Raw genomic sequence first — 57,671 nt, 5'->3', positions numbered from 1 at the left:
GGCACAACCGGATGTTTTACTGTTATTAAACTTTGGTTCTCAGTCATCCAATGCGTTACGTCAGGCAATCAACTTTGGCCTTAAAAATCAGATGACAATCTTGATGGCTTGGTCTTCAGGTTTGGATCAGTTACAGGAGCTTGGCCCTGATATTGCGGAAGGTGTTTACTTTGGGGCTCAGTATTGGCATACCGTGGACACGCCGATGAATAACGCCTTGGTTAAACGGGTTAATGAGGTCTATGGCATGAACCCTAACTATCCGTTGGCCGCAGATTATATCAGTACAACGGTGATTTTGGACGCGATTGCTAAGGCGGGCACCACCGATAGCGCAGCAGTCGCTAAGGTCATGGAAGGGACGACTTATGCTGGCCCTACCGGTAGTGAAACCATTCGCAGCGCCGATCATCAAGTATTGAAAGATTATTACCTGTTGAAAGGCAAGTCGGCCGCTGATATGGCCGATGCAGATGATTTCGTCGATATCATTAGTTCTGGAAAATCCTTTCCTGATGAGTCAACTCTGATGTGCAAACGTAGTTAATGTGTAATCCGTCCCCTTGGCAGTTAAGGGGGCGGTATCTATGACTTTTGCTGGAGTGAACCGATGAGTCTCTATCTGTTTCAGATACTGAATGGTATCGGCTTGGGGATGATCTACTTTCTAATTTCGGTTGGATTAACGATTATCTTCGGTCTTTTGAATTTTGTTAACTTTGCCCACGGTGCGTTTTACCTTATAGGTTCTTACCTTTGTTTTACGATTGTCTCGTTGACGGGTAATTTTTGGCTCGCCCTCGCCTTAGCCCCCATTACGGTGGCCATTTTGGCATTCTTTACGGAAAGAACGCTGATTAAACGTGCTTACCATCTACCGCACACATACCACATTTTAATAACCCTAGGCATTGCGCTGATTATTCAGGAGCTCACTATCTCTGTGTGGGGCCCTATCGGTAAATCGGTTTCAGTACCGGATGCGCTGCAAGGGGTCTTTCAAATGGGGCATTTTTATTATCCGAAATATCGCTTATTCGTCATTCTTTTCTCTGCGGTGATCGCTTTTGCCTTGTGGTTGCTTCTTGAGCGCACGCGCTTTGGTGCATTGGTACGTGCCGGTAGTGAAGATGCAGAAACGGTATCGCTGTTGGGTACTCATATACATAAGCTTTTTTCGCTTACCTTTGCTTTGGGGGTTGGTTTGGCTGGCTTAGCGGGCGTCTTAGCGGCCCCGATTCGAGGCGTGCATCCATTCGTGGGTGTTGAAGTGCTAGGCATCGCCTTTGTGGTAGTAGTGATCGGCGGCATGGGGTCGTTCAGCGGTGCTTTGATAGGCGGATTGATTGTCGGCTTGGTACAAAGCCTGATGACAACCATCTGGCCGCAGGGATCGAGTTTAATGATTTATGGTGCGATGGCTTTTGTCATTTTGTTACGCCCTTACGGTTTGTTCGGGAGAGCCTGATTATGATGAAACAAAAAAAATCGTCGCTGTTTGGTGGGGTGACGCTAGCGGCGTTAGCCACGGTTATCGTGATGCCGATGTTACTGCCATCAGCGACATTGGCGACTGAAATTCTCATTTTTGCCATGGCCGCGTTGGCGTGTAACTTGTTGTTAGGCTATACCGGATTGCTCTCTTTTGGGCAGGGTATTTTCTTCGGTGGTGGCGCTTATGTTGCTTCTATATGCATGATTAACTGGAACTTTGGTCTACTGAGCGCGTTATTGACGGCGATGTTAACCGGCGCACTACTGGCAGGGTTGGTCGGCGCCTTATCGATACGTCGTACCGGCATCTATTTTGTCATGCTGACGTTATCGTTTTCACAGATGGCATATTTTATTGCCTACAGTCTCAGTGATTGGACGGGTGGTGATAATGGTTTGTTGGATATTCCACGCCCAGCGTTGACATTGTTAGGCTTTGAAATCAGCGATCTGGTGTCGAGTCAGGCATTTTATGCCTTCGTTGGTACGCTCTTTATGGTGATCTTTGTGTTCGCTCGACGGGTTATACATTCGCCTTTCGGTACCACGTTGGTCGCGATCAGAGAGAACGAAAACCGTGCGTCAGCGGTTGGTTTTTCAACCAATCACTTCAAGCTTCTAGCCTTTGTGATTTCGGGTGGCATCACCGGTATTGCGGGCGCGCTTTATGCCATGTTATTGAATTTTGCGCCGCTCTCTAATATTGAGTTACAGATGTCAGAGAGCATTTTGATCATGACGATCATTGGCGGTACGGGGTCTCTATTTGGTTCGATATTAGGCGCCGGTTCGATTGTGTTGTTAGGCGATGTGCTGTCAGCTGTTTGGCCTCGCTGGATGATTTTATTAGGTGTCGCTTTGATTGCGGTGGTGCTGTTTATGCCATCGGGTCTTTGGGGTGGTGTCGGGTCTGTTGCGGATCGTTGGCGTGAATATCGTCGTCGTAAAGCATCTGCAATCAAGTCTCAGGAGGTTAACTGATGAACGATTATATACTCGAAACAGATAACCTCGGTTTACGCTATGGTGCATTTGCGGCGCTGGGCAGTGTTGACTTGAAAATTAAACGCGGTTCGATACATACAGTCATTGGTCCGAATGGTGCAGGTAAGACAACATTATTTCATTGCCTGACGGGTGAGCGAAAGCCGTCCAGCGGTCACATTCAGTTTGCCGGTCAAGATGTGACTCATCAGGCACCGCATAAACGTGTTGCGGTGGGGATGTCGCGTTCATTTCAAATCACTAGCCTGTTTCAAAACTTGAGTGTGCGTGAAAACCTGCGTTTGGCGGCGCAAGGACGGGATGGATTGGCTGCCTTGGCATTTTGGTATTCAGATAGTCATCGACGGGAGCATCTACAAAAAGCCGATGAGGTCATTGAACGGATTAAGCTGGATAAAATGGCGAATACCTATGCTGGCGAACTCTCTCATGGGCAGCAGCGGGTGTTAGAAGTCGGCATGGCGCTGTGCAGTAATCCGCAAATGTTGCTGCTCGATGAGCCTACCTCGGGAATGGGGGTGGATGATATTCCGGTGATGACACAATTAATCTCTGAGTTAGGGCAAGATCATACCGTGATGTTAATTGAGCATAATATGCGTTTGGTGATGTCGATTTCAGATCGCATTACGGTGATGCATCAAGGCAATATTCTGATTGAAGGCGAGCCTGAGATGGTCAGTGGCGATGAACGTGTTAAGAAGGCTTATCTGGGGGAGAGTGGATCATGAAACTTGAGCTTAATAATGTTCACTCCTATTACGGTAAAAGTCATGTATTAGAAGGACTTTCACTTGAGGTAAATCCGGGAGAGTTGATTACGTTGTTGGGTCGTAACGGTGCGGGCAAAACAACAACATTACGCAGCATCGTCGGTATCGTTAAGCCAAAACAGGGCTCGATTCGTTTTAATGATGTCGAGTTGGTAGGTAAAGAGACCTTTGAAATCGCCCGTTACGGTATTGCATTGGTGCCAGAGCATCGCGGTATTTTTAGTCTTCTGAGCGTTGAAGAAAATTTAGCGATCGCGGTCAGGTCAGGCAGTCGTTGGGATTTGGGCGATGTGTATGACATGTTTCCGCGGCTTTATGAACGACGTAAAAATGGTGGTAACGAGTTATCCGGTGGCGAGCAGCAGATGTTAGCGATGGCGCGTGCGTTGGTAAACAATCCGCAGCTTTTGTTATTGGATGAGCCAACAGAGGGCCTTGCGCCCGTGATTGTCGATGAGATTGTACGTATTCTCGAGCGTATCAGAAAGGCTGGCGTAGCGGTGTTGTTGGTTGAACAGAATCTTGCGGTTTGTGAACGATTGGCAGATCGGCACTATGTTCTGGAGCAAGGCAATATTGTTTATACCGGCACGGGTGATGATTTCCGTCAGCAGAATACGATTAAAGATCGCTATCTGGCTGTTTAGGTTGCGGCTAAAAGGATAATGGATAATGAATCAAATGAATAATGAAACGTCGGCCGTGAGTGCATTAACAGTCGATCAAGATCGGCTTTGGCAGAGTCTGATGGAACAGGGGAAAATTGGTGAAACGGCGAAAGGGGGGCTGAACCGTTTAGCGCTGACAGACCTCGACCGTCAGGTGCGCACATTGTTTATTCAATGGTGCAAAGATGCGGGTTGTGAGGTCAGTATTGATCAGATCGGTAATATCTTTGCTCGTCGGTCAGGCCGTGATAATACCTTGCCTCCCGTCATGACCGGTAGTCATATCGATACGCAGCCTACGGGTGGGAAATTCGATGGCTGTTTTGGCGTGATGTCGGGGCTTGAAGCGATTCGCCGCCTCAACGATTTGAAGATTGAAACGGAAGCACCCATTGAAGTGGTGGTTTGGACCAACGAAGAGGGCTCGCGCTTTCCTCCCTGTATGATGGGGTCTGGCGTCTTTACGGGTCAGTTTACACTGGAAGAGACCTTGGCAACCCGTGATAGCGATGGTGTTTCCGTCGATGAGGCCTTGCAAAGTATCGGTTTTGCCGGAGAACGCTCAGTCACAGGTCATCAGGCTACGGCCTACTATGAAGCGCATATCGAGCAAGGGCCGGTATTAGAAGATGAGCAAAAAACGGTAGGTGTGGTGATTGGTGCGCTGGGGCAAAAATGGTTCGATCTGCGTATTACCGGTGTTGAAGCGCATGCAGGCCCAACCCCGATGGATCTGCGGCACGATGCCGGATTGGCGACCGCGCATGTGATGATTTTTGTGAATCAATTGGCATTGAAATATGCACCGCATGGTCGTGGTACTGTGGGCTGTCTTGAACTGTTTCCCGGATCGCGAAATGTGATTCCAGGGCAGGTCGATCTGAGCATCGATCTACGTCACCTTGAAGGGGATATTCTCGAAGCGATGGTGGCTGAGTTGAAGGCTGAAATAGCACGGATAGAACAACAGTTCGGGGTGACCGCTGAGCTGAAACCGACGGCTGATTTTCCACCGCTAGCGTTTGCACCTGCGTGTGTGAATGCGGTGCGTAATGCGACACAAGCGTTAGGCTATAGCCATCTGGATATTGTCAGTGGAGCGGGACATGATGCTATCTTTATGGCTGAAATTGCCCCTGCGGGTATGATCTTTGTCCCCTGTGAAGGCGGCATTAGCCATAATGAGATGGAGCGTGCCGATGCTAAAGATTTAGCGGCGGGAGCTTCGGTGCTGCTTAATGCCTTATTGGCCAGTGCTGGACGGGTAAATTGATATGATAGTTGAAAATACAGACACGGATATCGCCGATTTAGACGCAACCACACTGAGCCGCTTATATGCCAACGGCGAACTCTCTCCGGTCGAGGCAACAGCGGCGGCGCTGGCGCGAATTGATGCCTGCAATCAGCAAGTCAATGCGTATTGTTATGTTGATGCCGAGGGCGCGATGGTCGCGGCTAAAGCCGCAGAGCAACGCTGGATGGCGGGTAAACCATTGAGTCCCATTGATGGGGTGCCTTCATCGATCAAAGATTTGACTCGAGTGGCGGGTATGCCCAATCGCAGCGGATCATTAATCAGTTCGGCGGAGCCGGTCACGGATAATGCGCCATTCACTGCGCGGATGCTGGAAGCGGGCGGTGTGATTCTAGGAAAAACCTGCACCCCTGAATTTGGCTGGAAAGGGGTGACCGATAATCGTCTAACGGGTATTACACGTAACCCTTGGAATACCGCGCTGACAGCGGGTGGTTCCTCTGGTGGTGCTGCCGCCGCTGCCGCCTTGAATATGGGCGTGTTGCATCAGGGTAGCGATGCGGGCGGCTCGATCCGTATTCCTGGTGGGTTTTGTGGCGTGTTTGGTATCAAGCCCACTTTTGGTTTTATTCCTCAGTGGCCTGCTAGCGCGATGACCACGTTGTCTCATCTCGGCCCGATGACACGCAGTGTCGATGATAGTTTGTTGATGATGGATGCCGTTGCTCAACCGGATGATCGCGATTGGTATTCAGATCGTATTTTTAGCGGCCGTTGGTGTGATTCGCCTGCGGTTGATCTGAAGGGGATTAATATCGCTTATAGTCCAACCCTTGGCTATGTCGATGTTGATCCAGAGGTGCGCGCGAAGATCGATCAGGCGGTAAAACTACTGGCTGATCTCGGTGCTAATATTGAGGAAGTTGATCCTGGTTTTACAGATCCGGCAGAAATATTCTCAACGTTATGGTTTGCCGGTGCGGGGAAAGTGGTCGATGGCTTAACTGAAGAACAGCGAGCATTGCTGGACCCTGGATTTCTTAAAATTGGTGAACAGGGGCGTAAAATTGATATCGTTCACTATATGAAAGCGGTGGATGCTCGGGCTGATTTGGGCAGCATGATGAATCAGTTTCATCGACGTTATGATCTACTCATCACGCCAACATTACCCATAACCGCTTTTACGGCTGGACAAAATACCGTGGAAGATAGTCAGAGCGAGTGGATGGAGTGGACCCCGTTTTCCTATCCGTTTAACTTGACGCAGCAGCCTGCTGCTACCGTCCCTTGTGGTCGTGTTAACGGTTTACCGGTGGGGTTACAGTTGGTCGCGGCGCGCGGTGATGATGCGCGATTATTAGCCGTGGCTAAACGCTTTATGGACGAGTGCCCAGCGGAAATACTGAGTGCACCGATTGTTGTGTGATCGATATGGTGAATGATTAAAGCGGGTAACTAAGAGCGTTTAACTAAAAGCGTTTAACTAAAGGCGCTTCGATCACAGCACGACACTCGTTATCCAGTAAAAAGAGGAGCGTATCGGTTAGATGCGCTCCTCTTTTTGTTCCGCTATAGGTCATATTGGGGGCGACGATTTAGTGAGCCAATGTCGTGTTTCGCGCCGCGTACTTGCCGAAAATAATGCTGCCCACCGCAATAACACCTAATAACCAGGTATATTGAATATTACCGATGATTAGCAGAGGCGATAAGCCCGCAATAGAGCCAGCGAGTAACACTTGTGCGCCGTAGGGTAATAGTCCTTGCACAACACAGGAGAAGATATCCAGTAGGCAGGCACTTCGACGGGGATCTACTTGCTGACGATCGGTTATCTCTTTGGCTAAACCGCCACAGATAATAATGGACACGGTATTATTAGCGGTGCACACATTGGTGAGGGCAACGGCGGCACTGATAGCGGCTTCACCGGCTTTGGGGCTGGCAGTCGTTGTATCACCTTTAGTGGTCAAACGTTCAATCTGACGGGCTAAAAATTCCAACCCTCCCTGAGCTTTCATCAGCGCACCTAAACCACCGATAAGCATCGATAAGATCATGATCTCCTGCATGCCGGTATAACCCGCATAGATGTCTTTCGATAACTGCGCGATAGAGTAGCTGTCTAATTGGCTTAGACCTACAGCACCGGCGAGCAGGATGCCGCTAAACAGTACGAGAAACACATTGAAGCCGGTCAATGCCATGGCGAGTACGGCTAAATAGGGCAGTACTTTTAAGAGTTGATAATCGTTATCCTGAGTAATGTTGGCTTGGGTACCTTGTAGATACAGCCATACTAAAGTGATCAGGGCTGCAGGCAGTGCGATTTTGAAGTTCATGCGGAACTTGTCACGCATATTACACCCTTGTGAACGGGTGGAGGCGATGGTGGTATCCGAGATGATCGATAAGTTGTCACCAAACATCGCGCCGCCAACCACCGCGCCAATGCAAAGTGGTAAAGATAGATCGCTGACTTCCGTGAGGCCAACGGCGATCGGAGCCATCGCGGCAATGGTGCCCATTGATGTGCCCATCGCGGTCGCGATAAAGGCGGTAATGACAAATAAGCCGGGTAAGACAAGCGCTGCAGGGATAAAGCTCAGCCCGAAATTAACCGTAGCATCGACGCCACCAACGGCTTTGGCAACGCTGGCAAAGGCACCCGCGAGTAAGTAAATCAGACACATGGTAATGATACTGCTATCACCAACGCCGTGAATAAAGGTTTCTAGTCGCTTGTTGAGCTCTCCGCTGCCTAATAGTAATGCTAGGACGATGGCAGGCAAAATGGCAACAGGTGCCGAGATTTGATAGAAAGCGTAATCAACATTAATCGATTGATAGTAAAAGCCGCTGCCAATAAAGAGGGCGAGAAACAATAATAGCGGTAATAGTGCGAGTGGGTTAGCTCTCATTTGAGACTCCGGGATAAAGAGGCACGAAAAGTCGGTCATTCTTTTGGAATGCAGACTATCAATGGGCGAGACTGACTGAGAACAGAGTCTCACTAATTAAGGCCGAGATTATACCGATTAGGCGTAGCCGTTCTAATATTGATTTACTATAAAAATGTTGTTTTAGTTATAAAGAAAAGATATTTAATAGCTTTGAAGAATATATAAATGCGCTCAAGCGGGACGAGTCTATGTACTCAAGCAGGGCTAACGATCGTGCTACGGCGTTTTACTAAAGGTGAAAAGCCCCCCAAAACAGGGAGGCTTAAATTTTAACTCAGCTGATGAACTGAAGGGACGTTAGCTATGCGCTAGCCTAACTCCCCAGTCACTATGACATCTGCTGACGGTTAAGCGCCGATGACGCCGCCATCGTTGCGTTGTACCACCATGATGGTCGAACGTGGTTTACTGTTACCGCCGGCGGGGAAGTGGGATTCAACTTTTTCACCAGGGTGTTGCACGCCGATGAAAACAGTACGCTTATCCGCACTAAAGGTGAGCCCTGTCAGTTCACAAGAGATCGGCCCCGTGGCGAAGCGACGGATCTCGCCGGTATCAGGATCAGCCACTAACACTTGATTATTGCCCATACCGGCAAAATCACCTTTATTCGAATACGCACCGTCGGTCATGATCCATAGGCGACCATCATGATCGAAGCCCAGTCCATCAGGGCTGTTAAACATGTTTTCATCGTTAATGTTGGCCGAACCGGCGTAGAAATCTTTATGGACGGTTGGGTTGCCTGCCACGACAAACAGATCCCATTTGAAGTGCATGGCGCTATTATCACCGTTCGCTTCTTTCCAGCGTACGATCTGACCATAATGATTTTCAGCACGTGGGTTAGGGCCCCCAACAGGTTGTCCCGCTTTCTTGCCTCGATGCTTATTGTTGGTGAGGGTGCAGAAAACTGTTTTGGTTTTAGGATGAACGGCCACCCATTCCGGGCGATCCATGGTGGTCGCACCGACAACCGTAGCGGCTTCACGCGCAAAGATCATGACTTCCGCCTGATTGTTGAAGCCATTTTCCGGCGTCAGTCCGTTTTTGCCGAAAGTCAGCTCGAGCCATTCACCGGTTCCTCTAACGTCGCCTGCAACAGCATTGAAACGGGAGGCGTAGAGAGTGCCTTCTTCTAACAGGTTACGGTTTGCCGCCTTATCAGATGGGTTGTATTTGTGTTTAGAAATAAACTTATACAGATGCTCACCGCGTTCATCATCACCCAGATACACCACTACATGACCATTGTCTGCCACCGTAACGGCCGCGTTTTCATGTTTAAAGCGTCCCAGCGCAGTACGTTTAAGCGGCGTTGAAGTTGGATCCATTGGATCAATTTCAACGACCCAGCCGAAACGGTTAGGCTCGTTGGGCTCTTGATTGACATCAAAACGGGTATCCGATGTGTACCATTGATACTTGCTGTCATCGCCGATACCGTAGCGTTTCAGGTGTTTGTCTTGTCCGCCGCCCGGTTTGGCAAAGTATCCGTTGAAGTTTTCTTCACACGTCAGGTAAGTGCCCCAAGGGGTTTCGCCATTGGCGCAGTTATTGAACGTACCTAATACGTTTGTGCCGCTGCTATCGGCGCTGGTTTTTAACAGCTCATCTCCGGCAGCAGGACCGGTTAATCTCATTTCGGTATTAGCGGTAATACGACGGTTGTATTTTGAATCGGCGAGATATTCCCAGCCATCGGCTGTCCGTTTAATTTCGAATATAGAGACACCGTGAGCTGCTTGAGCTTTTTTCACATCATCGTGGCTTAGCGCCTTACCTTGATGCTTAAATAGCAGTTTGTAGTTAGTGTATTCATTATTGACGGCCAGAAGCGCGCGATCGTCAGAGAGCGGGAAGATCGACATACCATCGGTGTTATCACCAAATTGACCTGCTTGAGCTAGGGCTGGCTGCATGCCGCTTTCATCAAACGCCGGCGCACCTTGTAGAATAGGATCTCCCCAAGAGATGAGCGGTTTGGCACTATAGCCCTCAGGGACGACAAAGGTATCGGCGGTGCTGGTGGGTATTTTACTAAAACCTAGTAGTTTGCTGTCAGCATGAGTCGCGGCAATGGCCTTGCCCAGCGGGTTAGCGGCAAGAAACAATCCCATCGCTGTCGCACCACCCTGCATGAAACGGCGGCGGCTGATACCGGCATCGATAATTTTACTGAAATCGGAGTCTTGTTCATTGCGCGGTGCTGTGTCGGCCTGTAGCAGATCTTTGTTCATGCTTAATGTTCCTAAAGCTATCTGTTAATACGAAAGTAAGTCACGTCATTGATGGCAGCAAGCCTAGTCTTGATATATGAATATTAGATGACGAAACGGTAATAGATATATGACAGCGGAGGGAACGTTTATCGGCGAGCAGGTTAGCGATGTATTTTAACTATTTATTTGAACTATTTATTTAAACCCTTTTTAAATGATGTGTGGCTAACCAGACCAGACCAGACCAGACCAGACCAGAGTTAGAGCCGCGTTTTTATAACGGGAGTTTGCTTAGCGATACCGAGAGGCTGCAATTGTCGCAAGGCTTGATGGTGAGTATTGCGCTGATTCTCACAGCGCATCCCATCCTGGAGTCTTATCCAGTGCTCGGCTAGGACTGAGTAGATGTTGCTTGATCAGACTGCGGGCTGCACCAGCATCCCCTGCTAACAAGGCATCAATCAGTTGTTGATGTTCCTTCTGATTGGCATCAAACACGAGGCTATTGGCCATATTCTTTTTCAGCCATAGGTTGCGATAGCGCGAGGCTTTCTCGTACAGCGCACGGCGCACCTGTAATAACGTCGGTGAGTTGCAGCCCTGAGCGATCGCGGTATGAAACGCCTGATGTCGGCGTTCCCATTCCTGCGGGTTTTTTTCGACCATATCGCCAAATTTATGCATAGTATGCGCGGCAGCCAAAATACTGGCTTCCCACTCATCATCACCTCTCTCTACGGCTAGGCCGATACAGAGTGCCTCAATTTCGGCGCGTGTTGCATAGATATCCAGCATCTCCTCACGGGAAACAGGGTGTACTTTAAAGCCTCGCTGATTTTCCACCACCACCAGTTGTTCGATTAACAGCTGTGACAGTGCTTCTCGCAAGGGGCTAACGCCGACTTGATAGCGTTCCTTTAAACGCGTCATTTTGAGCTTTTCGCCGGGTTGGAAATAGCCGGTAAGAATATCTTGCTTGAGATCGCCTACCACTTTTAGGGCAGAACTATCGCTACTGTCCGCTATCGTTGTTCTGCTTTTTTTCATCATGGATAGGTTCTTATTTATCTGTTTTCAAAAGGGTTTATGAGTAAACGAGTCGATCGTAGCAAAGCTATTTTAATTTAGCGCTAGGCAATAGTTAAGACAAACATTTTAAATTATTGTTGACGATATGTAAAAATATCGACATTATTGCGTTGTGTCGATGTTGGCAGCGGTGCAGATCAAGAGACAATTGAATATCTGCCATGAAAACAAAAAACCTTTAAACAACGAATATTCAAGCGATTGACCCTTGCCTGAGCAAGGTGATGCGACTGATACCGCGTTAGGTAAAGGGCGTTCACATAAGAACGAATACAGTTTGGAGAGAAAAAAATGACAGCTCAGTTACGTGAAGTTGAAGCGACTCAACCGTTGGGATTTTCTGTTGCACCTTATGCGGCTAATAAGCGCTTACAGGTTGTGACGCTGACAGCCGAAACCATTTCGGCGTTTGATGCAGCGATAAGTGAATGGCCATTACAGGCGCTGGAATATAAGCCTTTCCTGCGCTTCGCCGTGGCTGACAAGCTGGACGCACTGACGGATTATTCTTTGGGTAAGTTTCTCAACGCCACCATGCAGAACCGAGATACGGCGGCGTTCTTGCTGCAGTATGAAGGACAGCCTGCTGTAACTGAAGGTGAGCTGCGCACAGAGTTTGAGATCAAACTGTCAACGGCGATCTCTCATCTGATCGGTATGCCCAACCATGATGCGATGTATGGTAAATATTATGCTCGTTTCACCGTTTTGAATGATGACAACTCTGATAGCTATCTGCGTCAGGCTCATCGTCGTATGGAACTGCATAATGATGGTACCTATGTTAACGAGCGCACGGATTTTGTTTTGATGCAGAAGCTAGGTGAAGCTCATATGGAAGGTGGTGATTCGCTATTGCTACACGTTGATGACTGGGCTGATCTGAATAAATTTTATCATCATCCGTTGGCGAAACAGGATATCGTGTGGGGCGCGCCTAAATCTAAAAATGTGGAAAGCAAAATCGAGCATCCGATTTTCTTCGAAGAAGATAAAAATGGTAAACCGCACATGTTGTTTATCGATCAGTTTGCCGAGCCACAAAATATGGCCGAAGGTATCTACCTTTATGAGATGGGTGCTTCATTGGAAGCCGATGAAAATTTCTTTCGCGTGCGTTTGCCAGTAGGCAGCATGTTAGTCGCGCAAAACCATTGTTGGTTGCACGGCCGTGATAAATTTGTGGCGCATCCGCAACTGAGTCGTGAACTCCTGCGTCAGCGTGGCCACTTCACCAAGTAAAGTGCTATCGATATACTATGGCGGAGGCGTTTAGGCGTCTCCGCCGTTTGTTTTTGTCGCGTGTTGAAGCACGTTCAGTGAAGCGTTTAATTGATTTTAGGGTTACGGGTGAGAAACATGACATACGATTACATCATCATTGGCGGAGGCATCGTCGGTATGTCTACTGGCTGGCAACTGCAACAGCGTTTTCCTGACGCTAAGATTTTGTTGCTGGAAAAAGAATCGGTCTATTCAAAACATCAGACGGGGCATAACAGCGGCGTGATTCATGCGGGGGTTTATTATGCACCCGGCAGCTTAAAAGCTCAGTTTTGTAAGGCGGGTGTGGCAGCCACGATGCAGTTCTGTGATGAGAATGATGTGCCCTATAATCAGTGCGGGAAGTTGCTGGTGGCGACCAATGCGTTGGAAGCCGAACGGATGCAAGCGCTTTATCAGCGTTGTCATGATAATGGTATTGATGTTGAGTTATTGAATGCCGAGCAGTTGAAGGCTAGAGAGCCCAATATTGTCGGCGTTGGTGGCATGTTGGTGAAAGATACCGCCATTGTAAACTATCAGCAGGTGACCACTAAAATGGCGGAGCGCTTTGTCGAGCAGGGGGGCGATGCCCGCTTAAATCACACCGTGATCAATTTACACGAGAGCGCCGATGAGGTAATGGTAGAGGCGCTGCATCAAGGTAAAAAGGTGAGCTTCAGCGGCAAATTTTTAATCACCTGTTCTGGTTTAATGGCCGATCGCACGACCAAGATGTTAGGCATTAAAACCGATTTTCAGATTATTCCATTTCGCGGTGAATATTATAAACTGCCGGACAAATATAACAGTATCGTTAATCACTTGATTTATCCGATTCCCGATCCTGAATTGCCGTTTCTCGGTGTACATCTGACACGAATGATTGATGGCTCAGTGACGGTGGGGCCCAATGCCGTACAGGGCTGGAAGCGCGAAGGCTATGGTAAAATCAATGTCAGTGTGCGAGATATTTGGGATATGGTGACCTTTCCTGGCTTTTGGCGAGTGCTTAAAGCGAATATCGGTACCGGCATTGTAGAAACCAAAAACTCCTTGTGGAAGCCTGGCTACCTGAAGCTGGTGCAGAAATATTGTCCGCAACTTAAGTTAGAAGATTTACAACCTTATCCTGCCGGTATTCGCGCTCAAGCCGTGATGAAAGATGGCTCATTGGTGCATGATTTCTTGTTTGCAGAAAGCCCACGTTCATTGCATGTCTGTAATGCGCCATCGCCAGCGGCGACCTCTGCTATCCCCATTGGAAACTATATTTGCGATAAAGTTGTCGCACAAAGAGGCTAGGCGAAGCGATAAATGGCCTATTCGACGTTTTTTGGGGTTGCGTCGGGTAGGCCTATAATGTTAGCTATCTTTTCTAGGCTGTTGTAAAATAAGCTTTCAAAGCATATTCCTTGTGAAATGATTGTTGTATCCAAGCCATCTGCTATTCAGTTAATTTAGCAGGAACAACTATGGCAGTGCGCGTTCGTTACGATACTCATGAATTTGATAATATCGATATACATATCCGCAGTCTTCGAAGTAATCAAGAGTATGATGATGCGACGGGAGAAGCGGAAGCATTAGGTATATCATCCGCCACTTGGCCTCTGTTTGGGATTGTCTGGCCATCTGGGGAAGTACTGGCTCATCATCTGTTTCATTCTGATTTAAAAGATAAACGTATTCTTGAAGTCGGTTGTGGTATCGGCCTTACCAGTGTCCTTTTGAATCATCTGCATGCCAATATTACCGCGACCGATTATCACCCCCAGGCTGAATCATTTATGCATTGCAATACGGATCTCAATGATGATCCACGGGTGCCTTTCGTACGCACCGGTTGGGCCGACCCTGAAACCAATCTGGGTAAATTTGATCTGATTATCGGCAGTGATCTTCTCTATGAAGATGAGCATGTGAAACAACTCGCGAGTTTTATCTGTCAACATAGTAAGCCTCAGGGTAAAGTCATTTTGGTTGATCCGGGTAGAGGACGACACGCCCGTTTTAGTAAAGCGATGGCGGCGGCCGGTTTCGTTTTATCAATCGATCGTCCAGCTCAGCCTGATTTTATGGCGAGGCCCTTTAAAGGGGTGATTCTTAGTTATTCCCGCTGAGTTAGTCATACCACGCAATTTCTCGCTAGTGTTCCTTAATCAACACAAGTGGCTACAGGTTAGGGAAGGTTATTCCTAATCTTGGTTATACTGATGGTATTGATCAAATCACCCTCGCGACAGGCAAAGCCTGCAAGGTCTCAATAACGTCCTTAGTCGGCTGCAGTACGAGAGTCTGCAGTGTCTTGCTATCGTTCGGCCGGTACGATGTCGTTAAACGCTGAGTGATAGCATTAGTGACAACCTCAGGAGCATACTTATGATGACGCTTTCGCAACTGACAGAATGGCTTGGATGGGCATCCATTTTGAATCTGGGCATGTTAATTTTTGCTAGCGTAATGCTGGCCTTGATCAGGCCGTTTATCACCACTCTACACAGTAAAATGTTTGGCATTTCAGACGCGGATCTGACCATTATCTACTTTAATTATTTAGCCAATTATAAAGTCTTATCGTTGATATTTTTTATGGCGCCGTACATAGCCCTCAAAATAATGGGGCACTAAGGAAGGTGCGAATAAGTCCGTTATGTTCTCTGCGGACATTAGAATGGCCAGATACGCGAAAGCCAGAGGCGTAATTGACTTATTCGCACCTTCCCTAAGCAGCAAAGTTCGACCCGGTGTTTTTAGCGGATACCTGTTTGAGCGTTTGTTGCGTCACGCTAAGCGGTTATTCACGTACTTCATTCAGCGACCAATCATATTGATCATCATAAATCTGCTGTATGCTTGATAATGGCTGCAGCAGTGGGGCGTTGGCGTACTGTGTTAAGTGTTCGATAATTTTATCATCACTGTCGCCAAAATCGTCTTTAAACCAGCTATAGATACTCGATACGATCAACTTACCGTTCTGCACGTTGACGCCTCTTGGGTGGTTGATAAAAGCGCTAGCAGCTTGTTCTAGCTGTTGTTCCATTTTGTCTGCAGTGTAAGCTGTGGTGTTTAAGTTTGGACATCCGAGGGAAGCACAGTTGACCGCGTAATGAGTACGAGGGTCGTGCCAAATCGGGCGTAGAATACGGTGCTCTATATCATTAAGACTCAGTGGCAGCTGTTCAACGGTGATCAGTTTTTTCTCCCAGGGGCCTCGGGTAAAGAAACCGGAGAGTTTGATATCCATAATGGATTTAACGGGGTAATGATCGAGCACCACGTCAATGGTTAACGCATTGTAGAGGTTTATCCAGTAAGCTCGTTGTTGATGGCGGTTGTACTCACTAATGGGCAGGGCGGTGAGTTTAGCGAGGTAAGATTTCAAGCGCTGTTTATCGCTAACAGTCACATTGGCATAGTCAAACGTATTAATCCCCTGCATCGCTGTATTGCTGTCGTTATGGGTTGCTATGTACGTTGCTAGAAAGTGGCTCCATTCTCGATGGTCAATGACAGTTTTGCTCTGCGGGTTGTGCTGCAGCCAATGCTCCCAGAGTTCCGGTTTTGGTGCGGCATAGCTGTTGAGGGCGAGTGTCGCAGATAAACAGAGTAGGCAGCGTGCAAGGTATTGGATTAATTTCATATAGGTGAACACTCGTTTAAACGCTGGCGAGAAAAGGTTGATGATTAGGGAAGGTGCGAATAAGTCAATTACGCCTCTGGCTGACAGAGAAGCTGGAGATCAAGGCAACCGTTACAGGCATACTGGTTGTACGTCGAAAAATGTTAACGCTGAGATCCTGCTTCTCTGAAAGCCCCGAAGGGCGGACATTAGAATGGTCATCTACTTTGTCAGCCAGCTTGAAAAGGTCCAGACATTTCGCTGCACTGGCTTTCGCGTATCTGGCCATTCTAATGTCCGCAGAGAATATAACGGACTTATTCGCACCTTCCTTAGATGACCCTATTGAGTTGATGAAGTTCAATTTGATATAGGGAAGGTGCGTTACTCGAGCTGATTGGCCTCTCGTTGATATAATTATGGCCGTTATTAAGCCATATTTTATGGTTACTGACCTCAGCCTTGGGATTCATCTCACAAGACGGTTGGTTAGCGGCGAGTATTGGTTGATGGCACAGTACTGCATCTCAGAACTCAGTGCTTACAGGTCAGCGCATATTTCAGGTCTATACTGTGTGAAATTCTTATTGTCTGCATAATGTTGCGGCATGATGTGCAAACTTGACGACTAAACGCCACAGACAAGGATATAAGCGATGAATTGGCTCCACTATCAGGCATCAATCGGCATCATTGCCTTTAGCGCGCTTGCGTTAGGATGCACCCATTATTCCGGTACCGCTGAGCAACATGCGATGGCGCATCAGCAAGCTCATGCTAAACACATGGATCTTTCGATGTTTGCTAAGGATGCATTTACTGAAGCGCCAACAATCGTCGATTGTGAAACAGCAGCAGGGACAAAAACAACCTGTTATCAGCTGATTACAGACGGGGCTCCCGCAGGACGCGCGCCGGGGCCTTTCTGCCCGAGAACCATTAGTGATGGTGCTGATGTCAGTGGTGCTTGGTTTAGTAAAGAGGGTCATGGTGATTTGGTCGATCTCACCGGTGAGTTCATTCTCAAACTGGGTGAATATTACGGTGATGAAAAATGGATGGTGTATGACACCAAAACAAATCAAGTTCGTTATACAGCAACCAAAGAGGCCTGCTTGGGTGCGGCGAAGCCGGATGTTGAAGCGCAGTACATGCAAAACTGTATCGAGTGCGAACTATCATACTTAGAGGATAACTTTACGCGTACTTTTCTCATCCCGACAACGCCCATCCCTGCCGCCAAGACGAGCCGAGTACGCACGGCGGGTATTGCGTTAGATGGTACCGAGTTGTCGGGATCAGCCCCCGTTGATGCCATTCTAGGTGCTTATACGATTGCGGCTTTTGATGATTGTGGTGGCCATATTAACGTCCATCAAGGTTATCATTATCACGCGGCGGCGGGATGTACTGAACACTTAAATAGTGATGATGGACATGCGGCTCTAATCGGCTATGCAGCGGATGGTTATGGTATTTATGCGCTCAAAAATGCTCAAGGCGAAGAGGCTGAGGGGTTGGATGAGTGTCGTGGTCAAACGGATGATGTCAGAGGCTATCACTACCATGCTGCCAGCCCCAGTGAAAACTTGTTTATTAGCTGCTTTCATGGTGAAACCGTGCGTCCTAGCGGCCCCGATGGGCATCCTCAAGGCGGACCACCTCCTGGTGCTGACGAGCAACATCCGCAGTAATCTGATCGTGTGATGTGTGATTTTGGCTAACCAGCCATTAGCGTTCGCTGATGGCTTTTTTATTTGGCTGGGTAGCGCACAGGTACTGATACGTAATAGCGTCATTTGATCAGCGCTAAGCACGTTTAGTTTAGGGGTGTTCAGCGGTTATTATTGAGATTATCGTGAAGCGCTCAGGTGTACGTATCGGCGACATTAACGGGGCTTATATAAGGGAGCTTATAAGAGAACTTATAAGAGAACTTATAAGAGAACTTATAAGAGAGGCGATAAAGCGCTTAGGTAAATGGAGCTGAGGCTTGAGTGGTGTACCGAGCAGCCGTACCTTGGATTGAGTTTGATGAACCGTTGGCCGGCACGTCTTTTGTTAACATCTTTTGTTAACACCTATCTTAAACATCTATCGTTAATATCTATCTCGGTGCAAGGGTAGGCTGAAAACAGCCTCACTGACGGCAAAGCGACGTGAAGCGTGGCTGACGATGATTACTCAAATACGACGCGTAACGGTTCACCAAAATCATCATAGATCACTTTTTTCCGCTGCCGAGTGCTTTTAGTGGCCGTGTGGGTGGTTTGTGTCCGTTCGGCTTTGCGGGCATCAATTTTGGCGAGGACGCCATTGAGCGGGGTACGTTCTTGCCGCTGAGGGTTGAGGATGAATCCAGCATTACGATAGGAGCCATTGATCAGACCTGTCGCGCCGGTTTCGACTTCCGCTACTTCACCGCCCTGCTTGAGAAAGGCCTGTGTTTGCAGCTGCAGTTGTTTGCGCAGTTCGGATTTGGTTTGACGCTTGATCATGTTCAATTCCTCCTGATGTGTATAATAAACGATCAATTATGCCCTATTCGATGCGGTAATAGCAAAAGAGATACCCTCCCTTTTTGGTCTAATTTGCTTATATGTCTTTCTCCGGATGATGTAATAGCTTTTTTTCCAGCTCAATCACCAGAAACAGTATCAACCCCACGAGCAATATTTTGCCCCAGTCGACTAGACCAATCGCGGTAGTGCTGAAGAACAGTTGCATAATCGGTAGGTAGGTAAATAGCAGCTGAAACAGCATGACGCTGACGATGGCGTAGAGAGCATAACGATTGCCGAGCAGCCCCTCTCTATTGAGCACCGACCGAGTAAGATAACGTGAGTTAAGCAGATAGAATACCTCCATCACCACCAAAGTGTTGACGGCAATGGTACGAGCGGTCTCAATATCCGTGCCGTTACTGCGTTCCCAGAGAAAGAGGCCAAAGGTGCCGGTGAGCATGAGCAAGGATACAAATATAATCCGCCAAATCATAAAGGGTGAGAGAATTGGGCTGCGGGTATCACGGGGCCGTCGCAGCATCACGTCAGGCTCGGTTGACTCAAAGGTTAATGATAGTGCCAGCGTCACCGCAGTGATCATATTTACCCAGAGAATTTGCGCCGGTGTGACGGGCAGCAGCGTACCGAAGATAATCGCGGCAATCAGGGTGAGCGCTTCGCCACCATTGGTCGGTAGAATAAACAGAATAGATTTTTTAATATTGTCGAAGACGGTGCGGCCTTCTTCAATCGCATGAGTGATTGAGGCGAAGTTATCATCCGCTAACACCATTTCAGACGCTTCTTTCGCCGCTTCGGTGCCTTTGATGCCCATGGCGGTACCGACATTAGCTCGTTTCAGCGAAGGGGCATCGTTAACGCCATCACCGGTCATGGCGACTACATGTTGACAGGCTTGTAAGGCTTCAACAATGCGCAGCTTATGCTCTGGGCTGGAGCGAGCAAAGACATCAACCTCTTCGACAGCGGCTTGCAGTTGCTCATCCGTCATCTGTTCGACGTCATTGCCGGTGATCGCGCGAGGTGAATTGGTGAGCCCCATCTGTATGGCAATCGCGCTGGCTGTAGCAACGTGATCGCCGGTGATCATTTTGACTTTGATGCCTGCGCGGTGACACTCGGCTACCGCTTGAATGGCTTCATCACGAGGAGGGTCAATAATGCCTACCAGACCGAGGAGAATAACCCCCTGATTGACATCATCAAAGTGAAGGTTGCGTTGATTTTCGGTAACGTAGAGCATCCCCAGTGCGAGGGTTCTTTTGCCTTGACTCGCCACCTGTTCCTGTTGCTGATTCCAATACGCTGTATCGAGCGCTTCTTGCTTGCCATCAACCATTTGCCATTGACAGCGGGGTAGGATCGCTTCAATGGCACCTTTAATATAAATAAAGCCATTGCCATTATGGTCGTGATGAAGGGTGGCCATAAAACGATGCTCGGACTCGAAAGGAATCAGATCATCGCGCGGCATTGCCTGATGTAATTCGGTAATGTTGAGTCCGGATTTGGCGCCGAGCACTAGGAGTGCGCCTTCAGTAGGATCGCCTTCAATCACCCAGTCATTATCCTTTTGCCGCAACTGCGCTTCATTGCAGAGGATACTGGCTTGGCATAATTGCTTTAATTCCGGCAGCTGACTCAGCTGTAGATCATGTTGATGACAGGTAAAGGTGCCATGAGGGTTATAACCCACGCCGCTGATACTGGCGTTACAGCGCGCCGATACCACGGTGGTAACGGTCATCTCATTACGCGTCAGGGTGCCAGTTTTATCTGAGCAGATAACCGAGACCGAGCCTAATGTTTCGACGGCGGGTAAGCGACGAATAATGGCGTGACGGTTGGCCATACGTTGTACACCAATAGCCAGCGCGATGGTGATAACGGCAGGCAGCCCCTCGGGAATGGCGGCCACCGCGAGTCCAACGGCGGCGAGAAACATCTCTTCTAACGCATAGCCCCTAACCCAGAAGCCAAAAAACATGGTGGCAATAGCGATCAGCAGTATCGAGCCGGTTAGCCAGCGGGCAAAGCGATCTAATTGTCGCGTTAACGGGGTTGTTAATGGGCTGACTTTAGATAGCAGGGTGCTGATTTTACCTATCTCTGTTTGTGCGCCGGTGCCGACTACGGTCCCTGTACCTTGACCTGACGTGACCAGAGTGCCGGAAAAGGCGATATTGGTGCGATCACCCAAAGCGGCTTCAGCGGCGACGGCTTGAGTCTGTTTGAGGACAGCAATGGATTCGCCGGTGAGTAAGGCTTCCTCGATATTTAATTCTTTGACTTTATGCAGGTGAAGATCGGCGGGAACACGATCGCCGGACTGTATAAAGACGATATCGCCCGGCACGAGGTTTTCAGCAGGAACTTGTTGTCGGTGACCATTGCGTATTACCACTGCTTGTTGAGAGAGCAGGTTACGCACCGCATCGATCGCTTTTTCGGCTTTGCCTTCTTGAATAAATCCCACCAGTGAGTTAATCAGCACCACGGCGATAATAACGCCGGAATCGATATGGTGACCGAGAATCGCCGTAATGATGGCCGCCGCAATAAGCACATAGATCAAGACATTATGAAATTGTGACAGAAAGCGCATTAAACCACTGCGGCGCTTAGGTGGCGGTAGCTGATTGGGGCCGTATTTTTCTTGTCGGCGGCGGACCTCCTCTGCGGTTAGTCCTTGAGCCGATGTTTGCAAGCGATCATTGACCTGATGTGCGTCGCAGGTATGCCATTCAGGGGCTGCTGCGCTATCTTTCCTTGAATCGTATTGAGAATCCATGTTGGTCACCTATGTGATTGAAGGCACTCCTTGAGAATAACAGAAACAACAATAGGGATAGCGTATTCAGATCAAAATATAGCCCTGAAAACCGTTTAACCGCCGCCATTAATTCAATCGAGGGGTCATATCGATACGTGAGTGTATCGATAGATCCGAGTGATCTTGATTAGCCGGCATCGATCCAGTGTAGTGCTTGAAGAAATTCGGTTTCAGGAAAGTAAAGTGCTTCACCGCTGATAAATAAGCTGCCCAGCTTGGTGGCCCAATCGAGCCAACTGTCACCGCCGACGACGGCAAGACGAATAAAGTCTTGACGATGCTGCACGCCTAGCTTGGCATCTTCCCACATGGCACCGGCTTCCCAGCCATGAAAGTTATGATCCAAGTAGACGAGGCAGCGAACTTTGCCGTGCGCGGCGACCTTCTCTTCGAGTAAAGGTAAAAAAATATCCTGATAGTCAGTCGAGGTGAGTTTATCGGTTGCCTGAACCACAATAATATCACCTGCTGTTTCGGGTAAGATGTGAAGCATCATTGTTTCCTGTCATGATGAAGAGATAATAAGTGTAGTGCATCGGTGTTGATTAAAGTATCAAAACCCGATTTTAACTGGACGTGTTGATAGCTGCTGATAGCCGTTTATCTGCAGCAGGTGAAACGGTTTAAGGCAGCGAATAAATAGGTAGTCTTTATGCATTATTATCGGATGGCGTTACTCATGCTGTTTAGTCTGGGCTTAGCAGGCTGTAGTCTTGGGCCCATTGCGTCGAACCGCGACGCAATGGCGTCGCCGATGGCTAGCGAGATTCACACGCAGATAAGGGCTCGATTGTTGCAACAGCATCATGAATGGCAAGGCGTCCCCTATCGTTTAGGTGGTAGCGATAAACGCGGAGTGGATTGCTCTGCTTTCACGCAGTTGGCATTACGGCAACAGCTGGGGATTGCGATTCCTCGCACGACGCAACAGCAAGCCGTTGTTGGCCGACGTGTCACAACTGAAGCTTGGCTGCCGGGCGATCTTTTATTCTATCGATCACGCTTTAAAGTGCGACATGTCGGTATTTATATAGGTCAAGGAGAGTTTTTGCATGCATCAACGAGCCGTGGCGTGATGATTTCCCGCATCGATAATCCCTATTGGCGTGCGTCTTTTTGGCAAGCTCGTCGATTGATTCAATGAGTGCTGAGCTATAAGCCTATTGTGAGGCTATTTTAAGTCAATTGTAAGCTAAGGAAGGTGCGAATAAGTCCGTTATGTTCTCTGCGGACATTAGAATGGCCAGATACGCGAAAGCCAGAGGCGTAATTGACTTATTCGCACCTTCCCTAATTAATTGCCTATCCGCGCCGACTGTTGATTGTTGTCACGTTGCTTTCTGGTATAGTGGCCGAGCCTTTTTTGAATTTGAAATCATCGAGTTGTCATGAGCTATTTGCCGGTCGAGCAATACAAACGAGCCTGGATTTTCAGGCATAAAGATCTACCCGTCAGTGATGATGATTTGGCGCAGATTAAACCTCTCACAGAGGCACGCGCCGAGCAGGTGTGGACTCAACAGATCAGTCAGCATTGTAACCATCCCGGCCTGTTTGGGGCGGATGATTGGGCCAATAAGAGTCAAACTTGGCTGGAAACCGCTAATTGGCAACAACGTTGGGAATCTGATGAGGCGGCTTTACCCGAAGCGTTAGCTGAACACCTGCAATGGGATGATGCTACCGTGGTGTGGTTTTGCTACAGCAGCGAGCATGTGATCGAGACCAATTGGGCGGTGTTTCGTCGTCACTGGAAAAACTTTCTCTTTTTCGATGATGGGCCAATACTCATCGGTCGTAAGCGCAAGCAAGTTGTGCAGTTTCAGCAAACGGGCAACTACCGCATCGGTAATCGAAAGTAACACTTTATACCTTATCCACGTGGATATTTTTTCTTTTAAGCTCTCGCTATGGATAGTGAGTTGTAGGAATGGATTTCTGTTGTCGTTGTAAGGCTTTTCTATGTCCCTGCGTTTATGGGTTCCACTGAGTGTGTGGCTATTGTCTGCCTGTATGGTGGTTGACGCTGCACCGTCATTTAGTCGATCAAAGCGATTGTTAGCAACACTGTATCAACAAAACCCGGTGAGTTTTTATTGTGGCTGTGATTATCAGTTGCAGGGCAAAAAATTGATCCCAGATTGGCAAAGCTGCGGTTATACACCGCGTAAAAACGCCAACCGAGCTGGCCGTATTGAGTGGGAACATGTGGTGCCAGCATGGGCCTTTGGTCATCAACTGCAGTGTTGGCAAACGGGCGGACGTAAAGCCTGTAAGCGAGTCGAAGCGTTTAAACGCATGGAAGCTGATCTGCATAATTTAGTGCCCGCGATCGGCGAAGTGAACGGTGATCGTTCGAATTATAGTTTTGCGGCCCTCGAAGGTGAGCCACGGGTGTACGGCCGTTGCGATATGGAAGTTAACTTCAAACAACGTAAAGTTGAGCCACCAGTTAATCGGCAGGGTGATATCGCGCGCACCTATTTCTATATGCGTGATCAATATGGTTTGCATATCAGTGCTAAACAAGAACAGCTTTTTGCCGCTTGGCATCGACTCGATCCCGTTGATCAGTGGGAACTTAAGCGTAATGAGGCGATCAGTACGTTGCAGGGCAATAGCAATCCCTATGTCACCGCGCCGTATCAGCATCGCGCTGTCGTGGCTAAAGAGAGTGCGTCGCAAACGTCGGTTTCTAAAGCGGAAGCTGAGTCGCTGGTGCAACGTATCCTGATAAAATTAGGGCAGTTATAGCGCGAGAAAGTTGTACGTTAAAGCGTCAGCCTAGTCTATGATTCAAAGGCTAGCTGACGATAAATACGTAAAAGGACGTTATCCCTAAAATAAAAATATTTTGTATTGAGAGTGCTGATGTTAAAGCCTTATTACCGTACCGTTTTGATCTATCTCGTGTTTGCCTCCTGTTGGGTGTATTTTTCAGATTCACTCGTCGGTTTATTCTTTCACACTAAAGAGATGATTATTTTGGTACAAAACCTCAAGGGTTTTGTCTTTGTTGGGATTACCTCGCTGTTACTGTTGTCGCTTTTGCGTACTGATTTTGGTCGTATTGAACAGATAAATCATCAGTTACGTCAGAGTTACGATCAGACTCTGCAGGGCTGGGTACAGGTGATGGATATTCGTCACGAGGAGACCGGTGAGCACAGTCTGCGGGTGACGCGGATGGCGATTAAGATGGCTGAGTTGATGGGGATTGAGGGTGACGAGCTGACCTGGCTTGCCCGTGGAGCGCTGATGCATGATGCCGGTAAAGTCGGCATTCCTGATGCTATTTTGATTAAGCCGGGCCGACTGACGGATGAAGAAAGAGCGATTGTGCAGCAACACCCGCTGATTGCTCGCGATATGATGTGGGATATCGAATTTCTGAAACCTTCTGTTGATATTCCCTATGGTCATCATGAACGCTGGGATGGTAGCGGTTATCCGGAAGGATTAAAGGGCACCGAGACGCCTTTAGCTGCGCGCATGTTTGCGGTTATTGATGTCTACGATGCGTTACTCGAGGAACGAGTGTATAAACAACCTTGGTCTGAGGCGCGTGTGCTTGAGTATCTCGAAGAGCAGGCGGGGACGCTCTTTGATCCAGAGATGATTCGCCTATTTATAGATCATTACGATGAGATTAAAGCGTCTGCCAAGCAACGCTCTTTGTTTTAATGACAGGTGCGTATTGCTCACCGATTGTCGGCTAGGTTGTCGGTTAGGTTGTCGATTAGGTTGTCGGTTATGCTGGTTGGAAAGTGCGGTGCCAGTGCTCAAACTGCTCTACGGTCATCGCGCTGGCATAGAAAAAGCCTTGGCCAAAGTCGCAGTTAGCCTGCAGCATCAATTGATGCTGTTCTTCCGTTTCAACCCCCTCTGCAATGACTTTTAAACCCAGTGTATGTGCCATCACAATGATCGCGTTGCACAGGGTCATATCATCGGAAGCTGAGTGGAGATTGCGAATAAATGAACGATCGATCTTCAGATAATCGATCTTCATACGTTTGAGCTGGGCTAAGGATGAAAAGCGAGTGCCGAAGTCGTCTAAGCCTACCTGAATATTCGCATCTCTAAGCTGAGCTATTTTTTGCTGGGTCTGCGACGAAGCATCCATGAGGAGGTGTTCAGTTATCCAGATGCTTATTTCTGTCGGGCTTATATCGGCTGTTTGGGCTATCTGAAGCCACTGTTCATAGGCACAATGTTCATCCTGCTGGGTTTCAAAATGGGCCGGTGAAGCATTAATGCAAACTTGTAGCTGCGGGTTAAGCTGTTGCTGCCAACGCTTCACCTGATGTAAGGCTTGGCGAAAAATAAAATCCCCCAAGGGCAGAGTTAAGCCGTTTTCTTCGGCCGTTTGCATAAACTGATGAGGAAACATGACGCCTTCGTTAGGATGATGCCAGCGTATTAAGGCTTCTGCTTTAGCGACGCGCATATCCTGCAGCGAAATAATGGGTTGGTAGTAAAGTTGGAACTGATGTTCATTAATGGCGTGCTGCAGATCGTTGATCAGCTGAGTGCGCTTGTGTGACAGGGTCGTCATGTTGGAAGTATAAAAATGGAACCTTGCGCGTCCCGCCGCTTTCGCCGCGTACATTGCTTGATCGGCATGCTGAATGAGTTGTTCGGTATCCTGACTGTCTTGAGGGTAGAGGGCAATACCAATACTGGCTGAGATGAAACGACGTTGATGATCGAGTTCAAAGGGTTGCTGCAACACGGTTAGTAGCTTTTCTGCCACCTGCGCCACCTGAGTACTGTTTTCAATTTGCGGCAGAATCAGCGTAAATTCATCGCCGCCCAGACGGGAGACCGTATCACTACTACGGATTAAATGTTTAAATCGGGCCGCGACCTCGAGCAGTAATTGATCGCCGATATGATGGCCCAGGGTATCGTTGATCTCTTTAAACTGATCGAGATCAATAAACAATAACGCGAGGGAAGTTTGAGAGCGAGCGGCAAGGCGAATCTCTTGCGTTAGGCGGTCCATAAACATACGCCGATTGGGTAGGTTGGTTAGGGGATCGAAGTTTGCTTGATTCCAAATGAGCTCTTCCGTACGTTTTTTCTCGGTAATATCCGCGAAGGTGGCGATGTACTGATTAACCGTATGATCATCGTTGAGTCGGGTATTGATATTCATCCAAGCAATATAGAAAGTGCCATTCTTATGTCGGTTCCAGATTTCGCCGGCCCATTTTCCCGAGTCCTTTAAGCTTGTTTGCATCGCTTCATAGAATGACGCTTTGTGTACGCCCGAACGTAAAATAGCAGGCGAGTGGCCGATGACTTCTTCGGCTGAATAGCCGGTGATGTGAGAAAAAGCGCTATTCACCTTGATAATGTGATTCTCTGAATCGACGATCATGATCGCATCATTGCTTTCAAACGCGGCCGCCGCTAAGCGTAGTTGTTCGGTTTGTTTCTGTTTTTCGAAGTTTATATGTGTGCCAGCGATGATGAGCGGCTGTTTATCGTTGGCAAAGCGGATCGGTTTACCTCGACTTTTAACCCATAGCCACTTATTTTCGCTGGTGAGCAAGCGGAACTCGATTTCAGCGGTATGATTGTTGAGTAGTTGAGGCAAAAAATCGTGGTAGAAGCGCCGCTTATCGTCGGGATGCATGAGTTGCTTGAATAGGTTTTTATTTAGCTGAAAAGCCTGATCCTTATAAGCCAGCATCTGATAACACTGCTTATCCCAGCGAATCGAATTATCTCGAAGATCCCAGCTCCATAAACCGGTTTGAGTGGCCTCCATGGTCAGTCGATAGCGTTCCTCCGAGTCTTTAAGGGCTTGCTCATAGCGGCTTTGGTTACGATATAGTTGGTTAAACGCTCGTAAAAACTGTCCTACCTCATCGTGCCTGTCGACTCTTAGCGGGTGCATCGCTATTTTACCTTCAGCCATGTGACGGATATCGCGGGAGGCGTTGGTCAGTGGGGTGAGCAATTTTTTTAACAGGTAGGCGATAATGCCAGCGATGAGTAAGCTGATAACCAAGATCGCCATAACGATTTTTGTACTCAGCGTGTTAATCGTCGCCATGGCTTGTTTGAGCGGATAGTGACGAATCACAATCCAGTCCATGTTATCTAACCGAGCCGATGCAAAAATGACGCGATCACCTTCAGTATTTTGCGTTATTCCGGAGGCGATGCCGGCCTTTGCGAGTTCAATGCATTCACAGTACGGCTCATCTTTATAGCTTTCTAGCGCAACCCCTCGGGAAGTATCGGTGATATAGATCTCGAGTTTTGGATCAATAATCATCATCCGTCCCGCATCATTGAGGATCGGCTGCGATAGATCTTTGAGTAGATTATCCTGGGCCAACATTTTAACGCCGAAAATAAAGCCGAGTATGTTGCCTGAGGCTGAGAGGATCGGCGTGTTGATAGCGAAGAGAGGGCTCTTTAGTCCTTTGCCGATGAGTGGTTCGGTAATGACGGTGGCCTTTAATTGTCGAGCTTTTTGTAGGTGTTGCCGATCAGAGAAATCTAAACCGATACGATTCGGTACGGTTGGGTAATCAGCCAGTGAGAATCCTTGCGGGTTGACGATGATGACGCCGCCACCAAATAGCCGCTGTAAATGAGTATCCTGTTTTAGAATTTGTTGCAATCTTTCGACTGAGTGAAGTTGCTCTCTACTGTGAAGAATAAGGGTGAATTTTTCCAGATAGTCGACTCGCTCTTGCAGCTCGGAATGTATCTGTTTAGTGACCATATCGACCATGATCTGTTGCTGTTCGACGAGTAGCTGGGAGGTGTCATTCTGCAGATAGCGGAACACCGAGAGCGTCACAATGAGGGTGGTTAACAGAAATCCTGCGAGCGTTAAGATGAGCACACGTTTATGTAATGATGTTGGTTTGAAACGGCGAAAGTCCATTTATACATATCCACGCAGTGATAAGTGAGTTGAGCGAGCCCACATCATTAAGAGCACCTATTAAGAGCACTATTTTAATGTTATCTCTAACTATTTAGCTTAGACCATAGCGTGCAGAAAAAAGATGCAAATACCTCAACGGCTGCCGATAACCGCGGATTCGTCGATCACATCGATGAATCGTGCCGCGTGCGGCGCTAAATAGCGGTTGTATGCATACTTAAGGGACTCGCTTAAGGTATGATTTCCTCCTCTGTTTTTGCGGCGCGTGAGCGCCTTTGGAATGTATACATGCTGCGATTTTTCGAACGTCTTACCAACCCCTTTCCTGAGCCCGAACCACGTCAACCGCCATCGGGACTCTATGCCTTCTGTCGTTATTACACCCGAGGCATGGAGTGGCCGTTACTATTGATGACGCTGTGTTCGGCGATGTTGGCCATCGCCGAGGTATCATTGTTTGGTTTTTTGGGACAGTTAGTTGATTGGTTGAATCAGCAGCAGCCGGACACCTTATGGCAACAAGAGGGCGATACTCTTGTGCTGATGGGCTTGCTGTTGTTGGTGGGCTTGCCGTTACTGGTGGCGCTGCATTCGGTGATTGTGCATCAGGTGTTGTTGGGTAACTTTCCCATGGCGATTCGTTGGTTAGCACATCGGTACTTGTTACGTCAGAGTTTATCTTTTTATCAAGATGATTTTGCTGGGCGGATTGCGACCAAGGTGATGCAAACCTCTTTAGCCGTTCGTGAAGCGGTGATGAAACTGCTAGATGTGTTGGTTTATATTGCCATCTATTTTTTATCGATGATGGTGTTGGTGGCACAGGCGGATATGCGTTTGATGTTGCCGTTATTGGGGTGGCTGATCGGTTATTGCTTGTTGATGTGGTATTTTGTGCCGCGGCTCCGCGATGTGTCAGCGGTGCAAGCGGATGCTCGCTCATCGATGACCGGCCGAGTGGTGGATAGTTATACCAATATTTCCACGGTAAAACTGTTTTCCCATAGTCAACGTGAATCCGATTATGCCAAAGAAAGCATGGAGGGCTTTCTATCCAGCGTCTATCAGCAGATGCGTCTGGCGACGGGCCTCAATGTTCTGGTGCAATGCCTCAATTATCTGCTGGTGTTTGTGATTACGGCGGTGGCGATCTACCTTTGGAGTTTTAGTTTGGTCAGCGTGGGTGCCATTGCGATTGCGGTGAGCTTAGCCCTACGCCTCAACGGTATGTCTCAATGGATAATGTGGGAAGTGAGTATGCTGTTTGAAAATATTGGCACGGTGACTGACGGTATGAATACATTATCTCAGCCACTAGATGTCACTGATAATCGCGATGCCAAACCGCTTAACGTTAGTCAAGGAGCGATCCGTTTTAAGGATGTATCGTTTCATTATGATAAAACTGAGGGCGTGATTGAACAGCTCAATCTATCCATTCGCGCGGGCGAGCGTATTGGGTTGGTGGGGCGTTCTGGGGCGGGAAAATCGACCTTGGTGAATCTATTATTACGCTTTCATGATTTGGCCGATGGACAGATTTTGATTGATGGGCAGGATATCAGTGACGTACAGCAAGATAGTTTGCGGCAGCAGATCGGTATGGTGACTCAGGATACCTCGTTGTTACATCGTAGCGTTCGGGAAAATATTCTCTATGGTCACCCCGATGCCACCGATGAGCAGATGATCGCTGCGGCCAAGCGCGCCGAGGCGCATGAGTTTATTTTGGGCTTAAGCGATCCGCAGGGACGCACGGGTTATGATGCGCAGGTGGGTGAACGAGGCGTTAAACTGTCAGGCGGTCAGCGACAGCGAGTGGCGATCGCGCGGGTTATTCTCAAAGATGCACCTATTTTGATTTTAGATGAGGCGACCTCGGCACTCGATTCCAGCGTTGAAGCGGATATTCAACAGGGATTGTTGAATATGATGGATGGTAAAACGGTGATTGCGATTGCGCACCGTTTATCGACTATTGCGGCGATGGATCGGCTGATTGTGCTGGATCAAGGACGTATCGTCGAGCAGGGAAATCACCATGAGTTGGTGAAAAAAGCCGGTATCTATGCACAATTGTGGGCTCATCAATCGGGTGGTTTTATCGGTATGGAAACCTAACGATAGATCATTAGACGAGGCGTCGTTGGCTTACAAGGGACAATTGAACGGCTGATGGTGTTAAAGCAGCTAATTGGAGTCAGGATATAAACGGGAGAGCCTAGATGCAGGTGATTTCATGGGGGTCGTTGGCCTGGTGTGCTATCCCAGTAATATTGATCGCCGTGGTTTATGCGCGTTGGTCGGGTAGTGCGGTAGATGTGTTAGTGTCGGCGGCGCGAATGACATTGCAGTTGGTTGCGGTGGGGTATGTGCTGGTGGCGTTGTTTGAAAACCCCTCTGCTTGGATTACGCTCGGGGTTTTAACGCTGATGGTCTGTATTGCCAGTTGGATTGCGTTGCGACCGGTAGCGCATCAGCGTCACTACTTTAAGCCCGCGTTGATCGCTTTGGCGGGTTCGGCCGGCTTGCACTTGTTTATTTCGCTGGTGCTAGTGATCGGTGTTGAAACTTGGTATGAGCCGAGGGTGGTGATTCCTCTGGCAGGTATGTATTTTGCCAACACCATGAATGCCATTAGTTTGGCGGCCGAACGTTATGATGCCGAACTCAAACAGGCGAAGCCCGAAGCTAAAGCGCGTCTCACGGCATTTCAAGCGGCGATGATTCCGCAGATTAATAGTCTACTGGCGGTCGGTTTAGTGTCGCTGCCGGGGATGATGACCGGACAGATTTTATCTGGTGTCTCGCCTCTCATCGCGGTGCGCTATCAGATTATGATTATGACCATGGTGCTAGGCAGTGGCGGTTGCGGGGCGGCACTGATGCTTTGGTTACTAGGCCGCGCTCATCATAATACAACACTGACGACTCAGGCTGACAATTCTCAGTCGAGGAATAACGAATGAGTATGCCATCACACTTATCGACGATCTTATATACCGCCTTTGCGCTGATTGCCTTTGCGGGTAATTCGGTTTTGTGTCGTTTGGCCCTCGTTGATGAGGGATTGGATGCGGGGAGTTTTACCCTGATTCGTTTGCTCTCAGGTATTATCGTGCTGTTAATACTGTGGTATCTGACGCAGGGACGGCGAGCCCAGTCCGATCGTCAGCGCAGTCGAGGCAGCTGGCCTGCGGCGCTGATGTTATTTATCTACGCGCTGGGCTTTTCCTATGCTTATATCAGTTTGGATACCGGCACCGGCGCACTGATTCTGTTCGGCGCGGTGCAAATCACCATGGTGTTGGTGAGTTTACTGCGGGGTACCCGCTTATTGGGTGTGGAGTGGTTTGGGTTAGTGTTGGCGTTTTGTGGCTTCGTTTATCTGATGTTGCCGGTGCTCAATACGCCATCATTGTGGGGTTTCATTATCATGACGCTGGCGGGGATTGCCTGGGGCATCTATACCTTAGTCGGCCGCGGCTCGGTAAATCCGCTGTCTGACACCTTTCACAACTTCTTTAAAACGCTACCGTTGATCATCGTCACACTGATAATCCTGTTATTATTAGATGATATCTCCCTGACAGTCGATGGCGTGTTGTTAGCGATGGTGTCGGGTGGTATTGCTTCTGGCATCGGTTATGCCGTTTGGTATCGTGCTTTACGAGGGCTATCGGCGGTACAGGCAGCGGCCTTACAATTACTGGTGCCAGTGATTGCGGCGCTGGGGGGCGTTATTTTTGCTAACGATATGATCACCTTGCGCTTACTGATAGCGGCGCTATTGGTATTGGGTGGGATTTTCTTGATTGTGGCAGGGCGCTACTATCTGCTACAACGACGAGTTGAGTAAACGCTGCGGTATTTGTTGAGATAATGCGCAGGTTGATTAAAGCTGAGTATGATCGGAGTGATGAATTTTAACGCGTTTGCCAACGCGGCAGCGATGTAGTCACCCTAGAGTAATCAGGATAAAGATGTCATGGAGTGTTTCACTGATGATTGAGAGTCAACTGTTTTTAACGTTTTTAATAGCGATTACTTTATTAACGGTGGCACCAGGTGTCGATACCATGGTGACCATTCGTAACAGTGCTCGAGGGGGGTGGCAAGATGGCTTCGCGACCAGTGCCGGTATCTGCTTCGGGCTGTTTCTCCATGCGACTGTCTCGGCGCTGGGAATCTCGGTGATTTTGCTACAATCGGCGAATGCATTTCACGTGCTCAAATTGGTCGGCGCATGTTATTTGATCTGGTTAGGTATTAGCAGTCTGCGGGGTGTTTTTAACGGTGCCGGTCTGTTTAGTCTGCCGGAAGGCCGTGCGCGGCCTTTTCAGCTGTGGCGCTCCTTGCGAGAGGGATTTCTGTCAAATGCATTGAATCCGAAAACAGCACTGTTCTATATGGCTTTTTTACCACAGTTTATCGACCCTGAAGACTCGGCATTGACACAATCGCTGTTTTTGGCGGCGATTCATTTTGTGATTGCGATGCTGTGGCAATGTGGTTTGGCCTTGGCGGTGAACAGTGCGCGGAGTTGGCTACAAAATAAGATCGTCAGTCATAGTTTTAATACGGTGAGTGGTTCTGTGTTGATCTATCTAGGGGTGCGATTAGCATTAATGAAAGATCAGTGAAGGATCAGTGATGCGTTTAGAACAACAGTTGGGTATCGAATTACCTCTTATTCAGGCACCGATGGCCGGTGCTCAGGACGCTGCGTTGACGATTGCCGTCAGTCAGGCGGGTGGGCTGGGATCATTACCTAGCGCGATGTTGACGCCGCAACAGCTGCGGGCCGAGTTGAGTGTTATTCGGGCGGCCACGGATAAACCGTTCAATGTTAATTTTTTTGCCCATACCTCTCACCCTGATCAGGCGCGAGAGCAGCACTGGCGTCAAGTCTTACGGCCCTACTATCAGGCATTTGATCTCGATCCCGATAAAATCTCTGCGTCAGCGTCTCGCAGCCCGTTTAATCATGCTATGGCCGATGTGATCGACGAGTTTAAGCCCGCGGTGGTGAGCTTTCATTTCGGTTTGCCGAATACAGAGTTATTAGCACGAGTGCGACGCGCCGGCTGTCAGATTTTCTCCAGCGCTACCACGGTGGCTGAGGCTGTATGGTTGGAGGCGCAAGGGGTTGATGGGATTATTGCTCAGGGAGTGGAAGCGGGAGGTCATCGTGGGTTTTTCCTTGATCGAGATCTGTCGACACAGATGAACACGTCAGCATTAGTGACGCAAACGCTAGCCGCCACGCAGTTACCGGTGATTGCTGCGGGGGGTATTGCCGATCATGCCGGTATTCGAACTGCGTTGTCGATGGGCGCGGCCGGTGTTCAGCTAGGCACGGTGTTTATGTTATGTGATGAATCTCGTATCAGCGATATTCATCGTCGCGCGTTACTCGATGTGCATGCGTCAACGGCGTTGACCAATATTTTCTCCGGTGGCCCAGCCCGTGGCATTGTTAATCGCGTCATGCGAGAACTGGGACCGATGACGGATAAGGCGCCCGCATTTCCATTCGCGGGGACGGCGATGGCCCCTTTACGTCAGGCGGCAGAAAAGCAGGGATTAGGTGATTTTTCACCGTTGTGGAGTGGTCAGAATCGTCATGGTTGTCGGGCTGTTGGCGCGGCGAGATTAATTGAGGAACTGTTTGCTTCGCGCTAACGGCCGTGAGCTTTACATAAGTATTTTACATAAGCGCTTTACTGAGGAAATTTAGCCTTAGGGGTTGATATCGAAGTACTCACCCCCAAATTAAAAAAACACATACTAATCCAGGCCTCTGTCAGCAGCGCTGTTCATGTCTAAACCTACTGAGGTCTGAACGATGCAGATTGCTGACAACAAGATTGTCCTGATTCACTACACCCTATCTAACCTAGATGATGAGGTCATGGACTCATCTGTTGATGCAGAGCCTTTGGCTTATCTTCACGGTACTGGCAACATTGTTCCAGGTTTGGAAAAAGCGCTGAATGGCAAACAAGCGGGCGACAAAGTGAATGTCGAAGTGCCACCTGAAGAGGGCTATGGCACGATTAATCCCGAACTAATTCAAGAAGTTGAGCGTGCTGCGTTTGAAGGCGTTGATAGCATTGAAGTGGGTATGCGTTTTATGGCACAGACGTCTTGGGGTCAGCAACCGGTTGTTGTCACCGCCGTGACCGAAGAAAATGTTATCGTTGATGGTAACCACCCTCTGGCCGATCAAACCTTGAAGTTTGATGTAGAAGTCGTAGAAGTGCGAGATGCCACTGCAGAAGAGATGGAGCATGGTCATGCGCATGGTGAAGGCGGTCATCATCACTGATGAGCCTTCAGTTGCAAAGCAAACGGTTAACCTAGCTTTGATGTAATCATTGCTATGATGTAACCGTTGCTTTGATGTAATAACAGGTTCGAACTCTTTCAAAGGCGCTTAGCGCCTTTTTTGTTGCTTGGCATGTCTGATTTAGCTGATAGGCTTGAATGTATGACGTTTAGCGTCTGTAATACAGCGTTTCGAGCGATGAACCATATGCTTCGATTCATTGTCCGCAGACAACCTTTAGTCAAGAGAATCCCCGACTTTATGCTTTTAATGTTATGGTTTAAGTCGCTAGTCGATGCTGGTTTATCTAACTCCGACCGTTTTACTCGCTTTACTATAAGGAATCCCGATGCGACATCAGATTGAAGCCGCCATAAAAGAGGTATCCGACGTGCTTTATGGCAAGCAGGAGGCGATACAATTGGCGCTGACCTGTATTTTTAGTCAGGGGCATTTATTGATAGAAGATTTGCCGGGGATGGGGAAAACAACCCTCGCACACGGGTTAGCAAAAGTCTTGGGGTTGGAATATCAGAGATTGCAGTTTACCAGTGATATGTTACCGGCGGATATCTTGGGCGTCACCATCTTTGATGCCGCGAGCCATCAATTTAAATTCCATCCGGGGCCGGTCTTCACTCAGTTATTATTAGCCGATGAGGTCAACCGTACCACGCCTAAAACCCAGTCGGCCCTGTTAGAAGCGATGGAAGAGGGGCGGGTGAGTATCGATGGACAAACACATCAACTGCCTGAGCCTTTTTTTGTGATAGCGACACAAAATCCGGTGACTCAGCAGGGGACTTTTCCGCTGCCCGAGTCTCAGTTGGATCGATTTCTGATGCGCCTAGAGCTCGGTTATCCTGATGCCAGGGCCGAGCGTGAATTGTTGCAAGGAGGCGATACGCGACAACGCTTAGAGACGATGTCGAGAGTGATCTCTCCGGCTCAATTACAAGCGATATCGGCGGCCTGTGCAGCAGTGAAGGTTTCGGATAGTATTATTGATTACCTTCAACGGCTGGTGGCTTATAGTCGTCAGTCGGCTGATTTTAGTGTGGGTATCTCGCCGCGTGGGGCATTGGCGCTGCTTAAAGCTTGTCGTAGTTGGGCCTTCATTCAAGGGCGCGATTATGTCATTCCAGAGGATTTACAGCAGCTGTTAGGTCCCGTGGCTGGTCATCGCCTACGAGCGGCTGATGATATGGGATTGGCGGCTAATGCGTTGATTCAACAGTTATTGAGCCGTGTCGATGTGGTGGCATGATTCAGTCGTTAAAAGTTAAAGATTGAAGGTTAAGGATTGAAGATTTGCGGCGGTGATTAACCTGAGGGCTGGATGATGATGGGATCGATACGACAGCGATTAGGACGCGCCGTATTTAATTGGAGCTTACGCCGCAGCCCGCGGTTAAAAAAACTCACTCTGAGTCAGCGACGTATCTATATTGTGCCGTCGCGTAGTGGTTTTGTGTTTTTACTGCTGCTGCTGATTATGCTGGTGTTAGGCATTAATTTTCAGAACAATTTGATGTTTGCCGTGACTTTTTTGCTCGCCAGCTTATTCATCGTCACGATACTGCATACCTACGCCAATTTATCCGGCCTTACGATTCAATTTGTGCGCGGACACGGCTGCTTTCTGGGCGAGCAGGCGGCGTTTGATCTGTTGCTAACGGCACAAGGACAGCGTCAATATGAAAGTATTCAGTTACGGCTGCATCAACACTCAGGTTGCGCTGTTGATCTGTTAGATGATCGACAGCGTAACTTAACATTATATCAAACACCTGATCGTCGAGGTGTATTCCAACCGAACGCGCTGTTGATTGAAAGTTACTATCCGCTGGGCTTATTTCGCGCCTGGACCTGGGTTCAAACCGATCTTAACGCGCTGATCTACCCTCGCCCTGTGGCGGGTGGTCAGCTGACCGATTTGCGCGCCATCGATAGTACTAATCCATTCCCTGGGCAGCAGAGCGAACGCCTCGGAGGTGAGGAGTTTGCTGGGTTAGAACCGTATCAACCGGGGATGCCGTTGAGGCGGGTTGCGTGGAAGCAATTTGCGCGAGGGCAGGGTATGCATGTTAAACACTATGTTGAGCTAAACGACGAGCGACGTTGGTTGAGTTGGGCATTATGGCCTGAATTAGACACCGAAGCGCGACTCTCTCGGCTGACCTGGTGGGTGCTTCAGCTTCATGCACGCGGCGATGATTACGGCTTAATGCTGCCGGGTTGCACTATATCTCCGGCTCAGGGGGAAGCTCATCGATTGCGGGTGCTCGAAGCGTTGGCTTGCTTTGGTTTACAGGCGGGGGCGAGTGATGCAACCGGTTTACCTGTCGATGAAGTCGATACCAGCGGCGCGTCTGAAGTGGAAGATAAGGCAAACCCATCGACCCTATCGCATATCCAGAGGCAACGTTCGGCGCAGGAGAGTGGTTTATGATGCCGCTATTTCAGTTAACCCGCAGCAGCATGATCTGGTTGCTGGTGAGCATTTTAATGGTGATGGCTCCGTATATCACGGTGGTGCCCAGTTGGTTATTCCTACTCGCTTTACTGACGATTGGCTGGCGCTTGATGGTGCATAGTGGTCGTTGGAGTTTTCCGCATTGGAGTGTGCGCCTCGCTTTGATGTTGTTAGTGTTGATAGGCTTGATCGCTGAACTGCGTCAAAACACGATGATGGTGGTGACGGTTGGGTTATTGATCAGTGCTTTTTTGTTAAAGCTAACAGAGATGTATCGGCGACGAGACGCGTTGGTGGTGATTTATGCGGCCTTTTTGCTCATCGTGTGTAGCTTTCTGTTTGATCAATCGATTCCGATGGCGTTATACGCTGTTGGCTCTCTCATTGTTGTCACGGCCAGTCTGAATACGGTGTTTCGTAGTCAGCAAAATAATGATATTTGGCGGCCCTTGAAGCGATCGGCGGTCTTGTATCTACAGGCTTTGCCGATGATGCTGATCCTGTTTTTAATTTTCCCCCGAATAGGCCCGCTTTGGCAGGTTGATATGAATGCTGGGCAGAGTTTCACCGGACTATCGGATTCGATGTCGCCGGGGGATGTGAGTCAATTAACCCGTTCTGCTGATATCGCTTTCAGGGTTCGTTTTGATGAGCCACTGCCAGCCGAGAAACTGCGCTATTGGCGCGGCCTAACGTATGATCAATTTGATGGTCGACGCTGGCGTCGTTCCGATCGTCCTCGCGAGGCCGATAGGCAGCGTTCGCTTATGCCGCAATATCAAGGCGTTGAGGGGCCGTCCACGAATGTTGAGTCATTTTCCTATCTGCTAACCATGGAGGCCAGTGGTCAACGCTGGCGTTATGGGCTTGATGTCCCAGTGAATTATCCGGGTAAATTTCGTCAACTAGATGATTTGACCTTACAGGCGGGTCAGCGATTAATGCAGCGTCAGCAGTATCGGTTGATGTCTCGCGTCGGGCCAATACCGGAGACGCTTTCAGCGAAGGATGTTGCCCGTTATCTGCAATTACCCGCGCAAGGTAATGCGCAGTCGCGTGAACTGGCGTTAACCTGGGCAGCACAGTATTCAGAGGCAAAAGATGTGAGCGCACAAATGCTGCGTTTTTTTGCCACGGATTTTCGTTACACTCTCGAACCTCCGTTGTTAGGCCAGACGGATGCGATTGATCAGTTTCTGTTTCAGACTCAGCGAGGCTTTTGTGGTCACTTTGCTAGCGCAGGGGTGATGTTATTACGGGCGGCAGGGATACCCGCGCGGGTGGTTGGCGGTTATCTCGGTGGTGAGTTGAATCCGCTGGATGGTGCACTGACCGTGCGTCAATATGAGGCGCATGCATGGTTGGAATATTGGGATAAGAGTGATGCAAGTTGGCACCGTCTCGATCCTACTGCGGTGGTGGCGCCATCACGATTGGCACAGTCAGCGGCTCAGTTATTCAGCACTGAACCGACGTTTTTAGCGGATGCGATGCTGATGCGTAATGGCTTTCTTAGTGATAGCTTGTTGAAGCAGATTAGGCTGAGATATGAAGCCATAAACTATGATTGGCATCGATGGGTGCTGAATTTTCATGAACGTCAGTCGGGTTTTTTGCAACAACTGCTGGGCGACATTAGCGTGCTGAAAATACTCTTGTTGATCATGTTTCCCGGTGCGCTGGTCTTATCATGGGTGGCTTTTAGTTTGTTACGTCATCGCGGGGCGCGCAAAGATAAGTTGCTTGAAGCGCTGGAACAGCTCGATAAGCGATTGATCACGGCTAACTTACAGCGTCGACAAGGTGAAGCGATGAGATCATTCTTCGCGCGATTGACACCGGCGTTGCCGGCCTTAGCGAGTGAGTTTGAGATCCTATCTCGCTGCTATGAACAAATTTGCTATGCGCAGGATGCAGACCCCGAACTGCGACGGCAGTTTAAGGCGAGTATCGATCGTTGTTGTGAGCGCCTACCTAAGCTGCATCCCGTGGAGGCGGGGGCTCAGGGTGTGACTGATGGAACATGATTATTGCACGCATCAGTGCCGGTGGCACAACATTTTTTCTTAACACATGGGTATGAGTCGATTTGATAATGTTGAATGAGTATAGCGAATGACACTCGCGTCTAAACTGCCTGAGTATACGCTGCGTCGCAGCGCTCGCCGTCGCAGCATCGAAATTCAGGTGCGGCCTGATAGTGTTCGAGTGCTGGCACCGACGCGCGTGTTGCAATCTGAGATTAACCGGTTAGTCGCGGCTAAGGCGGATTGGATTATTGCTCGACAGCAAGCCTTGCGCCTGCGACGGCCGCAAGCGCCTATCTCGTCGCCGCTCGATCAGGGTAGTGAGTTACTTTGGTTAGGTGAGCGTCGCCTGCTAGAGGTCGAGGTGAATCAGCCGGATACCTGTGTCACTGTCTCGCCCGAGCGGATTAAATTGATTCTTTCTCGACGCATTAGAAAGGCACGTGAGAAGGCGATTAGTGAACAATTATTGCTGTGGTATCGAGAGCAGGCGCAGCATTATTTTCAGACTCGCGTTCGTTTTTGGGGCGTACATATGCGTTTGACACCCTCGCAAGTGCGAGTGCGTAGCTATCGACGGAAGTGGGGTTGTTGTAATAGTCGCGGGGTGGTGAGTTTTAATTGGTTATTGATCATGGCGCCGGTGCATATTATCGATTACGTGATTGTGCACGAACTGAGTCATTTGCAGCATATGAATCATTCAGCGGCCTTTTGGGACTGCGTGGCGAAATTTTATCCAGACTACCGCGGCGCTAAGGCGTGGTTAGACCTTCAAGGGGGGCATTTAGACTGGCCTCCGCGACTGACATCATTGACCTCATAGCAATCGATCATGGTTGCCATGTTGAGCGCCTACTTCTCGCCAATCGTATTTTAAATACCTGAAATGGGTAGTGTTTTTCTTTCAACTCAGTGTGATGTTGTTTACAACACAGATATCGCTTAACTTAAATAAACAATAACGATAAGAAATAAGAAGTGGATCAGTATGAGGCTTTATAACACCCTAGAACAAACCTTTTTCAATACCTTAACTCGCAAGATTGTCGCCAATGTTGTTCTCCTGTTAATCCCGACGTTACTGTTTATGGGATTAAACTGGAGCGGTCTCGATCAGCTTAAGCAGTTACTCGCATCGACTAATAATACTGACGTCAATAACCCTGATTTAATCGCGCACTTGAATCACTTACAGATGTTAAGCTGGCTAGTGCTGGCCTTCTCATTTGCCGTCTCGCTGTTTAGCATCTTTTTTATGCGCTATCTGTTTTTACGGCCGATCCGTAAAATGGTCGATGTGTTGAGTGATATCAAGGATAAAGATGGCGATATCTCAGCCACGTTGCCTGATATGACGCACGATGAAATCTCGATGATGGCCCGCAGTTATAATGGTTTTTCCGATAGCCTGAAAAAAATTATTGCTGAAACCCGTAATCATAGCGTTAAAGTGGCGTTGAGTGCGACACAGTTAAGTCAGGTGTTACAGCAAGTTTATCAGTCGACTAATGATCAGGAAGAGCAGGCTCAGCAAGTGCTGCTGTCGAGTCAAGAATCGACTTCAGCGATTCAGGAAGTGGCCGGTAATACCCTAAAGATTTCCGAATATACGCGTAATAACTTGGCTGAAATTAAAACCTCCAGTCACGAACTCGAGGAAGCTTTAGGTCAGGTACGTAATATTTCAGCATTGGCATCGGGATTTCAGCAAACTGTTGAAAAATTGAGTGCCAGTTCTGAAACCATTACAGAGATCTTATCGATGGTTAAGCGTTTCTCTGATCAGACCAATCTATTAGCGTTGAACGCCTCGATTGAGGCGGCGAGAGCCGGTGAAGCGGGTCGCGGTTTTGCCGTGGTCGCCGATGAGGTACGGACGTTATCGCAACAGGTACAGGATGCAACCACGGAGATCGATCAGAATATCTCCGTCATGGCCGAACTCGTCGGAGATACCCGTACGAATTCTGCCAACATTCTCGAATACACTCGCAACACCGAAGGTTTTATCAGTGATACGAGTGAACAGTTTACGCGTTTGGTGAGGGATTTTGAGGATGTTAATAGTCAATTAACTACCATCAGCTCAACGCTTGATGAGCTGTCGTATAGCAATAAAGAATCACATTCCCATGTTGAACGTATTGCGGGTATTAGTGGCGATATTCGAGATGAAATGAAGTGCTCACGGACATTCTCCGGCGAACTCGAAGCGTCAACGGAGCAGACTCAAGAGCTCTTGTCGCGGTTTATTATTGGCTATGGTAGCTTTGAACAGATTATTCAGGCGGGGCGTGAATGGGCTCGACAAATGCAGGATAACTTGGAGCAGATGTATAGTCAGGGCTACGATATATTTGATCATAACTATCAACGGACTAACGAGGGACGACTGCCTGAAAAGTTTGATGTCAGCTATGCGGACGTGTTTGAGCAACGGATGCAGCCGATCTTTGATGGTTACTTAGTGGCGAAGCCTGATCTGATTTATGCCTTACCGATCTGTCTTGATGGTTATGCGCCGGCTCATCATCGTAAAGTATCCGAGCCTCTGACGGGTGATTACGAGGTCGATAATGTGAACAGCCGTCATCGTCGTTTCTTTACCGGTAGTCGGGCCGAAGTGCGACGCACTAGCAACACCGCACCGTTTTTACTACAGACGTTTGTTCGAGATACGGGGGAAGTGCTCAATGATTTGACCTTTCCTATCTATGTTGATGGGCGTCATTGGGGCTGCTTTGCACTGGGCTTCAAGCCGGAATTATTACAGGATCGAGACACCGCAGGTTGAGTCGAAAAAGGAGTAACGATAGCCTGCGATACCACCGTCTTCATCTCAGGAGGCGGTCTTTCAACCCCTGAATCTGTTGCTTGGCGGATCGGTATGCCATCGCTGGATGCGTGTGAGTATCTCGTCGGTGGTCCTGAGGCGGAAGAGTGATGCCGAGGCACCGGCGAGCGGTAAGGTTCGATTTTCTCAAGTCTCTCTGATTGACGGGCTAACATACATATCACTCTGCGCTGAGTGACGCACTAGCGCAACACGTAAACCGATACCGTGACACCGCAGCCCTTGAGTGATGATGACTCAAGTACATCGGCTGTCGGAGACTCCTTGAAGATCAAGCTGGAGCAGCGCATGTACTACTTTAGTGCCGGTGAAGCAAAAAAATAATATTTAAAAACAAGATGTTATTTTTTTAATTTCATTTTCGCTTATGATTCAGGTACACAAGTACACTGTTTTCAGTGAAGCTTTACTTTTACACTTAAAGGTCATTTTAAACGGTTGGAGAGACGAGTATGACGAATGGATTATCGCAAAATATTTGCCAACCAGAGTTACGGACGGCCTTTTCAACGTCGCGAGATGAACAGCAGGCAGTTGAGGAACTGTATCAGCAACTCAACTGGTCAGATCTCAACTTTGTGTTATTTTTCTGTTCTGCTGAATATCAACTCGACCGGCTCGCCTCTCTGCTGCAAGCCCGCTTCGCCGATATACTGATTGCCGGATGTACCACCGCCGGAGAAATTACGGCGATGGGCTATGATCAGGGCAGCATTTCGGCGATCGGCTTCTCCCGTGAGGCGTTTGCTGTCAGTGGGCTGCTGATTAAACAGTTGGATGAATTTAATTTTAATGATGCTCAGGAACTGGTCGAGCATCTGACTCAGGCGTGTCTTGATCAGCAAGTGGCACCGATTAAAAATCATAGTTTTGCGTTGACGCTATTCGATGGTTTATCGACTCAAGAAGAGCGGGTGCTGGTGACGCTCGATTCAGTCTTAGGCAGTATTCCTCATTTTGGTGGATCGGCCGGTGATGATATTCATCTGAGCAATACTCACGTGTATTTTGATGGTGCTTTCTGTACCGATGCGGCGGTCATTATTCTGGTGAATACCGCTTGTGAGTTTCAGGTGTTTAGTGATCATCATATGGAAAATTGCGATACTAAACTGGTGGTCACTGAGGCTGATAGTGAGCAGCGGCGGGTGTTAGAGTTGAATGCTGAGCCGGCGGCCATCGAGTATGCTCGGATTGTCGGGGTGCCGCTGACACAACTGAATCATGAGGTGTTTGCCTTAAATCCTATCGCGGTGCGTATTGGTGATGAATATTTTGTGCGTTCGATACAGAGCGTTAATGACGATTTAAGCCTGACATTTTATTGCGCGGTGGAAAACGGTATCGTGCTAACTCTGATGCAGCCGGGTGAATTGATGTCATCGCTTGATCAGCAGTTAACAGAAAAAGAAGTAACGCTTGGCGAGCATCTTATTACGTTGGGATGTGATTGTTTTTTACGCCGTTTGGAAGGTCGGATTCGCGGTCAGAGTGAACAGGTTTCAGCATTACTACAGCGTCATCGAGTAGTCGGCTTTAATACCTATGGTGAACAGATCGATGGTATGCATGTGAATCAGACCTTTACCGGTGTCGCGATCGGGAGAAAGCGATGAGTGAGCGGAAACCTGCGCCGTCGATCGATTTAGCTCAGCGGGTCGAGCAGTTGGAGCGCGAAAACCGTAAGCTAGAAAAGATTAATCGGGTATTGATTGAACGGGTTGAAGTGAGTGCCACAACGCGTACCGATCCGTATGCGGCATTTGAGCATTCGGTCGTACTCGCCGAACAGGTGAGAGAGCGCACCGCGGCGCTGAATGTTGCCCTCGGTGACCTCAAAACCAGCAATATAGCCCTGAGTCAGGCTAAACAGCAGGCGGAAGTCGCGCATCAACGACTAATAGACGGGATTGAGAGTATCTCTGATGCCTTCGTGCTGTTTGATAGTGAGCGCCGTATTGTCTTATATAACAGCAAATTTGAATCGGTTTGGGCCGCCACGGGCGTCTCAATTGCACAAGGTTTAGGGATAGAGGATATCCGTCGGTTAGCGGATCAACATGGATTGATCGAAGCGGAGTTCCGTGGAGAAACTGATAACTCTGTGTTCTATCGTTTACATGATGGTCGTTGGTTTCAAGTGAGCGAAAGGCCCACGCTGGATGGCGGGCTGGTGATTCTGTATACCGATATTACCGAACTTAAGCAGAATGAAACGGCGCGTCGGGAGCGCGCATTGGCGGATAAATCTAGAGTGTTGCAGAACACCGTGGATAACTTATCGCAAGGCGTGGTGCTGATTAATGCCGAAGGTTATCTTGAGGTCTGGAATCAGCGCTTTCTGACCTTGTCTGGTTTGACCGAAGATGAGCTTACTCAACAGTCGCAATTTGAAACTTTAATCGATCGTTGTGAACTGACGTTGTTGACCCCTTATAGTCATCCGCATTTAGCGGGAGGCAGCACGGCAGGCACCATAGAGTTAGAGCAAAGTCTGGCGAATGGCTTGGTGATTGAGATTCGCTCTCATCCGATTCAGGAAGGTGGGTTTGTTAATACCTATACGGATATTACAGAACGTCATCAATACGCCGAGACACTGCGAGAGAGTGAGCAATGGATACGCTTGATTACCGATCATGTGCCCGCGTTGATCGCCTATGTGGGTGAAGATTTGCGCTTTCAGTTTACCAATAAAGTCTATGAAGATTGGTATGGCTGGTCGCGGGAAGCATTAACCGGTAAGAAAATATCCATGATTCATGGAGAAGAGCAGTTCGTCAAACTCAAGCCTTATACGGATAGGGCGTTAGCGGGTGAAAGTGTTAACTTTGAGATAGAAGAGAAAGACGCTCAAGGCGGACCGCGATACATGCTCAAAGCGTATGTGCCCAACCTCGATGCTGAGGGACGGGCGGTGGGTTTCTTTGTTCTGATTCGCGACATTACCGAGCGACGAAAAACCGCTTATGCCTTACAGGAAGCCTATCAGACGTTGGAACAGCGGGTGATAGAGCGTACCTCGGAATTGACTAAGCTGAATGACCAATTATGGCAACAGATAGCCGAACGCAAACAAGTTGAGGGGCAGTTATTAGAAGCCAGTAAGCATGCGGAACAGGCGAATCTGTCAAAGACTAAGTTTCTGGCGGCCGTCAGCCATGACTTATTACAACCGTTAAATGCCGCCCGCTTATTTACCAGTGCCCTGCAGGAAAAGCCTGCGCTACAGAGCGAGCGTCATCTCATCGATTCTGTAGGGAGTTCATTAGACGATGTGGAATCATTGCTCAGCACGCTGGTGGATATTTCCAAGCTGGATGCGGGCGTGATTGAAGCAGATGTCACGGTATTTCCTGTCAGTAGTTTGCTGAATAATATTGCGAATGAGTTTCAGCAAGTGGCGGTTAGCGAGCGATTGCAGCTGCGTTATGTGGCGAGCAGTGCGGTGATCTGTTCTGATTCACAGCTGTTAGCGCGTATTTTGCGTAACTTTTTGACCAATGCGATTCGCTATACCGACACCGGAACGGTGTTATTGGGTTGTCGACGTAAACGATCTAGCTTGGTGATTGAGGTCTGGGATACGGGGTTAGGGATACCGGAAGATAAGTTAGGTGATATTTTTCTTGAGTTTAAACGCTTACACGGCAGTCCTGTGGTCAATGATAAGGGGTTGGGGTTAGGGCTGGCCATCGTTGATAAGATTTCGCGGATGCTGGGACATCAAATTAGTGTTAGCTCTGTGCCAGGTAAAGGCTCTATGTTCTCGGTAGAGGTGCCATTGGCGCGGGCCGAACAGTTACCGAAAGAAACCAAAGAGGAATACCTGCCCACCGTCGGTAATCAATTGACCGGAGTATCGGTTTGGCTGATTGATAATGATCCGGCTATCTGTCGTGGGATGCGTGTCTTGCTTGAAGGTTGGGGATGTCAGGTAGCGACGGTTCAGGATAAGGCGCAGTTAATGGCATTACTCGCACAGCATCCGGCGCCGACGCTATTGATAGCGGATTATCATCTGGATAATGATGAAAATGGCCTCGATGCGGCGATCACCTTCAATCAGCAATTAGCGCGGACTATCCCAGTCATTATGATCACGGCAAACTACACGCATGAACTTAAGCAGGTGGTCAGAGAACAGGGGTATTTGTTGATGAATAAGCCGGTTAAGCCGATGAAGTTGAAGATGACGCTCAATCATCTGCTGGAATCAGCACACTAGGTTAGCCTAATGTGCCGTCTCATCGATTGCTGTGGGTTGGTTTGATCGATGCCGGTGATATAGGATATCGATCAGGCATTGCGCACTATTACTATGATGATATTAGCGTTTTAGATATTGATTGAAATCGATATTGCCGGCGGATAATACGGCTTGTATGCGATTGTGAACTCCGAGTTTGCGCAAAATAGCACTGACATGTGCTTTTACCGTAGTTTCGGCAATATTCAGGTTGTAAGCGATCTGTTTATTGGATTCTCCTTCTGACATACGTTCGAGCACCAACAGTTGTCGACGGGTTAGGGAGGAGAGCATTTCATCAGGAATTTGACTATCGTCATGACGACGCTGAATGCTACTGCGGGGCTTTTCTGAACGGATAATGTCAGATGGCAGATAGACGTTGCCATCTAAGATTTGCTGTAAAGCATCGGTCATCTGTTCGCGCGGAGAGGATTTAGTGATAAAACCCACCGCCCCGTAAGTGATGGCTTGCAGGACGATCTGTTTATCTTGTTCGGCTGAGACAATCACAACGGGAATCGTGGGCGAGTCGTTACGTAAGCTGATCAGACCATTGAGGCCATTCATCCCCGGCATATTCAGATCGAGTAAGATTAAGTCGAGATCATCTTCTTGGGCTGCGATGGTCAGAGCGCTATCCAAATCGTCAGTTTCAAGCGTTTCGCAACCTGGAAAACCGTTGGCTATCACGCCACATATCGCTTCTCGAAATAGCGGGTGGTCATCGGCAATTAAAATTTTATACACGTTGTTCTCCCGTTGGACGACTGCCATGGTGACAGTGTATGGGTGTCCATTATAATTATTCTGTCATGGGGCTAATCATGGGGCCAAATTTCCAAGCACAGCTTACTACATTGACACATCGAGGTTGTAATCGTTTTTGCATCGAGTCTTAAGGCGTTAAACAGTTCATTTTCGTCAGCCCTGCTGTGATTCTGTTAAGTATAACTTTAATCGCCATGTATGAGTTCTGTTATGAATGTGATAGCGCTCCGTGAATGATATGAGCGGTGTCATTGTATCGGCTACAGATAAATCGATCTAGATTATCGTTGCCACCATTACAACCTTAGTCGGTGTTAATGTGTATTCGACTTAACGTGCAAAAAAGCAGGACTAAAGTACTGTTTTGCTGATTTATAAAATCACTGCATACCTGTTTCATGCTAAAATTCAACGATGTATGACTGCTTTAGTCAGTCGTAAGTGCTATGGCTTTTCTGCTTATTATTCAGTGGATATGCGTTTTATAGATATCAATATAGTGACAATAATTAGGGCTCGGCGAAGCGGTAGCGATGGCTTTTAAACGACAACGACATGACAACTCAACCGGATCGCCTACTCAGCTTTTGTGGGGTGGGGCTTTTATTATTTTACTGTTGTTGGGCGCACAAGCCCTGTATTTTTATTTTAATACGCAGTCGCACTATCGAGCACAACTCAATGTTTTACGCGAAGAGTTAATAGACGAGCAGCATAGCCGGCTTGCCTCGGAATTGGCCGATGCGCGCGCGATGATTGATCAGCGGTTCATTGAAGCGATGGCATTACTAAAACAACAGGCCCGTAGTCAAACGCATCAGGCGCTGACGCAGATGAATTCACTCTATCAACGTTATCACGAACAGTTAAGTGACGCTGAGATGCAGCAGATGCTGATTGAGTCTCTCAGAGATATTCGTTTTTTTGATGGGCGCGGTTATTACTTTATCGATGAGATGGATGGCACCATACGGTTGCTACCGACGAACTCCGAGAAAGAGGGGAGCTCGGCACTGAGTATGCAGGATACTGCTGCTCAGCGAGTTATGCAGGGATTGATTCGGGTGGTGTCAAATCCACGCCAGGAAGGGTTTTCTTACTATCGGTGGTATGCACCCGATGATAAGCAAGTGATGAAAGAGAAGGTCTCCTATGTCGGCGTGTTTAAACCGTATAATTGGATCGTGGGCACAGGCGATTATTTATATCGATTTGAAAATGACTTAAAGCCGAAGATTTATGATGATATCCGTCATATTCATTTTGCTCGCACCGGCTATATTGCACTGATGAATCGGCAAGGCCGTCTACTGGCCAGTGGTGCCAACCCCGAACGTGAAGGCATCGATTATTTACATCACTCAGATCCCGCTATCCGTGCAACAACCCAGCAGATTATCGAGCAAGCGCAGCTGGGCGGATATTTATCCTACGATGACTATCAAGCTGATAAGCATCCCTTGATAAAGAGTCAGCTCATCGAGGACCGAGACTGGGTTTTGATGGCTGGGATTTATCAAAATGAAATCAATGAACTTTTTTCATCGAAGCAACAACGCCTAGATGCCGAGATAAAAAGAGATCGATTACATCAAATGATAGCGCTGTCGGTTATTGGTTTATTAGCGTTGCTGATAACACTGACCTATAGTCGCTGGCTGAAGGCGCGTTTCACGCGGTACGAGCATGATATTAATCGTCAGCAGCATAAATTACGGAAAGTGGCTGATACATTAAAGCTGAATGCGTTAATTGTCGAATCCGCCTATGAGGGGGTGATTGTTTGTGATGCCGACCTGCGGATAGTGCAGGTCAACAGTGCTTTTACGCGTATCACCGGATATCCATCCGCTGAAGTACTGGGGAAAACCCCAGCGATACTCTCGTCAGGCTTTCATGATGATCAGTTTTATCAAGAGATGTGGCATGCTTTAAACGTTGAAGGTAGTTGGCGGGGCGAAGTGTGGAGCAAGCGCAAGAGTGGTGAGGTCTATCCCGAATGGTTATCGATCAGTGAAAATAAATACGCTGATGGCTCCGTGCAGAATTATATTGCGACGTTTTCGGACATCACGCAGCTTAAGGATTTAGAGCATAAGTTACGTGATTTGGCTGAAACGGACCCTTTGACGGGACTGGCGAATCGACGAATGTTGATGGATTGCCTTAATCGCGATCTGGCTGCACGACATCGTTATCAATCGGCAGGCATTGCGTTGTTTTATATCGATCTCGATCATTTTAAAACCATTAATGACTGCTATGGACATGATATTGGTGATTCACTCTTAATAGAGGTCGCCAAGCGTTTGCAAAGTTGTCTGCGCGATTCGGATTTGCCCTGCCGAGTAGGAGGGGATGAATTTATCTTAATTGTGAAATTTAAAGAAGATATCGGTGTTGAAGAGTTGATTCAGTTCAGTCAACGTCTCTTAAATGCACTGATTAAGCCAATGCACTTAACCAATATCGACATAGAGATCAGTTGTAGTGTGGGGGTCGCGGTGTGTGAATCAAGTGATGATGCTTACAGCTTGATGAAGAGTGCCGATCAAGCACTCTACAAAGCCAAGCATCAGGGACGGGGGTGTGCTTGTTTTCATGATGATCGTATCAGCGCGACCGTTTACCCATCCCCTGCTGAGGTTGAAAGCCCGTGACGGCGAGTACCGATGCGACGAGTGTCACCAGGCAGACAATGATAAGTGCTTCGCTGTGCCACTGCTGATACAGCGCAAAGCGAATCAGTTCGACACCATGCGTAAATGGGTTCCAAGCACAAACCCAATATAACCACTCATTGGCTTCGCGCATCTTCCATAGAGGGTAGAGGGCAGAAGAGAGAAAGAACATCGGAAAAATAACAAAGTTCATCACCCCGGCAAAGTTTTCTAACTGTTTGATCTTGGCCGAAATGAATAGACCGATCGCGCTGAGCATCATGGCCACCATTAAGAATGCGGGCAGGGCGGTTAGATAGCCCCAAAGGGGGGCCTCAACGCCCCAGCACCAGGCAATTAGCAGAAAACCATAGACTTGTAGTAACGAGACTAATGAGGTTGCGAGGAGTTTGGCAAGCAGGAGAAAAGGTCTTGGCATGGGACTGATCAATAACACGCGCATGCTGCCCATCTCACGATCATAGACCATCGATAGTGAACTCTGCATGCCGTTGAATAAAATAATCATGGCGCATAAGCCGGGTACGATATAAACCTCGTAAGTGATATAGGTTTCATAGGGTTCGATGATGGCGATGCCCAGTGCCGCGCGAAAGCCAGAGGCAAACACGACTAACCAGAGTAACGGCCTAACGAGCGCACTAAAGAAGCGTGACCGTTGATGAATAAAGCGTAACAACTCTCGTTGTAATAAGCCGTTGAAGCAGATGAGTAGATCCCGAAACGTCATTCTGTGACTCCTGTCAGTGACCGAAATAAACTACTGATATCGGCACACCGATGTTGCTGACAGAGTTGGGCGGCAGTATCACTGGCGAGTACTTTGCCTTTAAATAGAATGGTAACTAGATCATCGCTCTGTACTTCTTCCATTAAATGGGTTGCCCAGAATGCGGTGAGTTGCTCTGTTTGACACAGCTGTCGAATATGTTGATTGAGAGATTCACGGGTGGCGGGGTCAAGCCCGACACTGGGTTCATCGAGTAATAAAATTTCGGGTTTATGTAGCAAAGCGCGGGCGATTTCGACTCGTCGACGGTGACCACCGTTGAGATGGCGCACTTTCTCATCGAGCCGATCCTGCAAATCAAAGCGTGCCAGTTGTTCGCTAATACGCGGTCGTGCCTGTCGTTTTGACATACCGTGCAGTGCCGCATGATAGTAGAGGTTTTGGGCGACAGTGAGGTCTAGGTCTAGGGTACTTTGTTGGAATACAACGCCCAGTTTTCGCATCACCTGTGCAGGATGCTGGGCGATACTGTGGCCAGCAATGCTAATATCGCCGCTTTGTAAGGCATATAAGCGTGTCAGCAAAGCAAAGAGTGTGCTTTTACCTGCTCCATTAGGCCCTAATAGCGCGTTAAAACGCCCCTCCTGGAGCGTCAGGTTAATATCCTCTAGTGCCAAGAGCGAGCCATAGCTGAAACTGAGGTTGCGGATGTCGATGCTCATGGCGTTTGTCCTGATCAAGGTTTGATTCGCACACCCCAAGGGTAGCGGCCCACTTTGATGGATTTGATCACCTTCATGTCATCGATATCAATGACCGAGACATCACCGCTGATACCGTTAGTGGTGAGCAGCATGCTCTGATCGCTATTGAAATCCATATGCCAGACACGGCGGCCCACTAATAGATAGTCGAGTACTTCATAGGTTTTCGCATCGACCACGGCGATGTGATTGGCAGGCCCGAGCGCAACAAAGGCATAGCGGCCATCGTCGGTGAGTTTGACGCCAACAGGCTGAACTTTGTCAGGATGAATGCCTTTTATGTTGAACGTTAACTTACGTGTGATTTGACGGCTGTCGACATCAATAACGGACACCGTGCCGCCAATTTCAGCGGATACCCAGACGATATCCCCCTGTTGATTAAACTCGACATGGCGTGGGCGCTGATCAACCAGTGTATTATCAACCAGCTCGTGGGTTTCAGTATCGATCCAGTGAACCATATTGGTGGTTTCGCTGGTACTTAGCGCCCACTTTCCATCGGGGCTGACGGCCATCCCTTCCGGCTCAACACCGACGTCGACCTGTGCCAGCACCTCGAAGGTTACGGTATCCACTACTGTTACCAGAGCGTCATCTTCGTTGGCAATATAGAGACGGCGGTCATCGGGATGCAGGGCAAACTGTTCCGGATCTTCACCGGATGGTAGTTCGCCAATGATGGTGTGATCTTTCAGATCCATAATCTGAACAGTATCGGAATCACTGGCACAGATGTACAGTTTGGTTCGGTCCCGGTTAAAGATAATCCCGCGTGGACGTTCGCCTACGTCCAGGGTTGCAGTGACTTCCATGGTATCCAGATCGATAATCGAGAGGGTGTCATCTTTCTCGTTGGATACATAGGCCGTTTCAGCCCATGCCGGTGTACTGAGCAAAGCACCGCTTAGAACAGCTGCAGCCAGAGGTTTAAGTGTCGATTTAACCGTTTTCATAAAACAATACCTATTATTTTCTTATGGTTAAAAGCTTAATCAGTTACTGAAGCTAACCTGACATTGAGATTCAGGTTTATCAAAGCCTAGTGTATCCAGTTCAGTAACCGGGTGTAGAAAGCCTTCCAGAGGGGGTTGTGAAACCAGTGATTTGGGGTGGACCATCGGTATCGGCTGACGCAGCTGACCACTCCAGAGTCGGTAATTCAGTTTGCGGCCTTTAAAGCCGGCTAACTGAAATTTGTCTGAAGTGATGAAGCTGAACAGCTCTTCAGGAGAGTCGGATCGGGTCTGAGTCACCGCTTCACCAATAGAGCGAACTGCCGCCCAAGCGGCATAGTCCTTATCGTTCATCCAGCGGGAGCTGAGTTTTTCAAAGCGGCTCTGTAACTGAGCCGCACCCCACTGTTCGACCACTCGGTGCCATGCCACTGGGGTTAAACCTTGAGTGCCGGCGACGGGGCGAGGGTACCAGGTGTTGTATTGAACATACTCACCAAAATCACCTCGCTCATCGGCAACTACCACTAAGTCATACTCAGCGGTCTGGGTAAATAGGGGCAACTCTTTTTGAGCCGTACGACGCAGGTCGGTATCAAAGTCCCAAGTTTTCTCTTCAATCACGTTGATACCGAAGCGTTTACTGCTGCGTTTTAAAGAATCTGCATAAGCGATATCTTCTGGGGTATCCCCTCTAATAATCAGCCAGTCGCTGAGCCGCTTGGCGTTGGCCCATTGCGCTAACGCATCAGTAAGCATCGCCCGACTGGGCAGGGTATGAAGGGTGTTCTTCAGGCACTGCTTGCTCCGCAGTTCATTGGCATAGCTTCCGGCATTAAAAACAGCCGCGCCATGCTTTGTTGCCAGATCTACGAGTTGTGTCAGCTGGGTGGCTGGAAGGTCGGCAACCAGCAGTTTAATACCCTGATCCAACCAGCCCTGAGCAATGCTGCTTACCTGTTCGGGTGACTCAGCCAATTCGCTGGCAAGGTTAAATTTCTGCTTCAGAAAGCGGCCGGTCGTGTTGTTGTCTTTGATGCCTAGTTCAGCCCCTTTAAAGCCTCGATCTTTAGGCTCGGGGATCAGGTTGGACAGAACAGGGCCTTGATCAGGGTGGTAAGCGATAAAGCCGATTCTGATCGTTAAAGTCTCACTCGCCTGAGCTAATGCAGGTAGCAAGATGGCCAGTATAAGGGCAGTTTTTCTAATTATTTTCATTTTTTACTCCATACGCTACCCGTTCAGAATAGGGGGAAGTGTGGGCGGAATAAATATGAAGAAAGTATTGTTCAAATAGTTCTCAAGTACTATTTTTAAAAATTCACAGCGCCTTAGCATAGATAAGGAAAAGACAAACAATGAGGTTCTGTGCAATGAAAACAATGATAAAAACAATGTCGGCTGTAATGTTAGTAACCGGGGCGATGGCCTTTAGTCATCTGTCTATGGCAAAGGGTGATCTGACCCGTAAGCCTGTTGCTCTGCCTGATCTGGTGATGGGAAGTGAAGAGAGTGATTACAGCTTTTCTCAGAAAACCTATGAGCTGGAAACCGGTACCGCCTACAAGCTGGAGATCATCTCCAGTGGTCTTAAAGAGTATGCATTACAGGCGCCTGAATTCTTTACATCTGTCTTTCTGCGTAAGGTTGAAGCCGGTGGTATGGAGATTAAAGCGGTTGGCCTGACTGAGCTTGAATTTGAAGATGAAGGCAGCGCTGAGATCTACTTTGTACCGATTAAACCGGGTAAGTTTGAATTTTATGCTGATGGCCTGCAAAACAAGGGCATGGTTGGTGAGTTTGTAGTGAAGTAAGCAGTGAAGTAAGCAGCGATACAGATGTGAAGCAGGCGGTTATACCGCCCGTTTTTGCTTTAGGGAAGGTGCGAATAAGTCCGTTATGTTCTCTGCGGACATTAGAATGGCCAGATACGCGAAAGCCAGAGGCGTAATTGACTTATTCGCACCTTCCTTAGAAAAAGAGAGTTACGGAGGTTGCGATGAAGCGGTTGTCTGCTTTTCTTCTGCTGTTATCACTTTCTGTTCAGGTGCCGGTTCAGGCAAAGGAGCCTGAACTTTCAGAAGCGTTTCTGCAGGCGGCCCCTCGGATAAAACTCTATATGGCTTATGCCGAGTATAAGATGGGGCATCATGAGCTGGCCCGGATGATGTGGCGGGCCACCGGAGGAAGTGGTCGGGCAGAAGCGCTGTTTAATCTGGGCAACCTCTCTGTACAGGGACTCAGTGTTGAAAAAAATATTACTGAAGCGGTGAGTCTCTATAGCGAAGCGGGGCGGCTGGGAAGCCGTTCTGCGGCTTATCAGTTAGGTCTTCTTTATCTGCATCATCCGGATCTGAATGATGCAACCAAAGCCCGGCACTGGCTCTCTGTGGCCGCGATCGATGGTGATGAGGATGCAGCAGAACGGCTGGCTACACTGAGCCGCGATGAACAGTCTGATGATCCATTACGAGCAGTCGAGGCGCTACTTATTCAGGGTGAAACAGGCGCTGCGATTCAGCATTTGCAGCAATTGGTAGAGAGTGATCCGGTCAACCTGACTGCGGCAACCAGGCTTGCCTGGCTGTATGAGAGTGGTTTGGGTGTGGAGAGAGATATTAGCCGAGCAGCTCAATTATTTATGAGAGCGGCAGAGGGCGGAAATGCCGAAGCGCAGTATGCTCTTTCAGTGATGTATCAAACTGGAGTAGGGCAGGTGCAGAATCGAGTCTTAGCTGATTTATGGCTACACCGTGCCGCGGCTCAGTACTACCAGCCTGCATTGGATACATTATCGGCCTCCGGCAGCGCCGATTAACAAGTAAAGGGGGATGTGGCCCCGTTAAAAAACTTTTTTTGTTAGATTACTGTATTAAGGGCTCATTACTAGAGATGAACATTATTTGTTCAATTGTTCTCATCGGCGTGATTTTAACCCCAGTTTTTTCGTATGCCTTTCATGTATCGGATCGAAGTCCGGATCATCGGCAACTCTTTTACATAGATCTGAGGAAGGTGGTTTTACTCGCCTAGTTTGGTGTGCATAAATGGTGGGCCGAATCAGTTAGTGAAAAACTCGAAGTAGAGACGCTGGCTCTACTTCGATAGCTCATTTTTTATGTATGTATTTTATAACATATTGATATTTAATAATTATTTCTTTATTTGGCATCTGGCTTAGTACCAAGGTACTGGTTTTTCAGCACCAAAGCAGAATTCAGACGCTTTACCTTCCCGTTCTATTATCAAACCCATAGAGATCTACCGGTTTTCTGAATGACTTGTCAGTCACTATCAGAGCCGCAAGATCTGAGATTTTAAAAACTCTAATAAGACTGGTGATGTAAATGAGAATGCCAACGAAAACTCTGGGTGTTATTGCTGCAGGTTCACTTTCTATGCTGTTGTCGGCGCAAGTTATGGCGCATGGTGATGTAACTCCGCAAGCCATTGATACGCATCTACTGAAGCCTCTGGGTGAAGAATGGTTAGAGGAAAACCCCTACGGCCAAGATTATGAAAATCATGCGGCGGCGGTTGAAATTGGTTTTTCTGCTTACACTCAAAACTGTGCTCGGTGTCATGGTCTCGAAGGCGTTTCTGGGGGAATTGCACCCGATTTGCGCTACCTAGAGCCCGGTATTGAAGGCGATGAGTGGTTTAAATACCGTGTTATTAACGGTGCCGTGCGTGATGGTCGAGTGTATATGCCAAAAATGGCGGATTATCTGAATCAAGAAGCGTTGTGGGCGATTCGTTCATGGTTAGAAACTGTTGCCACCACCGAATAAAAGGAGCCGATGATGCGCTTTGTTGCCCTGTTAGTCGTATTTGCCCTGAGTTGCATCGGTACGGCTCAGGCGCGCCATTTTGATGATGTCGTGGATAGCGGTGTTATTTATATTGGCGCTTATAAAGATTTCCCGCCTTACTCATTTATCGATGAGCAAGGTGAGCCTGCGGGCGTCGATATCGAGATAGGGCGACGTATCGCTGCGGCGTTTGATCTGCAGATGGCGGTGCACTGGATTACGCCCGATGAAACCCTGAGTGATGATTTACGTAACAGTGTCTGGAAGGGGCACTACCTCGATAAGGATGAAGCCAATCCCTTGGCGCGCAAGCATCTTGCCGATGTCATGATGCGGGTACCCTATGACCGGGAATATGCCTTTCAGCGTGACGGTCAAGGCTTGCTCATCAACGATCAGGTGGTGTTATTTGGCCCGTATCAACGGGAGCGCTGGCAGGTCGCTTTCGATAGCGAAAAAATCGAGCGGGTTAGCACGGTCGCGGTGTTTCAATACCACCGTATTGGGGTCGAGATAGATAGTTTGCCGGATTTTTATCTAACCTCCGCGTTTGCTGGGCGAATGCGCAAAAATACCATTCACTTCTTTAATAATGCCGCAGCCTTTGAGGCGATGGTGGCAGGTAAGGTGGATGCGGTGATGGGAATGCGCGCAGAGATCGATTGGCAGATGAGTCAGCGAGACGATCAACGTTATCGGCTCGCTGAAAATGGCTTTCCGGCGATGGGTAAGCAGCAGTGGGATATTGGTATGGCGGTTTCACAACGCTATCGACAGTTGGGCAATGAGGTCGATGTTGTGGTTGAAGAGATGATTCGCAGCGGTGAAATTGAATCAATCTATGCCGCTTATGGGTTGCGATATGAGTTACCTGGGTTATATCAGGATGTGACTCAATAGTCGTTGATAACGCTTAGTCGATGACTGAATCGATGTCGGGACAGGCATTGATATCAGCCATGTAGCAGAGGTTTATGATGTTGCAAAAACATTCATCAGAAGAAGGGCGCTCTGTCATGATTACTGCGATGCCTGAGTTAACGCCGATACTCAAGGCGGATTGTAAGTTATATTTCGATGGTCAACATAACCGTTGGGTGCTGAAAGCCCCGCAACAGTTGGTGTTTCCCGATCAGCTCTCACTCATCACGTTACAGGCCTGTGATGGTCACTGTAGTAGTGCGCAGATTGCCCGTTCACTGGCGTCTTTTTCCGCGCTAAAGAATGTTACCGAATTTGATGTGTTGGATGTGTTAGCTGATTTTGAGCGACGTGGATTCATTTCAGTGCTCAACGTTTAATCGTTAGGGAAGGTGCGAATAAGTCAATTACGCCTCTGGCTGACAGAGAAGCTGGAGATCAAGGCAACAGTTACAGGCA

The 57,671-nt window shown here is 48.4% G+C and carries 48 protein-coding genes (1 of these 48 running past the window's edge); 35 read left to right on the top strand and 13 right to left on the bottom strand.

What is annotated here, in order from left to right; genetic code table 11:
- The 7 genes from Q4488_RS14595 to Q4488_RS14565 all read left to right on the top strand — a co-directional run.
- A protein-coding gene (locus Q4488_RS14595) for an ABC transporter substrate-binding protein (RefSeq protein WP_303581216.1) crosses the window boundary here: on the top strand, positions 1–547 show its 3' portion. 644 nt of this gene lie to the left of the window's left edge; only the last 547 of its 1,191 coding nucleotides appear in the window; its start codon lies beyond the left edge, outside the window; it ends in the stop codon at positions 545–547.
- A gap of 63 nt (positions 548–610) precedes the next feature.
- Complete coding sequence (locus tag Q4488_RS14590) at positions 611–1,468, top strand: branched-chain amino acid ABC transporter permease (protein WP_303581215.1); 858 nt, start codon at positions 611–613, stop codon at positions 1,466–1,468.
- Positions 1,469–1,470: 2 nt separating this feature from the next.
- Positions 1,471–2,475: a branched-chain amino acid ABC transporter permease gene (locus Q4488_RS14585; RefSeq protein WP_303581214.1), complete on the top strand. Its 1,005-nt coding sequence runs from the start codon at positions 1,471–1,473 to the stop codon at positions 2,473–2,475.
- Positions 2,475–3,230 carry an ABC transporter ATP-binding protein gene (locus Q4488_RS14580; RefSeq protein ID WP_303581213.1) on the top strand — a complete coding sequence of 252 codons (756 nt, stop codon included), beginning with the start codon at positions 2,475–2,477 and terminating at the stop codon, positions 3,228–3,230. The genes Q4488_RS14585 and Q4488_RS14580 overlap by 1 nt, the downstream gene beginning before the upstream one ends.
- Positions 3,227–3,919 carry an ABC transporter ATP-binding protein gene (locus Q4488_RS14575; RefSeq protein ID WP_303581212.1) on the top strand — a complete coding sequence of 231 codons (693 nt, stop codon included), beginning with the start codon at positions 3,227–3,229 and terminating at the stop codon, positions 3,917–3,919. Before Q4488_RS14580 ends, Q4488_RS14575 begins: the two co-directional genes overlap by 4 nt.
- A gap of 25 nt (positions 3,920–3,944) precedes the next feature.
- Positions 3,945–5,213 (top strand): Zn-dependent hydrolase, encoded by a 1,269-nt coding sequence (locus tag Q4488_RS14570; protein WP_303581211.1) that lies wholly within the window; start codon positions 3,945–3,947, stop codon positions 5,211–5,213.
- 1 nt (position 5,214) lies between these two features.
- Positions 5,215–6,627, top strand: coding sequence for an amidase (locus Q4488_RS14565; protein ID WP_303581210.1), 1,413 nt, complete (start codon positions 5,215–5,217; stop codon positions 6,625–6,627).
- Between the two features lie 169 nt (positions 6,628–6,796).
- On the opposite strand, the gene Q4488_RS14560 is transcribed toward Q4488_RS14565, so the two are convergent.
- From Q4488_RS14560 to csiR, 3 genes are all read right to left on the bottom strand, one after another.
- Positions 6,797–8,122 (bottom strand): Na+/H+ antiporter NhaC family protein, encoded by a 1,326-nt coding sequence (locus Q4488_RS14560; protein WP_303581209.1) that lies wholly within the window; start codon positions 8,120–8,122, stop codon positions 6,797–6,799.
- Between the two features lie 389 nt (positions 8,123–8,511).
- Complete coding sequence (locus Q4488_RS14555) at positions 8,512–10,404, bottom strand: PhoX family phosphatase (protein ID WP_303581208.1); 1,893 nt, start codon at positions 10,402–10,404, stop codon at positions 8,512–8,514.
- A gap of 333 nt (positions 10,405–10,737) precedes the next feature.
- Entirely contained in the window at positions 10,738–11,433 is a 696-nt protein-coding gene (csiR, locus tag Q4488_RS14550; protein WP_303581219.1) for a DNA-binding transcriptional regulator CsiR, read from the bottom strand.
- Positions 11,434–11,766: 333 nt separating this feature from the next.
- Here csiR and glaH point away from each other — a divergent pair, with 333 nt between their 5' ends.
- From glaH to Q4488_RS14530, 4 genes are all read left to right on the top strand, one after another.
- Positions 11,767–12,717, top strand: a complete 951-nt coding sequence (gene glaH, locus Q4488_RS14545; RefSeq protein ID WP_303581207.1) for a glutarate dioxygenase GlaH — start codon at positions 11,767–11,769, stop codon at positions 12,715–12,717.
- A gap of 117 nt (positions 12,718–12,834) precedes the next feature.
- Positions 12,835–14,043, top strand: a complete 1,209-nt coding sequence (gene lhgO, locus Q4488_RS14540; protein WP_303581206.1) for an L-2-hydroxyglutarate oxidase — start codon at positions 12,835–12,837, stop codon at positions 14,041–14,043.
- Positions 14,044–14,213: 170 nt separating this feature from the next.
- Entirely contained in the window at positions 14,214–14,861 is a 648-nt protein-coding gene (locus tag Q4488_RS14535; RefSeq protein ID WP_303581205.1) for a methyltransferase, read from the top strand.
- A gap of 259 nt (positions 14,862–15,120) precedes the next feature.
- Positions 15,121–15,369, top strand: a complete 249-nt coding sequence (locus Q4488_RS14530) for a DUF6868 family protein (protein WP_303581204.1) — start codon at positions 15,121–15,123, stop codon at positions 15,367–15,369.
- 166 nt (positions 15,370–15,535) lie between these two features.
- Here the strand turns inward: Q4488_RS14530 and Q4488_RS14525 are convergent, their stop codons facing one another.
- Positions 15,536–16,384, bottom strand: a complete 849-nt coding sequence (locus tag Q4488_RS14525) for a DUF547 domain-containing protein (RefSeq protein WP_303581203.1) — start codon at positions 16,382–16,384, stop codon at positions 15,536–15,538.
- A 635-nt stretch (positions 16,385–17,019) separates the two neighbouring features.
- Here Q4488_RS14525 and Q4488_RS14520 point away from each other — a divergent pair.
- Complete coding sequence (locus Q4488_RS14520; RefSeq protein WP_303581202.1) at positions 17,020–18,057, top strand: YHYH protein; 1,038 nt, start codon at positions 17,020–17,022, stop codon at positions 18,055–18,057.
- Positions 18,058–18,543: 486 nt separating this feature from the next.
- Here the strand turns inward: Q4488_RS14520 and Q4488_RS14515 are convergent, their stop codons facing one another.
- From Q4488_RS14515 to Q4488_RS14505, 3 genes are all read right to left on the bottom strand, one after another.
- On the bottom strand, positions 18,544–18,861 hold the full coding sequence (locus tag Q4488_RS14515; protein WP_303581201.1) for a hypothetical protein: 318 nt from the start codon (positions 18,859–18,861) through the stop codon (positions 18,544–18,546).
- Between the two features lie 97 nt (positions 18,862–18,958).
- Entirely contained in the window at positions 18,959–21,679 is a 2,721-nt protein-coding gene (locus Q4488_RS14510; protein WP_303581200.1) for a cation-transporting P-type ATPase, read from the bottom strand.
- 169 nt (positions 21,680–21,848) lie between these two features.
- Positions 21,849–22,214: an STAS/SEC14 domain-containing protein gene (locus Q4488_RS14505; RefSeq protein WP_303581199.1), complete on the bottom strand. Its 366-nt coding sequence runs from the start codon at positions 22,212–22,214 to the stop codon at positions 21,849–21,851.
- Positions 22,215–22,373: 159 nt separating this feature from the next.
- Between Q4488_RS14505 and Q4488_RS14500 the strand changes: the two genes are divergently transcribed.
- The 4 genes from Q4488_RS14500 (at position 22,374) to Q4488_RS14485 (ending at position 25,405) form a co-directional block, all read left to right on the top strand.
- Positions 22,374–22,865 (top strand): NlpC/P60 family protein, encoded by a 492-nt coding sequence (locus Q4488_RS14500; protein WP_303581198.1) that lies wholly within the window; start codon positions 22,374–22,376, stop codon positions 22,863–22,865.
- Between the two features lie 244 nt (positions 22,866–23,109).
- Positions 23,110–23,583: a DUF2947 domain-containing protein gene (locus Q4488_RS14495; RefSeq protein WP_303581197.1), complete on the top strand. Its 474-nt coding sequence runs from the start codon at positions 23,110–23,112 to the stop codon at positions 23,581–23,583.
- A 100-nt stretch (positions 23,584–23,683) separates the two neighbouring features.
- Positions 23,684–24,475 carry an endonuclease I family protein gene (locus Q4488_RS14490; protein WP_303581196.1) on the top strand — a complete coding sequence of 264 codons (792 nt, stop codon included), beginning with the start codon at positions 23,684–23,686 and terminating at the stop codon, positions 24,473–24,475.
- Positions 24,476–24,592: 117 nt separating this feature from the next.
- Positions 24,593–25,405 (top strand): HD-GYP domain-containing protein, encoded by an 813-nt coding sequence (locus Q4488_RS14485; protein WP_303581195.1) that lies wholly within the window; start codon positions 24,593–24,595, stop codon positions 25,403–25,405.
- A gap of 67 nt (positions 25,406–25,472) precedes the next feature.
- Here the strand turns inward: Q4488_RS14485 and Q4488_RS14480 are convergent, their stop codons facing one another.
- A complete protein-coding gene (locus Q4488_RS14480; protein WP_303581194.1) occupies positions 25,473–28,634 on the bottom strand; it encodes an EAL domain-containing protein in 3,162 nt (1,053 codons plus the stop codon).
- 291 nt (positions 28,635–28,925) lie between these two features.
- Here Q4488_RS14480 and Q4488_RS14475 point away from each other — a divergent pair, with 291 nt between their 5' ends.
- The 13 genes from Q4488_RS14475 (at position 28,926) to Q4488_RS14415 (ending at position 46,556) form a co-directional block, all read left to right on the top strand.
- Entirely contained in the window at positions 28,926–30,758 is a 1,833-nt protein-coding gene (locus Q4488_RS14475) for an ABC transporter ATP-binding protein (RefSeq protein ID WP_303581193.1), read from the top strand.
- Positions 30,759–30,862: 104 nt separating this feature from the next.
- Positions 30,863–31,606: an ABC transporter permease gene (locus tag Q4488_RS14470; RefSeq protein WP_303581192.1), complete on the top strand. Its 744-nt coding sequence runs from the start codon at positions 30,863–30,865 to the stop codon at positions 31,604–31,606.
- Positions 31,603–32,496, top strand: a complete 894-nt coding sequence (locus tag Q4488_RS14465; protein ID WP_303581191.1) for a DMT family transporter — start codon at positions 31,603–31,605, stop codon at positions 32,494–32,496. Before Q4488_RS14470 ends, Q4488_RS14465 begins: the two co-directional genes overlap by 4 nt.
- 124 nt (positions 32,497–32,620) lie before the next feature.
- The gene (locus Q4488_RS14460; RefSeq protein ID WP_303581190.1) at positions 32,621–33,280 is read left to right on the top strand and encodes a LysE family translocator; all 660 of its coding nucleotides are present in this window, start codon (positions 32,621–32,623) and stop codon (positions 33,278–33,280) included.
- Between the two features lie 10 nt (positions 33,281–33,290).
- Positions 33,291–34,322: a nitronate monooxygenase family protein gene (locus tag Q4488_RS14455; RefSeq protein ID WP_303581189.1), complete on the top strand. Its 1,032-nt coding sequence runs from the start codon at positions 33,291–33,293 to the stop codon at positions 34,320–34,322.
- A 163-nt stretch (positions 34,323–34,485) separates the two neighbouring features.
- Entirely contained in the window at positions 34,486–34,968 is a 483-nt protein-coding gene (locus Q4488_RS14450; protein ID WP_303581188.1) for a peptidylprolyl isomerase, read from the top strand.
- 349 nt (positions 34,969–35,317) lie between these two features.
- Positions 35,318–36,235 carry a MoxR family ATPase gene (locus Q4488_RS14445; protein WP_303581187.1) on the top strand — a complete coding sequence of 306 codons (918 nt, stop codon included), beginning with the start codon at positions 35,318–35,320 and terminating at the stop codon, positions 36,233–36,235.
- Between the two features lie 72 nt (positions 36,236–36,307).
- Positions 36,308–37,420, top strand: coding sequence for a DUF58 domain-containing protein (locus Q4488_RS14440; RefSeq protein ID WP_303581186.1), 1,113 nt, complete (start codon positions 36,308–36,310; stop codon positions 37,418–37,420).
- Entirely contained in the window at positions 37,417–39,471 is a 2,055-nt protein-coding gene (locus Q4488_RS14435) for a DUF3488 and transglutaminase-like domain-containing protein (RefSeq protein ID WP_303581185.1), read from the top strand. The genes Q4488_RS14440 and Q4488_RS14435 overlap by 4 nt, the downstream gene beginning before the upstream one ends.
- Positions 39,472–39,559: 88 nt before the next feature.
- The gene (locus Q4488_RS14430; protein WP_303581184.1) at positions 39,560–40,297 is read left to right on the top strand and encodes a M48 family metallopeptidase; all 738 of its coding nucleotides are present in this window, start codon (positions 39,560–39,562) and stop codon (positions 40,295–40,297) included.
- Between the two features lie 165 nt (positions 40,298–40,462).
- Positions 40,463–42,268, top strand: a complete 1,806-nt coding sequence (locus Q4488_RS14425) for a methyl-accepting chemotaxis protein (protein WP_303581183.1) — start codon at positions 40,463–40,465, stop codon at positions 42,266–42,268.
- 512 nt (positions 42,269–42,780) lie between these two features.
- Positions 42,781–43,944, top strand: coding sequence for a nitric oxide-sensing protein NosP (gene nosP / locus Q4488_RS14420; RefSeq protein WP_303581182.1), 1,164 nt, complete (start codon positions 42,781–42,783; stop codon positions 43,942–43,944).
- The gene (locus tag Q4488_RS14415) at positions 43,941–46,556 is read left to right on the top strand and encodes a NahK/ErcS family hybrid sensor histidine kinase/response regulator (RefSeq protein WP_303581181.1); all 2,616 of its coding nucleotides are present in this window, start codon (positions 43,941–43,943) and stop codon (positions 46,554–46,556) included. The genes nosP and Q4488_RS14415 overlap by 4 nt, the downstream gene beginning before the upstream one ends.
- Positions 46,557–46,658: 102 nt before the next feature.
- Here the strand turns inward: Q4488_RS14415 and Q4488_RS14410 are convergent, their stop codons facing one another.
- Positions 46,659–47,327 (bottom strand): response regulator transcription factor, encoded by a 669-nt coding sequence (locus Q4488_RS14410; RefSeq protein ID WP_303581180.1) that lies wholly within the window; start codon positions 47,325–47,327, stop codon positions 46,659–46,661.
- A gap of 554 nt (positions 47,328–47,881) precedes the next feature.
- Here Q4488_RS14410 and Q4488_RS14405 point away from each other — a divergent pair.
- Positions 47,882–50,008 (top strand): cache domain-containing protein, encoded by a 2,127-nt coding sequence (locus tag Q4488_RS14405; protein ID WP_303581179.1) that lies wholly within the window; start codon positions 47,882–47,884, stop codon positions 50,006–50,008.
- Here Q4488_RS14405 and Q4488_RS14400 read toward each other — a convergent pair.
- Genes Q4488_RS14400 through Q4488_RS14385 form a run of 4 tightly spaced genes read right to left on the bottom strand, consistent with a single transcriptional unit; the run spans position 49,962 to position 53,697 of the window.
- Positions 49,962–50,759 carry an ABC transporter permease gene (locus tag Q4488_RS14400; protein ID WP_303581178.1) on the bottom strand — a complete coding sequence of 266 codons (798 nt, stop codon included), beginning with the start codon at positions 50,757–50,759 and terminating at the stop codon, positions 49,962–49,964. The two genes, Q4488_RS14405 and Q4488_RS14400, sit on opposite strands and share 47 nt — an antisense overlap.
- Complete coding sequence (locus Q4488_RS14395; RefSeq protein WP_303581177.1) at positions 50,756–51,481, bottom strand: ABC transporter ATP-binding protein; 726 nt, start codon at positions 51,479–51,481, stop codon at positions 50,756–50,758. The genes Q4488_RS14400 and Q4488_RS14395 overlap by 4 nt, the downstream gene beginning before the upstream one ends.
- A gap of 14 nt (positions 51,482–51,495) precedes the next feature.
- Positions 51,496–52,479, bottom strand: coding sequence for a YVTN family beta-propeller repeat protein (locus Q4488_RS14390; protein WP_303581176.1), 984 nt, complete (start codon positions 52,477–52,479; stop codon positions 51,496–51,498).
- Positions 52,480–52,518: 39 nt separating this feature from the next.
- Complete coding sequence (locus tag Q4488_RS14385) at positions 52,519–53,697, bottom strand: ABC transporter substrate-binding protein (protein WP_303581175.1); 1,179 nt, start codon at positions 53,695–53,697, stop codon at positions 52,519–52,521.
- 155 nt (positions 53,698–53,852) lie between these two features.
- Here Q4488_RS14385 and Q4488_RS14380 point away from each other — a divergent pair, with 155 nt between their 5' ends.
- The 5 genes from Q4488_RS14380 to Q4488_RS14360 all read left to right on the top strand — a co-directional run bounded on the left by Q4488_RS14380 (position 53,853) and on the right by Q4488_RS14360 (position 57,592).
- A complete protein-coding gene (locus Q4488_RS14380) occupies positions 53,853–54,293 on the top strand; it encodes a copper-binding protein (protein WP_303581174.1) in 441 nt (146 codons plus the stop codon).
- Between the two features lie 185 nt (positions 54,294–54,478).
- Positions 54,479–55,297, top strand: a complete 819-nt coding sequence (locus Q4488_RS14375; RefSeq protein WP_303581173.1) for a tetratricopeptide repeat protein — start codon at positions 54,479–54,481, stop codon at positions 55,295–55,297.
- 529 nt (positions 55,298–55,826) lie between these two features.
- On the top strand, positions 55,827–56,270 hold the full coding sequence (gene pedF / locus Q4488_RS14370) for a cytochrome c-550 PedF (protein WP_303581172.1): 444 nt from the start codon (positions 55,827–55,829) through the stop codon (positions 56,268–56,270).
- A 12-nt stretch (positions 56,271–56,282) separates the two neighbouring features.
- On the top strand, positions 56,283–57,191 hold the full coding sequence (locus Q4488_RS14365; protein ID WP_303581171.1) for an ABC transporter substrate-binding protein: 909 nt from the start codon (positions 56,283–56,285) through the stop codon (positions 57,189–57,191).
- Positions 57,192–57,265: 74 nt separating this feature from the next.
- Complete coding sequence (locus tag Q4488_RS14360; RefSeq protein WP_303581170.1) at positions 57,266–57,592, top strand: hypothetical protein; 327 nt, start codon at positions 57,266–57,268, stop codon at positions 57,590–57,592.
- The last annotated feature ends 79 nt before the right edge of the window (positions 57,593–57,671 follow it).

Source organism: Amphritea sp. 1_MG-2023 (assembly GCF_030547545.1).
Lineage (GTDB): Bacteria > Pseudomonadota > Gammaproteobacteria > Pseudomonadales > Balneatricaceae > Amphritea.
Note: the sequence above shows the minus strand (reverse complement) of the source record. Positions and strands in the feature narration are given on the sequence as shown.

Excerpts from the sequence above, each read along its gene's own strand:
- Q4488_RS14405 (WP_303581179.1), top strand. The coding sequence starts at position 47,882 with ATGGCTTTTAAACGACAACGACATGACAACTCAACCGGATCGCCTACT.
- Q4488_RS14475 (WP_303581193.1), top strand. The coding sequence starts at position 28,926 with ATGCTGCGATTTTTCGAACGTCTTACCAACCCCTTTCCTGAGCCCGAA.
- Q4488_RS14415 (WP_303581181.1), top strand. The coding sequence starts at position 43,941 with ATGAGTGAGCGGAAACCTGCGCCGTCGATCGATTTAGCTCAGCGGGTC.
- Q4488_RS14560 (WP_303581209.1), bottom strand. The coding sequence starts at position 8,122 with ATGAGAGCTAACCCACTCGCACTATTACCGCTATTATTGTTTCTCGCC.
- Q4488_RS14465 (WP_303581191.1), top strand. The coding sequence starts at position 31,603 with ATGAGTATGCCATCACACTTATCGACGATCTTATATACCGCCTTTGCG.
- Q4488_RS14565 (WP_303581210.1), top strand. The coding sequence starts at position 5,215 with ATGATAGTTGAAAATACAGACACGGATATCGCCGATTTAGACGCAACC.
- Q4488_RS14530 (WP_303581204.1), top strand. The coding sequence starts at position 15,121 with ATGATGACGCTTTCGCAACTGACAGAATGGCTTGGATGGGCATCCATT.
- Q4488_RS14510 (WP_303581200.1), bottom strand. The coding sequence starts at position 21,679 with ATGGATTCTCAATACGATTCAAGGAAAGATAGCGCAGCAGCCCCTGAA.
- Q4488_RS14570 (WP_303581211.1), top strand. The coding sequence starts at position 3,945 with ATGAATCAAATGAATAATGAAACGTCGGCCGTGAGTGCATTAACAGTC.
- pedF (WP_303581172.1), top strand. The coding sequence starts at position 55,827 with ATGAGAATGCCAACGAAAACTCTGGGTGTTATTGCTGCAGGTTCACTT.
- Q4488_RS14380 (WP_303581174.1), top strand. The coding sequence starts at position 53,853 with ATGAAAACAATGATAAAAACAATGTCGGCTGTAATGTTAGTAACCGGG.
- lhgO (WP_303581206.1), top strand. The coding sequence starts at position 12,835 with ATGACATACGATTACATCATCATTGGCGGAGGCATCGTCGGTATGTCT.
- Q4488_RS14480 (WP_303581194.1), bottom strand. The coding sequence starts at position 28,634 with ATGGACTTTCGCCGTTTCAAACCAACATCATTACATAAACGTGTGCTC.
- Q4488_RS14575 (WP_303581212.1), top strand. The coding sequence starts at position 3,227 with ATGAAACTTGAGCTTAATAATGTTCACTCCTATTACGGTAAAAGTCAT.
- Q4488_RS14430 (WP_303581184.1), top strand. The coding sequence starts at position 39,560 with ATGACACTCGCGTCTAAACTGCCTGAGTATACGCTGCGTCGCAGCGCT.
- Q4488_RS14395 (WP_303581177.1), bottom strand. The coding sequence starts at position 51,481 with ATGAGCATCGACATCCGCAACCTCAGTTTCAGCTATGGCTCGCTCTTG.
- Q4488_RS14440 (WP_303581186.1), top strand. The coding sequence starts at position 36,308 with ATGATGATGGGATCGATACGACAGCGATTAGGACGCGCCGTATTTAAT.
- Q4488_RS14555 (WP_303581208.1), bottom strand. The coding sequence starts at position 10,404 with ATGAACAAAGATCTGCTACAGGCCGACACAGCACCGCGCAATGAACAA.
- Q4488_RS14495 (WP_303581197.1), top strand. The coding sequence starts at position 23,110 with ATGAGCTATTTGCCGGTCGAGCAATACAAACGAGCCTGGATTTTCAGG.
- Q4488_RS14445 (WP_303581187.1), top strand. The coding sequence starts at position 35,318 with ATGCGACATCAGATTGAAGCCGCCATAAAAGAGGTATCCGACGTGCTT.
- Q4488_RS14515 (WP_303581201.1), bottom strand. The coding sequence starts at position 18,861 with ATGATCAAGCGTCAAACCAAATCCGAACTGCGCAAACAACTGCAGCTG.
- Q4488_RS14490 (WP_303581196.1), top strand. The coding sequence starts at position 23,684 with ATGTCCCTGCGTTTATGGGTTCCACTGAGTGTGTGGCTATTGTCTGCC.
- Q4488_RS14485 (WP_303581195.1), top strand. The coding sequence starts at position 24,593 with ATGTTAAAGCCTTATTACCGTACCGTTTTGATCTATCTCGTGTTTGCC.
- Q4488_RS14455 (WP_303581189.1), top strand. The coding sequence starts at position 33,291 with ATGCGTTTAGAACAACAGTTGGGTATCGAATTACCTCTTATTCAGGCA.
- Q4488_RS14580 (WP_303581213.1), top strand. The coding sequence starts at position 2,475 with ATGAACGATTATATACTCGAAACAGATAACCTCGGTTTACGCTATGGT.
- csiR (WP_303581219.1), bottom strand. The coding sequence starts at position 11,433 with ATGAAAAAAAGCAGAACAACGATAGCGGACAGTAGCGATAGTTCTGCC.
- Q4488_RS14450 (WP_303581188.1), top strand. The coding sequence starts at position 34,486 with ATGCAGATTGCTGACAACAAGATTGTCCTGATTCACTACACCCTATCT.
- Q4488_RS14460 (WP_303581190.1), top strand. The coding sequence starts at position 32,621 with ATGTCATGGAGTGTTTCACTGATGATTGAGAGTCAACTGTTTTTAACG.
- Q4488_RS14585 (WP_303581214.1), top strand. The coding sequence starts at position 1,471 with ATGATGAAACAAAAAAAATCGTCGCTGTTTGGTGGGGTGACGCTAGCG.
- nosP (WP_303581182.1), top strand. The coding sequence starts at position 42,781 with ATGACGAATGGATTATCGCAAAATATTTGCCAACCAGAGTTACGGACG.
- Q4488_RS14365 (WP_303581171.1), top strand. The coding sequence starts at position 56,283 with ATGCGCTTTGTTGCCCTGTTAGTCGTATTTGCCCTGAGTTGCATCGGT.
- Q4488_RS14520 (WP_303581202.1), top strand. The coding sequence starts at position 17,020 with ATGAATTGGCTCCACTATCAGGCATCAATCGGCATCATTGCCTTTAGC.
- Q4488_RS14375 (WP_303581173.1), top strand. The coding sequence starts at position 54,479 with ATGAAGCGGTTGTCTGCTTTTCTTCTGCTGTTATCACTTTCTGTTCAG.
- Q4488_RS14435 (WP_303581185.1), top strand. The coding sequence starts at position 37,417 with ATGATGCCGCTATTTCAGTTAACCCGCAGCAGCATGATCTGGTTGCTG.
- Q4488_RS14590 (WP_303581215.1), top strand. The coding sequence starts at position 611 with ATGAGTCTCTATCTGTTTCAGATACTGAATGGTATCGGCTTGGGGATG.
- Q4488_RS14505 (WP_303581199.1), bottom strand. The coding sequence starts at position 22,214 with ATGCTTCACATCTTACCCGAAACAGCAGGTGATATTATTGTGGTTCAG.
- Q4488_RS14470 (WP_303581192.1), top strand. The coding sequence starts at position 30,863 with ATGCAGGTGATTTCATGGGGGTCGTTGGCCTGGTGTGCTATCCCAGTA.
- Q4488_RS14385 (WP_303581175.1), bottom strand. The coding sequence starts at position 53,697 with ATGAAAATAATTAGAAAAACTGCCCTTATACTGGCCATCTTGCTACCT.
- Q4488_RS14360 (WP_303581170.1), top strand. The coding sequence starts at position 57,266 with ATGATGTTGCAAAAACATTCATCAGAAGAAGGGCGCTCTGTCATGATT.
- Q4488_RS14400 (WP_303581178.1), bottom strand. The coding sequence starts at position 50,759 with ATGACGTTTCGGGATCTACTCATCTGCTTCAACGGCTTATTACAACGA.
- Q4488_RS14525 (WP_303581203.1), bottom strand. The coding sequence starts at position 16,384 with ATGAAATTAATCCAATACCTTGCACGCTGCCTACTCTGTTTATCTGCG.
- Q4488_RS14535 (WP_303581205.1), top strand. The coding sequence starts at position 14,214 with ATGGCAGTGCGCGTTCGTTACGATACTCATGAATTTGATAATATCGAT.
- Q4488_RS14390 (WP_303581176.1), bottom strand. The coding sequence starts at position 52,479 with ATGAAAACGGTTAAATCGACACTTAAACCTCTGGCTGCAGCTGTTCTA.
- glaH (WP_303581207.1), top strand. The coding sequence starts at position 11,767 with ATGACAGCTCAGTTACGTGAAGTTGAAGCGACTCAACCGTTGGGATTT.
- Q4488_RS14500 (WP_303581198.1), top strand. The coding sequence starts at position 22,374 with ATGCATTATTATCGGATGGCGTTACTCATGCTGTTTAGTCTGGGCTTA.
- Q4488_RS14425 (WP_303581183.1), top strand. The coding sequence starts at position 40,463 with ATGAGGCTTTATAACACCCTAGAACAAACCTTTTTCAATACCTTAACT.